The 57,671-nt window shown below is 61.3% G+C and carries 49 protein-coding genes and 2 tRNA genes (2 of these 51 running past the window's edge); 37 read left to right on the top strand and 14 right to left on the bottom strand.

The genetic code is table 11. From position 1 onward, the window contains the following. Positions 1-301: the 3' portion of a putative hydroxymethylpyrimidine transporter CytX gene (cytX, locus tag AC3WN7_RS02315; RefSeq protein ID WP_102673171.1), read on the top strand. The gene continues 992 nt to the left of window position 1, outside the view; only the last 301 of its 1,293 coding nucleotides appear in the window; the start codon falls outside the window, past its left edge; it ends in the stop codon at positions 299-301. On the opposite strand, the gene AC3WN7_RS02310 is transcribed toward cytX, so the two are convergent. Further along, the gene (locus tag AC3WN7_RS02310) at positions 270-1,016 is read right to left on the bottom strand and encodes an RsiV family protein (protein ID WP_102673170.1); all 747 of its coding nucleotides are present in this window, start codon (positions 1,014-1,016) and stop codon (positions 270-272) included. The two genes, cytX and AC3WN7_RS02310, sit on opposite strands and share 32 nt — an antisense overlap. 224 nt (positions 1,017-1,240) lie before the next feature. On the opposite strand from AC3WN7_RS02310, the gene AC3WN7_RS02305 reads away from it, so the two are divergent. The 9 genes from AC3WN7_RS02305 (at position 1,241) to AC3WN7_RS02265 (ending at position 10,690) form a co-directional block, all read left to right on the top strand. After that, the gene (locus AC3WN7_RS02305) at positions 1,241-1,858 is read left to right on the top strand and encodes an NUDIX domain-containing protein (protein WP_015093209.1); all 618 of its coding nucleotides are present in this window, start codon (positions 1,241-1,243) and stop codon (positions 1,856-1,858) included. Further along, entirely contained in the window at positions 1,849-2,301 is a 453-nt protein-coding gene (locus AC3WN7_RS02300; RefSeq protein WP_007977461.1) for a DUF1249 domain-containing protein, read from the top strand. The genes AC3WN7_RS02305 and AC3WN7_RS02300 overlap by 10 nt, the downstream gene beginning before the upstream one ends. Before the next feature lie 112 nt (positions 2,302-2,413). Next, positions 2,414-3,229 carry a 3',5'-cyclic-AMP phosphodiesterase gene (gene cpdA / locus AC3WN7_RS02295; protein ID WP_095964681.1) on the top strand — a complete coding sequence of 272 codons (816 nt, stop codon included), beginning with the start codon at positions 2,414-2,416 and terminating at the stop codon, positions 3,227-3,229. 223 nt (positions 3,230-3,452) lie between these two features. Further along, positions 3,453-4,061 (top strand): YqiA/YcfP family alpha/beta fold hydrolase, encoded by a 609-nt coding sequence (locus AC3WN7_RS02290; protein ID WP_015093211.1) that lies wholly within the window; start codon positions 3,453-3,455, stop codon positions 4,059-4,061. A gap of 50 nt (positions 4,062-4,111) precedes the next feature. Further along, positions 4,112-6,016 carry a DNA topoisomerase IV subunit B gene (gene parE, locus AC3WN7_RS02285; protein ID WP_007977465.1) on the top strand — a complete coding sequence of 635 codons (1,905 nt, stop codon included), beginning with the start codon at positions 4,112-4,114 and terminating at the stop codon, positions 6,014-6,016. Next, positions 6,016-7,005, top strand: coding sequence for an esterase-like activity of phytase family protein (locus AC3WN7_RS02280; protein WP_102673169.1), 990 nt, complete (start codon positions 6,016-6,018; stop codon positions 7,003-7,005). The genes parE and AC3WN7_RS02280 overlap by 1 nt, the downstream gene beginning before the upstream one ends. After that, positions 7,002-7,526: a retropepsin-like aspartic protease family protein gene (locus tag AC3WN7_RS02275; RefSeq protein WP_095964683.1), complete on the top strand. Its 525-nt coding sequence runs from the start codon at positions 7,002-7,004 to the stop codon at positions 7,524-7,526. Before AC3WN7_RS02280 ends, AC3WN7_RS02275 begins: the two co-directional genes overlap by 4 nt. Before the next feature lie 7 nt (positions 7,527-7,533). Further along, entirely contained in the window at positions 7,534-9,801 is a 2,268-nt protein-coding gene (gene parC / locus AC3WN7_RS02270) for a DNA topoisomerase IV subunit A (RefSeq protein ID WP_015093214.1), read from the top strand. 175 nt (positions 9,802-9,976) lie between these two features. Then, positions 9,977-10,690, top strand: coding sequence for a PqiC family protein (locus AC3WN7_RS02265; protein ID WP_015093215.1), 714 nt, complete (start codon positions 9,977-9,979; stop codon positions 10,688-10,690). A gap of 257 nt (positions 10,691-10,947) precedes the next feature. Here the strand turns inward: AC3WN7_RS02265 and AC3WN7_RS02260 are convergent, their stop codons facing one another. Further along, entirely contained in the window at positions 10,948-12,465 is a 1,518-nt protein-coding gene (locus tag AC3WN7_RS02260; RefSeq protein ID WP_102673168.1) for an AhpA/YtjB family protein, read from the bottom strand. 135 nt (positions 12,466-12,600) lie between these two features. Between AC3WN7_RS02260 and serB the strand changes: the two genes are divergently transcribed. Next, entirely contained in the window at positions 12,601-13,815 is a 1,215-nt protein-coding gene (gene serB / locus AC3WN7_RS02255; protein WP_102673167.1) for a phosphoserine phosphatase SerB, read from the top strand. A 132-nt stretch (positions 13,816-13,947) separates the two neighbouring features. Here serB and asd read toward each other — a convergent pair whose 3' ends face one another. The 3 genes from asd to AC3WN7_RS02240 are packed head-to-tail and all read right to left on the bottom strand — an operon-like array spanning position 13,948 to position 17,223. Further along, a complete protein-coding gene (asd, locus tag AC3WN7_RS02250) occupies positions 13,948-14,808 on the bottom strand; it encodes an archaetidylserine decarboxylase (RefSeq protein ID WP_008048034.1) in 861 nt (286 codons plus the stop codon). A gap of 9 nt (positions 14,809-14,817) precedes the next feature. Continuing rightward, positions 14,818-15,642 carry a rhodanese-like domain-containing protein gene (locus AC3WN7_RS02245; protein WP_102673166.1) on the bottom strand — a complete coding sequence of 275 codons (825 nt, stop codon included), beginning with the start codon at positions 15,640-15,642 and terminating at the stop codon, positions 14,818-14,820. 42 nt (positions 15,643-15,684) lie between these two features. After that, a complete protein-coding gene (locus tag AC3WN7_RS02240; protein WP_102673165.1) occupies positions 15,685-17,223 on the bottom strand; it encodes an HDOD domain-containing protein in 1,539 nt (512 codons plus the stop codon). A gap of 167 nt (positions 17,224-17,390) precedes the next feature. Between AC3WN7_RS02240 and motA the strand changes: the two genes are divergently transcribed. Continuing rightward, positions 17,391-18,242, top strand: coding sequence for a flagellar motor stator protein MotA (gene motA, locus AC3WN7_RS02235; RefSeq protein ID WP_015093220.1), 852 nt, complete (start codon positions 17,391-17,393; stop codon positions 18,240-18,242). Between the two features lie 162 nt (positions 18,243-18,404). After that, complete coding sequence (gene motB, locus AC3WN7_RS02230) at positions 18,405-19,451, top strand: flagellar motor protein MotB (protein WP_102673164.1); 1,047 nt, start codon at positions 18,405-18,407, stop codon at positions 19,449-19,451. Positions 19,452-19,688: 237 nt separating this feature from the next. On the opposite strand, the gene AC3WN7_RS02225 is transcribed toward motB, so the two are convergent. The 4 genes from AC3WN7_RS02225 to rsgA all read right to left on the bottom strand — a co-directional run bounded on the left by AC3WN7_RS02225 (position 19,689) and on the right by rsgA (position 22,779). Beyond that, positions 19,689-20,180 (bottom strand): toll/interleukin-1 receptor domain-containing protein, encoded by a 492-nt coding sequence (locus AC3WN7_RS02225; RefSeq protein WP_095964690.1) that lies wholly within the window; start codon positions 20,178-20,180, stop codon positions 19,689-19,691. Next, positions 20,180-21,139 carry a caspase family protein gene (locus AC3WN7_RS02220; RefSeq protein ID WP_102673163.1) on the bottom strand — a complete coding sequence of 320 codons (960 nt, stop codon included), beginning with the start codon at positions 21,137-21,139 and terminating at the stop codon, positions 20,180-20,182. The genes AC3WN7_RS02225 and AC3WN7_RS02220 overlap by 1 nt, the downstream gene beginning before the upstream one ends. 2 nt (positions 21,140-21,141) lie before the next feature. Next, the gene (locus AC3WN7_RS02215) at positions 21,142-21,549 is read right to left on the bottom strand and encodes a TIR domain-containing protein (protein ID WP_095964692.1); all 408 of its coding nucleotides are present in this window, start codon (positions 21,547-21,549) and stop codon (positions 21,142-21,144) included. Positions 21,550-21,747: 198 nt separating this feature from the next. Then, positions 21,748-22,779, bottom strand: coding sequence for a small ribosomal subunit biogenesis GTPase RsgA (gene rsgA / locus AC3WN7_RS02210; RefSeq protein ID WP_007978809.1), 1,032 nt, complete (start codon positions 22,777-22,779; stop codon positions 21,748-21,750). 106 nt (positions 22,780-22,885) lie between these two features. Here rsgA and orn point away from each other — a divergent pair, with 106 nt between their 5' ends. After that, entirely contained in the window at positions 22,886-23,428 is a 543-nt protein-coding gene (gene orn, locus AC3WN7_RS02205) for an oligoribonuclease (RefSeq protein WP_008048058.1), read from the top strand. A 96-nt stretch (positions 23,429-23,524) separates the two neighbouring features. Next, the gene (locus AC3WN7_RS02200) at positions 23,525-24,136 is read left to right on the top strand and encodes a trimeric intracellular cation channel family protein (protein WP_007973246.1); all 612 of its coding nucleotides are present in this window, start codon (positions 23,525-23,527) and stop codon (positions 24,134-24,136) included. A 24-nt stretch (positions 24,137-24,160) separates the two neighbouring features. Here the strand turns inward: AC3WN7_RS02200 and queG are convergent, their stop codons facing one another. Beyond that, positions 24,161-25,225 carry a tRNA epoxyqueuosine(34) reductase QueG gene (queG, locus tag AC3WN7_RS02195; protein WP_095964693.1) on the bottom strand — a complete coding sequence of 355 codons (1,065 nt, stop codon included), beginning with the start codon at positions 25,223-25,225 and terminating at the stop codon, positions 24,161-24,163. A gap of 63 nt (positions 25,226-25,288) precedes the next feature. Between queG and AC3WN7_RS02190 the strand changes: the two genes are divergently transcribed. The 12 genes from AC3WN7_RS02190 to AC3WN7_RS02135 all read left to right on the top strand — a co-directional run bounded on the left by AC3WN7_RS02190 (position 25,289) and on the right by AC3WN7_RS02135 (position 40,281). Continuing rightward, a complete protein-coding gene (locus tag AC3WN7_RS02190; RefSeq protein ID WP_102673162.1) occupies positions 25,289-26,788 on the top strand; it encodes an NAD(P)H-hydrate dehydratase in 1,500 nt (499 codons plus the stop codon). Next, entirely contained in the window at positions 26,776-27,246 is a 471-nt protein-coding gene (gene tsaE, locus AC3WN7_RS02185) for a tRNA (adenosine(37)-N6)-threonylcarbamoyltransferase complex ATPase subunit type 1 TsaE (RefSeq protein ID WP_007973252.1), read from the top strand. Before AC3WN7_RS02190 ends, tsaE begins: the two co-directional genes overlap by 13 nt. Further along, complete coding sequence (locus tag AC3WN7_RS02180) at positions 27,247-28,677, top strand: N-acetylmuramoyl-L-alanine amidase (protein WP_102673161.1); 1,431 nt, start codon at positions 27,247-27,249, stop codon at positions 28,675-28,677. Next, positions 28,674-30,584 carry a DNA mismatch repair endonuclease MutL gene (gene mutL, locus AC3WN7_RS02175; RefSeq protein WP_102673160.1) on the top strand — a complete coding sequence of 637 codons (1,911 nt, stop codon included), beginning with the start codon at positions 28,674-28,676 and terminating at the stop codon, positions 30,582-30,584. The genes AC3WN7_RS02180 and mutL overlap by 4 nt, the downstream gene beginning before the upstream one ends. Further along, complete coding sequence (gene miaA, locus AC3WN7_RS02170) at positions 30,584-31,555, top strand: tRNA (adenosine(37)-N6)-dimethylallyltransferase MiaA (protein ID WP_095964698.1); 972 nt, start codon at positions 30,584-30,586, stop codon at positions 31,553-31,555. Before mutL ends, miaA begins: the two co-directional genes overlap by 1 nt. A 93-nt stretch (positions 31,556-31,648) precedes the next feature. Next, the gene (gene hfq / locus AC3WN7_RS02165; RefSeq protein WP_003221112.1) at positions 31,649-31,909 is read left to right on the top strand and encodes an RNA chaperone Hfq; all 261 of its coding nucleotides are present in this window, start codon (positions 31,649-31,651) and stop codon (positions 31,907-31,909) included. 12 nt (positions 31,910-31,921) lie between these two features. Continuing rightward, a complete protein-coding gene (gene hflX, locus AC3WN7_RS02160) occupies positions 31,922-33,223 on the top strand; it encodes a ribosome rescue GTPase HflX (RefSeq protein WP_095964699.1) in 1,302 nt (433 codons plus the stop codon). Between the two features lie 96 nt (positions 33,224-33,319). After that, the gene (gene hflK / locus AC3WN7_RS02155; protein WP_007973262.1) at positions 33,320-34,495 is read left to right on the top strand and encodes an FtsH protease activity modulator HflK; all 1,176 of its coding nucleotides are present in this window, start codon (positions 33,320-33,322) and stop codon (positions 34,493-34,495) included. Further along, positions 34,495-35,364, top strand: a complete 870-nt coding sequence (gene hflC / locus AC3WN7_RS02150; RefSeq protein WP_102673159.1) for a protease modulator HflC — start codon at positions 34,495-34,497, stop codon at positions 35,362-35,364. The genes hflK and hflC overlap by 1 nt, the downstream gene beginning before the upstream one ends. 312 nt (positions 35,365-35,676) lie before the next feature. Next, positions 35,677-36,864, top strand: coding sequence for an ATP phosphoribosyltransferase regulatory subunit (locus AC3WN7_RS02145; RefSeq protein WP_007973265.1), 1,188 nt, complete (start codon positions 35,677-35,679; stop codon positions 36,862-36,864). Positions 36,865-36,918: 54 nt separating this feature from the next. Beyond that, positions 36,919-38,208 carry an adenylosuccinate synthase gene (locus AC3WN7_RS02140; protein WP_007973267.1) on the top strand — a complete coding sequence of 430 codons (1,290 nt, stop codon included), beginning with the start codon at positions 36,919-36,921 and terminating at the stop codon, positions 38,206-38,208. A 138-nt stretch (positions 38,209-38,346) separates the two neighbouring features. Continuing rightward, positions 38,347-40,281, top strand: coding sequence for a methyl-accepting chemotaxis protein (locus AC3WN7_RS02135; protein WP_102673158.1), 1,935 nt, complete (start codon positions 38,347-38,349; stop codon positions 40,279-40,281). A 120-nt stretch (positions 40,282-40,401) separates the two neighbouring features. Here the strand turns inward: AC3WN7_RS02135 and AC3WN7_RS02130 are convergent, their stop codons facing one another. The 4 genes from AC3WN7_RS02130 to AC3WN7_RS02115 all read right to left on the bottom strand — a co-directional run bounded on the left by AC3WN7_RS02130 (position 40,402) and on the right by AC3WN7_RS02115 (position 43,619). Then, positions 40,402-41,958 (bottom strand): ABC transporter permease, encoded by a 1,557-nt coding sequence (locus AC3WN7_RS02130; RefSeq protein WP_102673157.1) that lies wholly within the window; start codon positions 41,956-41,958, stop codon positions 40,402-40,404. Further along, on the bottom strand, positions 41,958-42,968 hold the full coding sequence (locus AC3WN7_RS02125) for an iron ABC transporter substrate-binding protein (RefSeq protein ID WP_095964702.1): 1,011 nt from the start codon (positions 42,966-42,968) through the stop codon (positions 41,958-41,960). Before AC3WN7_RS02125 ends, AC3WN7_RS02130 begins: the two co-directional genes overlap by 1 nt. A gap of 309 nt (positions 42,969-43,277) precedes the next feature. Further along, positions 43,278-43,364: transfer RNA gene (locus AC3WN7_RS02120), tRNA-Leu, on the bottom strand. Between the two features lie 168 nt (positions 43,365-43,532). Then, positions 43,533-43,619 (bottom strand) — tRNA-Leu (locus AC3WN7_RS02115). 224 nt (positions 43,620-43,843) lie between these two features. On the opposite strand from AC3WN7_RS02115, the gene rnr reads away from it, so the two are divergent. From rnr to AC3WN7_RS02065, 10 genes are all read left to right on the top strand, one after another. After that, positions 43,844-46,471 (top strand): ribonuclease R, encoded by a 2,628-nt coding sequence (gene rnr / locus AC3WN7_RS02110; protein WP_102673156.1) that lies wholly within the window; start codon positions 43,844-43,846, stop codon positions 46,469-46,471. Continuing rightward, positions 46,468-47,235 (top strand): 23S rRNA (guanosine(2251)-2'-O)-methyltransferase RlmB, encoded by a 768-nt coding sequence (gene rlmB / locus AC3WN7_RS02105; protein WP_007973273.1) that lies wholly within the window; start codon positions 46,468-46,470, stop codon positions 47,233-47,235. The genes rnr and rlmB overlap by 4 nt, the downstream gene beginning before the upstream one ends. 306 nt (positions 47,236-47,541) lie before the next feature. Further along, positions 47,542-47,964: a 30S ribosomal protein S6 gene (rpsF, locus tag AC3WN7_RS02100; protein WP_007973274.1), complete on the top strand. Its 423-nt coding sequence runs from the start codon at positions 47,542-47,544 to the stop codon at positions 47,962-47,964. Between the two features lie 28 nt (positions 47,965-47,992). Beyond that, positions 47,993-48,223: a 30S ribosomal protein S18 gene (gene rpsR / locus AC3WN7_RS02095; protein ID WP_002551829.1), complete on the top strand. Its 231-nt coding sequence runs from the start codon at positions 47,993-47,995 to the stop codon at positions 48,221-48,223. A 36-nt stretch (positions 48,224-48,259) separates the two neighbouring features. Beyond that, the gene (locus AC3WN7_RS02090; protein ID WP_015093234.1) at positions 48,260-49,153 is read left to right on the top strand and encodes a YybS family protein; all 894 of its coding nucleotides are present in this window, start codon (positions 48,260-48,262) and stop codon (positions 49,151-49,153) included. Between the two features lie 19 nt (positions 49,154-49,172). Further along, positions 49,173-49,619 (top strand): 50S ribosomal protein L9, encoded by a 447-nt coding sequence (gene rplI, locus AC3WN7_RS02085; RefSeq protein WP_007973276.1) that lies wholly within the window; start codon positions 49,173-49,175, stop codon positions 49,617-49,619. Positions 49,620-49,753: 134 nt separating this feature from the next. Beyond that, positions 49,754-51,151, top strand: coding sequence for a replicative DNA helicase (gene dnaB / locus AC3WN7_RS02080; RefSeq protein WP_095964704.1), 1,398 nt, complete (start codon positions 49,754-49,756; stop codon positions 51,149-51,151). A 188-nt stretch (positions 51,152-51,339) separates the two neighbouring features. Further along, on the top strand, positions 51,340-53,643 hold the full coding sequence (locus tag AC3WN7_RS02075) for a YgiQ family radical SAM protein (protein ID WP_102673155.1): 2,304 nt from the start codon (positions 51,340-51,342) through the stop codon (positions 53,641-53,643). Positions 53,644-54,005: 362 nt separating this feature from the next. Then, positions 54,006-57,278: a transglutaminase family protein gene (locus AC3WN7_RS02070; RefSeq protein ID WP_102673154.1), complete on the top strand. Its 3,273-nt coding sequence runs from the start codon at positions 54,006-54,008 to the stop codon at positions 57,276-57,278. 88 nt (positions 57,279-57,366) lie between these two features. Continuing rightward, positions 57,367-57,671, top strand: partial view of a circularly permuted type 2 ATP-grasp protein gene (locus AC3WN7_RS02065; RefSeq protein WP_102673153.1) — the 5' portion only. 2,182 nt of this gene lie beyond the right edge of the window; the window shows 305 of its 2,487 coding nt (coding positions 1-305); its start codon is at positions 57,367-57,369; the stop codon falls past the right edge of the window.

Below are 57,671 nucleotides of genomic sequence, written 5' to 3'. Positions count from 1 at the left end.
GCTGGCGCCATTGGCCCAGTACCAGAACTTCCTGCTGCTGATCGGTTCGGTGTTTGCGCCGTTGTTCGGCGTAGTGCTGGTGGACCACTTCATCCTGCGCAAGCGCAGTGGCCAGGTGGCTTCAGCCGCTCTGCGCTGGCCGGCGCTGCTGGCCTGGCTGGGCGGGATCAGCACTTACCATCTGCTCGCCAACCTGTATCCGGACGTGGGTGCAACCCTGCCGGCGCTGGTCCTGGCAGGGTTGCTGCAGCTGGTGCTGGGCCGGGCCTTCAGTTACGGCCGGGAAACAGCTCGGGCTTGATGATGCCGTTCAGGCGAGGGTAGGGGATCTTCAGTTCGACATGGCCCAGCGCGTAAGGCGCAATGGTGCTGGTTTCGTACTTGAGGATCACCCCGCCGTAGGTCAGCGCCACGTTCTGGGTTTTCTGGAACGGCCAGCTCTTGACGAACTCCGGTTCCTGATCGAGCTTGGTGCTGATCAGCCAGCTGTTGTGCGCCACTTGCGCGGCCTTCCAGAACGCGTCTTCCTGCCCCGGCACCAACATGTCGGACAACGTCAGCACCTTATGCTGCTGGCGCGAGTAGTTGATGAAGCCCCGCCCCGGCGTGCCATGGGCGCCGCCGGTGTCCAGGTAGCTGGACAATTCGATGATCACCAAGCCGTCATGCTGCTCACGTACCTTGGCCTGCAGATAGCTGCTGTTGCGCGGGCCGGCGGTGCGCAAAAACTCTTCGCGATAGGCCGCCAGGGTCGGTGCCAACGGCGCGTCGGGCGAGGTGCGGGTCATTTGCAGCAGGCGTTTTTCGATGATGCCGTCCAGTGCAGGCTCGTCCGGAAAGTGCAGGGTGTCGATGTTGACCAGCGGACAGTCGGGGTTGCTGCAACCGGGCTTGAGTTGCTCGGAGGCATCGCGGGTGGTTTCCAGCGGCGTCCGGTAGTTGGGCTGGAACAGGCTCGCGCAAGCGCCCAGGGTCAGGGCGATGGCGGCCACGGAGGCGATTTTGAAAAGCGACATGGGCGTCCTTTCTGAAACAGGGGAAGGCAAAAAGTTACCGGCTTCGACTCTCAACAAAGCAATCAGTTCGCCACTAAGCTAATTAGAGAGGGTTTCGCCTTCACCGTCCATCCCGCTGACGGGAAAGGGGCTGCATCAAACATCGCGGGCGCGTTAGGATGGCGCGAAGTCGAGGCCCAGGAAAAAAGCAGCCTCGTTCAGGATTCGCAGTAACGAGGATTGTCATGACGGATTTTGCCAACGCCATTCCGACCGCCGTTGATATCGTGCGGCGCGAAAAATGCTACGAGGGCTTCTACAAACTCGAGCGCGTGCACTTGCGCCACGAATTGTTCGCCGGGGGCATGAGCCGTGAGATCAATCGTGAAGTGTTCGTGCGCCATGATGCGGTGTGCATGCTGCCTTACGATCCGCAGCGCGATGAAGTGGTGCTGATCGAGCAGTTTCGCGTCGGCGCCATGGGCAAGACCGACAACCCGTGGCTGATCGAACTGGTCGCTGGTCTGATCGACAAGGATGAAGTGCCGGAAGCAGTTGCTCACCGCGAAGCGCAGGAGGAAGCTGGGTTGGAAATCGGGGCGCTCTGGCCGATGCTCAAATATTTTCCATCGCCGGGCGGCAGTAACGAGTTCGTGCATTTGTACCTGGGGCGTTGTGACACTACCGGGGTTGGCGGCCTGCATGGGCTGGAGGAAGAGGCAGAAGATATCCGCGTCACGGTCTGGGCTTTCGAAGATGCCCTGCAAGCCGTGCGCGACGGGCGTATTGCCAACGCGGCGAGCATCATTGCCTTGCAATGGCTGGCTTTGAACCGCGTTGAAGTGAGGGGGTTATGGTCGTAAACAAGCTGCGCGATCGCTATCGGGTAGACCTGGTGGGGCTGCAAGCGTCCTGCGAGGCGAACTACGCGCGCCTGATGCGACTGCTGCCGGACATGCGCAGCGAGCCGGCTGCGCGGCGCATCGCCGTGACCCATGGCGACCAGATGCTCGGCGTGCTGGCCCTGGAGGTATTGCTGACCTGTCCTTACACCACGACCCTGCAAGTGCGCCAGGAACACAGCCTGCCGTGGCTACCGGTGCCGCAACTGGAAGTGCAGGTCTATCACGACGCGCGCATGGCCGAAGTGGTCAGCGCCGAACATGCGCGACGCTTTCGCGGCATCTATCCTTACCCGAACGCCTCGATGCACCAGCCGGACGAAAAGGCCCAGCTGAACATGTTTCTGGGCGAATGGCTGAGCCATTGCCTGGCGCTGGGGCATGAGTACGAAGTCGTCCGTTAACTGAGCGCCGCAGTTGTGAACTGCGTCAGGTTCACGGATTTCCCCTTTCGACCGTCCCCCAGCATAATTGCGGCACTTACCCATCCCCGTGATCACGCCCTGGGAGAACGCCTTGCCGAGCGTATCCACATTGACCACCGCCGATCCGGCGTTGCTGGTGCAACTCTCCGACAGCCACCTGTTTGCCGAAGCGGACGGTGCGTTGCTGGGCATGAACACCCGCGACAGTCTGCAAAAGGTCATCGAGCTGGTGCGCGCGCAACAGCCGCAGATCAATCTGATCCTGGCCACGGGTGATCTGTCCCAGGACGGGACGCTTGCGTCCTACCGGCAATTTCGCGAGATGACGAGCCAGTTGGATGCGCCGGCGCGCTGGATTCCCGGCAACCACGACGAGCCGCATATCATGGCCGAGGCGGCGGTGCAGAGCGCTTTGCTCGAGCCGGTGGTGGATATCGGCAACTGGCGGGTCACGATGCTCGATTCGGCGGTGCCGGGCTCGGTGCCGGGATATTTGCAGGATGAACAGCTGCAGTTGCTCGCCCGCTCGTTGAGCGAAGCGCCGGAACGCCATCATCTGGTGTGCTTCCACCATCACCCGGTGTCCATCGGTTGTGCCTGGATGGAACCGATTGGCTTGCGCAATCCCGAGGCGCTGTTCGCCGTGCTGGACCGTTTCGAACAGGTGCGCGCGGTGTTGTGGGGGCATGTGCACCAGGAAATCGATCAGAGGCGCAACGGCGTACGTTTGATTGCCTCACCCTCGACCTGCATCCAGTTCGAGCCGGGCAGCGAGGATTTCAAGGTCGGGGAGCAGGCACCGGGTTATCGCTGGTTGCGACTGCTGCCCGATGGGGGGCTGGAAACCGGGGTAGAGCGGGTCACCGGGTTCGATTTCACTGTGGATTACGGTTCCAGCGGCTACTGATTTTTCATTTTTCTGGAAAACCGGGGCGCGGCCTTCGCGAGCAAGCCCGCTCCCACATTTGACCTGCGTCGGTCACAAATCCCCTGTAGGAGCGAGCTTGCTCGCGATAAGCCTGAGAGCGCCGCGGGGCGCCAGGTTTTCACCGTTATCGTTGACGACCATCGCGAGCAAGCTCGCTCCTACAGTAAACTGCGGCTTTTTAGCCGACGCACAGGGAACTCAAATGTCCGGTTCGATCCTTTATATCCACGGCTTCAACAGCTCGCCGTTGTCGAAGAAGGCCTGCCAGTTGGTCGAGGTGATGGAGCGTCTGGGCCTGAGCGAACAGTTGCGCGTTCCGGCATTGCACCACCACCCGCGCCAGGCTATCGAGCAGCTGGAGCAGGCGATCGCCGAACTGGGGCGGCCACTGCTGGTCGGCAGCTCCCTCGGCGGCTACTATGCCACTCACCTGGCCGAGCGCCATGGCCTGAAAGCCCTGTTGATCAACCCTGCCGTCAGCCCGCACCGGATGTTCGACGGCTATCTGGGGACGCAGAAAAACCTGTATACCGAAGAGGCCTGGGAATTGACCCACGACCACGTGACGGCCCTGGCCGAGCTGGAAGTGCCGGCACCCCGGGATCCGCAGCGTTATCAGGTATGGTTGCAGACAGCTGACGAAACGTTGGACTATCGTCTCGCCCAGCAGTATTACCGGGCATGCGCCTTGCGTATCCAGGCCGGTGGCGACCACAGTTTCCAGGGTTTTGCCACGCGACTGCCGGCCATGTTGAGCTTTGCCGGCATCGGCGCCGATTTGTATCAGGCAATCGATTTCACCGCATTGTGAGCGATAGCCCCATGAATTCTTTTTTCACCGAACACTGACGACGAGACCCCATGGCCACTCCCAGCGCTAGCTCTTATAACGCCGACGCCATCGAAGTCCTCTCGGGCCTCGACCCGGTGCGCAAACGCCCCGGCATGTACACCGACACCAGTCGGCCGAACCACCTTGCCCAGGAAGTCATCGACAACAGCGTCGACGAAGCCCTGGCCGGGCATGCCTCATCGGTACAGGTGATCCTGCATGCCGACCATTCGCTGGAAGTCAGCGATGACGGTCGTGGCATGCCGGTGGACATTCACCCCGAGGAAGGTGTTTCGGGCGTCGAGTTGATCCTCACCAAGCTTCATGCCGGTGGCAAGTTTTCCAACAAGAACTACCAGTTCTCCGGCGGTTTGCACGGGGTGGGTATTTCCGTGGTCAACGCCTTGTCCACCGAAGTGCGGGTGCGGGTCAAGCGTGACGGCAACGAGTACCAGATGACCTTCAAGGATGGCTACAAGGCCACCGAACTGGAGATCGTCGGCACTGTCGGCAAACGCAACACCGGCACCAGTGTGTTCTTCGCACCGGATCCGAAATACTTCGACTCCCCGAAATTCTCCATCAGCCGCCTCAAGCACGTGCTCAAGGCCAAGGCCGTGTTGTGCCCGGGGCTGCTGGTCAGCTTTGAAGACAAGGCCACCGGCGAGAAAGTCGAATGGCATTACGAAGACGGCCTGCGTTCCTACCTGGTGGATGCGGTCAGCGAATTCGAGCGCCTGCCGGACGAGCCGTTCTGCGGCAGCCTGGCCGGTAATAAGGAAGCGGTCGATTGGGCTCTGCTGTGGCTGCCAGAAGGTGGCGACGCGGTACAGGAAAGCTACGTCAACCTGATCCCGACCGCCCAGGGCGGTACCCACGTCAACGGCTTGCGCCAAGGCCTGCTCGACGCCATGCGCGAGTTCTGCGAATTCCGCAGCCTGCTGCCGCGCGGCGTGAAGCTGGCGCCGGAAGACGTCTGGGAACGCATTGCCTTCGTACTGTCGATGAAGATGCAGGAGCCGCAATTCTCCGGCCAGACCAAGGAGCGCCTGTCGTCCCGAGAAGCGGCGGCGTTTGTTTCCGGTGTGGTCAAGGATGCGTTCAGCCTGTGGCTCAACGCCCACCCGGAAACCGGGATGTTGCTGGCGGAACTGGCGATCAACAACGCCGGCCGTCGCCTCAAGGCCAGCAAGAAGGTCGAGCGCAAACGCATTACCCAAGGCCCGGCGCTGCCGGGCAAGCTGGCCGACTGTGCCGGACAGGACCCGATGCGTTCCGAGCTGTTCCTGGTGGAAGGTGATTCCGCCGGCGGTTCGGCCAAGCAGGCACGGGACAAAGAGTTCCAGGCGATCCTGCCGTTGCGCGGCAAGATCCTCAACACCTGGGAAGTCGACGGCAGCGAAGTGCTGGCCAGCCAGGAGGTGCACAACATCGCCGTGGCGATCGGTGTCGACCCGGGTGCGGCCGACATGAGCCAACTGCGCTACGGCAAGATCTGCATCCTCGCCGACGCCGACTCCGATGGTCTGCACATCGCGACCTTGCTGTGCGCCTTGTTCGTCCAGCACTTCCGCCCGCTGGTGGATGCCGGTCACGTCTACGTGGCCATGCCGCCGCTGTACCGCATCGACCTGGGCAAGGAAATCTACTACGCCCTGGATGAAGCCGAACGCGACGGCATCCTCGATCGCCTGGTGGCCGAGAAGAAGCGCGGCAAGCCACAGGTCACCCGATTCAAGGGGCTGGGTGAAATGAACCCGCCGCAGTTGCGTGAAACCACCATGGACCCGAACACTCGGCGTCTGGTGCAGTTGACCCTGGAAGATTTCGAGGCGACCTCGGAAATGATGGACATGCTGCTGGCGAAGAAACGCGCTGGCGACCGCAAGACCTGGCTGGAGTCCAAGGGCAACCTGGCCGAGGTGCTGGGCTGATGCGTCTGGGCTTTGCCCTGGCCTGTGCGTTGCTGCTGACGTCGATTACGGTATCTGCCGAGCCGGCGCCACAGCTGCGCGTGTTGTCCGGGCATGTCGTCGATGGCATGCGCGGTGGCAACCTGTCCGGGCTGGCGCAGTGCGGCAATGACTTGTGGGCAGTTTCCGACCGCGACGATGATCAGATCTACCGCCTCGATACCAGCGAATCCGTGTGGCAGGCACAAACGGTGCACATTGATGTACCGCCGGTGCCTGACAGCGGTTTGCCCTGGGGGCTGAAGTCTCGTGTCTGGGGGGCTTCGTTCGTGCGTGGTGGCGATCTGGACTTCGAAGGCATCACTTGCGACAGCGCCGGCAATCGCTACATCGTCAGCGAAGGCCATGCCGCCGTCTTGCAAGTGCCGCCAACGGGGCCTGCTACCTGGCTGAAAATTTCCCCGATGATGGTTCGCGAGGCACGGGCCAGAGGTTTGCTGTTGCAATTCAATGCACTGTTCGAAGGGTTGGCGGTCAATCCGGCGGGCGATCAGATGTGGCTCGCCGCCGAGCGTATAGGTCGCGGACTGCTGATGATCAAACGCAAGCAGACGTTGTGGGATTGCGACGGCGGCTGCGTGCTGCTGAGCGAGGCGGGCATGGAAATGCAACCCGAGCAGTTTCCCCACGCCAGAGCGGTCTCGCGGGATTTCTCTGACCTGTCGCTGTTCAACGGCAAGCTGTTCACCCTTGAACGCAACGCCTATCAGATTTGTCGCCGGGATCCGCAGACGGCCAGGGTCGAGCGCTGCTGGTCGTACGCCGCCGAGTTATTGCAGGAAAACCGTCGTTATCCACAGGACTACGGGTTGGAAGAAGCGTTGATCGTCGATGCCGAGGGTGCCTGGATCGGTGTCGACAATAACTTCGGTGCGCGCGCCGATGGTGAAGTGCGTCCGGTGGTCTGGCGCTTCGCGGCACCGGACGGTGGCTGGAGTGCCAGGCTGTGAGGCAGCAAACGCCGGGGCAGCGCATCGGCCGGGTGTTCATGGTGCTGGCCTGGTGCGCAGCACTGTTTCTGGCCACACGGTTTTTCGCCCAGTGGGAAGCGCGGCAGCAAAATCCGAACGTGGTGGTCAGCTCGGAGCAGGGCGAAGGTTTCATCGAGGTGAAACTGGTCAGCAATGCGCAGGGGCATTTCGTTGCCAGCGGCCAGATCAACGGCCAGCCGGTGGACTTCATGCTCGACACCGGGGCGACCGATGTGTCGATTCCGGCGGACCTGGCCAGGCGTTTGAAGCTCGAAGAAGGATTCGGCGTGACCCTGAGCACGGCCAATGGCCTGAGCCAGGGCTATCGCACCCGTATTGAACGCCTGCAACTGGGCGACATCGTGCTGCGGGATGTGCGCGCACTGGTGGCCCCCGGGCTGCATGGCGATCAGGTGTTGCTCGGCATGAGCGCACTGAACAAACTTGAATTTACCCAGCGCGGTGGCACCATGCTGCTGCGCCAGACAACGAACCGATGAGGCCCGCATGAGCGACTCCCTTGATCTCAGCCTGGACGGTGTAGAACGCCGGTCATTGGCTGACTTCACCGAAAATGCCTACCTCAACTACTCCATGTACGTGATCATGGACCGTGCCCTGCCGCATATCGGCGACGGTCTGAAACCGGTACAGCGGCGTATCGTCTACGCCATGAGCGAGCTGGGGCTGGATGCCGATTCCAAGCACAAGAAATCGGCGCGTACCGTCGGTGACGTGCTCGGTAAATTCCACCCCCACGGCGACTCGGCCTGCTACGAAGCCATGGTGCTGATGGCCCAGCCGTTCAGCTATCGCTACACGCTGGTCGATGGCCAGGGCAACTGGGGTGCGCCGGATGATCCCAAGTCCTTCGCCGCCATGCGTTACACCGAAGCGCGGCTGTCGCGTTATTCCGAAGTGCTGCTCAGCGAGCTGGGCCAGGGCACGGCGGACTGGGGGCCGAACTTCGACGGCACGCTGGACGAGCCGCTGGTCCTGCCGGCCCGTTTGCCGAACATCCTGCTCAACGGTACCACCGGCATCGCCGTGGGCATGGCCACCGACGTGCCGCCGCACAACCTGCGCGAAGTCGCCACGGCGTGCGTGCGTTTGCTCGATGAGCCCAAGGCCACGGTCGAACAGCTCTGCGAACACATCCAGGGCCCGGATTACCCGACCGAAGCGGAAATCATCACCCCGCGCGCCGACCTGCTGAAAATCTACGAAACCGGTCGCGGCTCGGTGCGCATGCGCGCCGTGTATCACATCGAAGACGGCGACATCATCGTCACCGCGTTGCCGCATCAGGTCTCGGGCGCCAAGGTGCTGGAGCAGATTGCCGCGATGATGCAGGCCAAGCCGTCCAAGGCCCCGCAAATCGCCGACCTGCGCGACGAATCCGACCACGAAAACCCATGCCGGATCGTGATCATTCCGGGGGCGCGCAAGAACTTCGACCACGATGCGCTGATGCAGCACCTGTTCGCCAGCACCGAGCTGGAGTCGAGCTACCGGGTCAACATCAACATCATCGGTCTGGACGGCAAGCCGCAGCTGAAAAACCTGCGCGCGCTGCTGGTCGAATGGCTGGAGTTCCGGGTGCAGACCGTGCGTCGTCGCCTGCAATTCCGCCTCGACAAGGTCGAGCGTCGCCTGCACCTGTTGGACGGTTTGCTGATTGCCTACCTCAACCTGGATGAAGTGATCCACATCATCCGTACCGAGGAACAGCCACGGGCCAAACTGATCGAACGCTTCGCCCTGAGCGAGATTCAGGCCGACTACATCCTCGACACCCGTTTGCGTCAGTTGGCGCGACTGGAAGAGATGAAGCTGCGTGCCGAGCAGGATGAGCTGCTCAAGGAACAAGCCAAGCTGCAAGCCCTGCTGAGCAGCGAAGCCAAGCTGAAAAAACTGGTGCGCACCGAGCTGATCAAGGACGCCGAAACCTACGGTGACGACCGCCGGTCGCCTATCGTCGAGCGCGCCGAAGCCAAGGCCCTGACCGAGCACGATCTGCTGCCGAACGAGAAAGTGACGGTGGTGTTGTCGGAAAAAGGCTGGATTCGTTCCGCCAAAGGCCACGAGATCGATGCCACCGGGCTTTCCTACAAGGCCGGGGACGGTTTCAAGGCGCTGGCCGCCGGGCGCTCCAACCAGTTTGCCGTGTTTATCGACTCCACCGGCCGCAGTTACTCGGTGGCCGCCCACACCTTGCCGTCGGCCCGTGGCCAGGGCGAACCGCTGACCGGTCGCCTGACGCCGCCGCCGGGAGCGAGTTTCGAATGTGTGCTGATGCCCGAAGACGATGCGTTGTACGTGATCGCCTCCGACGCCGGCTACGGTTTCGTGGTCAAGGGCGAGGACCTGCAAGCCAAGAACAAGGCGGGCAAGGCCCTGTTGAGCCTGCCGAACAATGCCAAGGTCATGCTGCCGCGCCCTGTGGCTGATCGTGAGCAGAACTGGCTGGCATCGGTGACGACCGAAGGTCGCCTGTTGATCTTCAAGATCAGCGACCTGCCACAATTAGGGAAAGGCAAAGGCAACAAGATCATCGGGATTCCCGGTGAGCGAGTGGCCAGTCGCGAAGAGTATGTGACGGACATCGCCGTATTGCCGGACGGCGCAACACTGGTGTTGCAGGCCGGGAAACGTACCTTGTCACTGAAAGCGGACGACCTCGAACACTACAAGGGTGAACGTGGCCGTCGCGGCAACAAGCTGCCGCGTGGCTTCCAGCGGGTAGATGCGCTGCTCGTCGAAAACCTGAATTAGGCGACTTAGAAGCGCCGAACTACGATTTAACCCGTAGTTCGGCGCTTTGCGCTGGAGTCGGAACGAATATTCACGGATGATATGGCCTTTCAAGCGCCGGCACTGCCGCGCGTTCTTCATATTTGTTGAGTATTTTCACTGTGATCAGCCTTTTAGCGATCACCTGGATGGGACGATGACTGCTCTGCGCCTTCCTTTTATTCTTATGCTCGCCGGCATTCTTGGCCTGGCGGGTTGCAGCGTTCACCAACCGGTGTCGTTGTATCAGCTGGACGCTGGAACCCCGGTTCAGCCTGCACAGAACGCGGGCATGGCGGTATTGTTGGGCCCGGTCACCGTGGCCGACTACCTGCAGCGCGAAACCCTGTTGCAGCGTCAGCCGGATGGCAGCTTGCAAGCATCGACCGACGGTCGTTGGGCCGGCAGCCTTTCGTCGGATATCGATCAGTTGCTGCTGCGTCAGGTCGCAGGTCACCTGGACAGCCAGCGCGTAGTGCTGGCCCCGGCAACATTGGGGTTCACCCCGGACGTTCAGGTGCTGCTGACCATCACGCGCCTGGATTCGGGTGCAAAGCAACCGGCGATCCTCGATGCGCAATGGCGCCTGATCGACCGTCGCGGGCAGGTCCGTGATAATCGCATCATCCATTTGCAGGAGCAGCATGCCGGTAGTACGGCGGCTCAGGTCCAGGCACAGGGTGTGTTGTTGCAACGTCTGGCCGAGCAATTGTCGGTGGCGCTCAAGCCGCTGGCCAATCAGCCACCGATCGCCGAAGTCCCGCGTAAAGCGCCAGCCAAGGCGGCTGCACCTGCGGTAGAACAGGAAAAGCAGCCGAAGATCCCGATGGCTGCGCCTATTCGTACGGATATGGAAGTGTTCCGCTTCTAAGTCTGGACTGAAGCTGTTCCCCCAATAAAGCCCGCCTTGTGCGGGCTTTATTGTTTCTGCCGGCTGGGGATATCTGGCGTCAGTTCCGGCCTCTTCGCTGGCAAGCCCGCTCCCACAGTGTCCATGTCGTACACAAATTATGTGAACGCCCCTGAACCTGTGGGAGCGGGCTTGCCCGCGAAGGCGTCATGACAGACAACAAAAAAGCCCGCAGACGATCACTCATCTGCGGGCTTCATTGTGGTCGGGCCTAAGGTTTAAGCCCGGCGCTCGTGCATCCGCGCCAGTTGCCTTTCCAGCATCGATGGATACGGCTCCATCAACCGTTCCACGCAGCATGCACCTTCAGGGCTGGCAATCGGGCGGATCCGTGCGCGCTGACGGATCAAGGTGTCGTCACTGATCTTGCGTTCCACCAGCAGCAGGTTGCGGCTGTGCTGCGACAGGGCCAGGGCGTCCTGGGCGGGGTCGGTCAGCAGCAGGTCGATCTGGCTCAGGCCAAACAGTTCGTCGCCCAGGGTCAGGCCCAACTGCAATTGCAGGGTGATGCCACTGTCCGCGACTTCGATCTGCAGCTGGTGGCCCAGGGCCCGTAGCAGCTCGCCACAGCAAATGGCATTGGTCAGGTAATCGTCGCCGCTGTCTTCGGTGTGGAACAGCATCAGCGTGCTGCCATCGTTCAAGGTCTCCACTTCGCCTTGATACAGCGATGCGGCCTGGTTGAGGCAATCGCGATAGCGCTCCAGCAGTTCTTCAAGGCGCGCCCGCGGCAGGCGCCGCAGTTGCTCCTGGGAACCCAGTTGCACCGCCAGTACCGCGCTGTGTTGCGGCACGCTCGGCGTGGCCTTGCGAATCACCGGTTGCGGGGGGCTGTCCAGCGACTCGTCGCGCAGATCGGCGAACGGGTCTTCGTCATCGTCGTCTTCGACGGTGCTGACGATCTGCCGTGGCGCTGGCTTGAGCGCCGCTACCGGGCGGCTCTCGTCGAAACTCGGATCGCGCAGGTTGCGGACTTCGAAGGCCGGGTCGGCCTCGTCATCGACGTCGTCGAATTCCGGTTCCGGTTCCGGCACAGGGGCAGGCTCCGGGGCGAAGTTAGCGTGCAGCTGGCGCGCCAGGTCGCCGATTTCGTCCTGGCGGTCGGTGGCCGGGGTGTATTCATCGATATTGCGCAGCCAGACCCGCAATTGCAGCAGGGGCGTCGAGAGATAACGCCCCATGCGCAGGCTCAGGGCCAAAGACAGGGCCAGCAGGATGGCGCTTAGGATGCCCATGCTTTGCAGGCTGATGGTCATCGGCTGCTGGAACTGGTCCATGTCCAGGCTGATGCGCAATTGCCCGGCGGTCACGTCCTGGAAGGTGATCTTGCTCTGGTACATGCCCTCGGCTTCGCCCAACAGGCCATGCTTGGGACGCTGGCCGGATTCGGCGAGGATGCGGTTATCCGGGCTGTAGATGGCGGCGTGGGCCACCAGCTTGTTCTTGGTCAGGTTATTGAGCAGCACGTTGAGGCTGAGGATGTCGTTGGACACCAACAGCTCGGTGGCCGACGTGGCCGTCTGCGTCGTCAGGCTTTCGCCCAGCGCATCCGCCTGCTCGTGCATGGCCTGCTTGAACTGCAGGCCCATCACGCCGGCATAGATGACCAGGGCCAGGGCGACCAGGATCACGTTATGGCTGGCGATGCGCAATGCAATCGGTACACGGCGGTGGCGCAGTGCCCGGAAGATCAGCAGGAAGAAGTTATCGGTTTTTACTGGCGTAGGCCGGTTCACTTGAGCTCGGCTCTTTTGTCCGTGAAGTTGACGCGCAGTATAGCGACAGGCCCTAGACCGTCAAAGCGCTCACGGTGCCCGATGGTCACTGAAAGTGGGTAGAATGCGGTTTTTTTCCACCTGCGGGGGTGCGCCTTGCGCGAAATCGTCCTGATAAACATCACGGGAGTCGACCGTCCGGGTCTGACTGCGGCCATTACCGGCGTTCTGGCCCAGGGTGGTGTGAACATTCTCGACATCGGTCAGGCGGTGATCCACGACACCTTGTCGTTCGGCATCCTGGTTGAAATTCCCGACACCGAGCAAGGCAAGTCCGTGCTCAAGGACATCCTGTTCAAGGGCTACGAGCTCGATCAACAGGTGCGTTTCACGCCGGTGTCCGAGCAGGATTACCAGCAGTGGGTCGGCAACCAGGGCAAAAAGCGCCACATCGTGACCCTGCTGACCCGCAAGGTGACAGCCGGGCAGTTGCAGGCCGTGAGTTCGATCACCGCCAAATATGGCCTGAACATTGACCACATCGATCGTCTGTCCGGGCGCATGCCGCTGGACACTCCGGCCGACAAGGGCAAGGGCTGCATCGAGTTTTCCGTGCGTGGCGAGGCGGCTGATCCGCAGGCGCTGCGGGCCGAATTCCTCAGCGTCGCTCAGGAATTGAACGTCGACATCGCCTTTCAGGAAGATTCGCTGTTCCGTCGCAACCGTCGTCTGGCGGTATTCGACATGGACTCGACCCTGATCGAAGCCGAAGTGATCGACGAACTGGCCAAGGCGGCTGGCGTGGGTGACAAGGTTTCGGAAATCACCGAGCGGGCAATGGCCGGCGAGCTGGATTTTCGCGCCAGCTTCAAGGAGCGCCTGGCCTTGCTCAAAGGTCTGGACGTCAATGTGCTGGATTCCATCGGTGCTTCGTTGCGCCTGACCGAAGGCGCGGAAACCCTGTTCGCCGAACTCAAGCGCCTGGGCTACAAGACCGCGATCCTGTCGGGTGGCTTCACCTACTTCGCCAAGCAACTGCAGGCCAAGCTGGGAATCGACTATGTGTTTGCCAACGAACTGGAAGTGGTCGACGGCAAAGTCACCGGCGTGGCGGTCGAGCCGATTGTCGATGCGCAGCGCAAGGCGGATTTGCTGAGGGAACTGGCACACAAGGAAGGCTTGCGCCTGGAGCAGACCATTGCGGTCGGCGACGGTGCCAATGACTTGCCGATGCTGGCGATTGCCGGGTTGGGCGTAGCGTTCCGCGCCAAGCCGCTGGTCAAACAGTCGGCCAAGCAGGCCATTTCGACGCTGGGCCTGGATGGCGTGCTGTACCTGCTGGGCTTCCGCGATCGCGACGGCCAACTGTAACACCGCAAAACACCTGTAGGAGCGAGCTTGCTCGCGATGGTCGCCAACGATGACGCGGGCTTTCTGAATACCCGCGTCGTTCTCAGGTTCATCGCGAGCGGGCTCGCTCCTACAGTGAATGGCGGTTGTCTATCAGGCCTTTGGCGAACCCATGCCCTGACCCATCTGCACTGCTGTACCGGCAGTCATTTCCTCAGCCCACTTCACCTGATCCGGCCCGAACAGCACGACGGCGGTCGAACCCAGCTTGAAGCGACCCAGTTCCGCACCTTTTTCCAGGTGGATCGGCGCGCGAGCGGCTTCGTCGTAGCGGAAGGTTTTCAGCTCGCGTTTCGGCGGCGTGACCAGGCCGGCCCAGACGGTTTCAATCGAAGCCACGATCATCGCGCCCACCAGCACCACGGCCATCGGCCCGCGCTCAGTGTCGAAAATGCACGCCACGCGCTCGTTGCGGGCGAACAGTTCCGGAACGTTTTCAGCGGTGGTCTGGTTGACCGAGAACAGACGGCCCGGGATGTAGACCATTTCGCGCAGGGTGCCGGCCAGCGGCATGTGCACGCGGTGGTAGTCCTTCGGCGACAGGTAGATGGTCGCGAAGTCACCGCCCATGAACGGCGCAGCATTCGCCGCATCGCCACCCAACAGTTCCAGCACGCTGAAGCTGTGGCCCTTGGCCTGGAACACGCGACCGTGCTCGATCGGGCCGAGCTGGCTGATCGCGCCGTCGGCCGGGCTGAGGATCGCGCCCGGCGTTTCGTCCAGAGGACGGGCACCGTCTTTCAGTGCGCGGGTGAAGAACGCGTTGAAGTGCTCGTAGGCAGTCAGGTCTTCGACCAGCGCCTGGGACATGTCCACCTGATAGCGCTTGGCGAACCAGGCGGTAAAGGCATTCTTGAACCAGCGCACGCGGCATTCGGCGATGCAGCCGGCCAGTCGCGAGAGCAAGTTGTGGGGCAGCAGGTACTGGCCGAGGAGAAACAGACGCTTGTTCATTAACAGTCCTTAAAAATCTTGAATTTCTACCGGGGTATCGGGATGGTTGCCCCATTCGCCCCAAGAGCCGGCGTAGCCCTTGACCCGCGGATAACCGAGAGCCTTGGCCACCAGATAGGTGAAGCCAGAACGGTGGTGGGTCTGGCAGTGGGTAATCACTTCTTTGTCTTTGCTGATCCCGAGTTGTTCGAGGATCTGCGGCATGTCGGTGCGGATGCGCAGCTGGCGTGCGCGGTCCATGCCGGCGGTCCATTCGAAATTGACCGCGCCGGGAATGTGCCCGCCCTTGGCCGCCAGGACTTTCTCGCCGGAATACTCCAGCGGCCCGCGTGCGTCCCAGATGGCCAGGTCGGCAGCACCGAGCCGGCTTTGCAGGTATTCGCGGGTGGCGGTGGGTTCGTCGTGCAAGGTCAGAGAAACCGGGCCGCCCACGGTTGGCGGGATCTGGATCGACATGGGCAAACCTTCTGCCAGCCAGGCCGTCAGGCCGCCGTCGACATAGTGGTACTTGCTGTGGCCGATGACATCCAGCAGCCAGATAAAGCGTCCGGCCCAACCGCCGCCTTCGTCGTCATACACCACGTAGACCGCATCGGGGTTGTGTCCCAGCTCGCCAAACAGCGTTTCGAGCGCTGCCTGCGGGGGCATCAGTCCCGGGGCGGGTGCCTGCCCCAGCTGCGTGCGTTTCGGATCGACAAAACGCGCGCCGGGAATGTGTCCCTCGGCGTAGCGGGCGGGACTGGTCAAGTCCACCAGAATCAGTTCGCGGGCGTCGAGGCGAGGGAGCAAGTCGCTCGGCTCGATTACCAGCGGCAAGCCAGAGAAGTCAGACATGTGAGGTCTCCAGAGCACAAAAGGGAGGATTGTAGCGCAGCCTTATTGGCCACGGTGGCTAAAGCTGTGCAGGGCTTTTTCGATGCACTGCGCGGTTTTGCCGAAGGCCTGAACGGAAATTTCCGAAAACGGCCCACCGCCCTGGTCCGCCACGACGATCATGATCGCCCGGCCATTATTGACCAGCGAGCGCAGCAGCAGGTGTTCGCCGCTGAACTGCGAACGCAGGCTGTTGGGCAGCAGTGCCGAGAATTGCGCGTTGTTGGCCGGCGTCAGGCGGACCTGCGCCTGTTGCGCGAGCAGGCGTTGCAAGACGTTGCTCTGGCTGACCACGAAGTTCAGCCCGGCCGTTTCCTTCGGCAGTCCGGCCGTCTGGTGCACGCGCAGGTTGGCATGGGTACGGTCGGCCATCAGGATCATCACCCGACGCATGCCGCAGGCCACGAGGGCGTCCCGGGCGGCGATGGTCAGGTGCATGGCATTGGTGAAACGACTCGGCTCGGCCAGCAATTCGGCGCATTGCTTGCGCCATTTCGCCAGATCTTCGGCAGTGGGGGCCGCGGCCGGCAGCAGTCCGGCGTGGATACGGTTCATGCCCCACGGCCAGATCAGCGATTCGGCGGGGTGCCAGAGGTCGGGCATGGCGTGATGGCGCGCGCTGTTGGCGGCTTGCTGGTGCAGTTGTTGTTGCACCTCATCCATTGGCATTTGCAGGTAAAGGCTGGTCAGGTACTGCCAGCGTTCACTGTGCGGGCTGTCCCAGGCGTGTTGTACCGACAGCGCCAGACCGTTGGCCAGCAGCACCGTATTGGCCGGTTGATTGAGCCAGCGGCGCAGGGTCGGATCGTCATCGAGGCGGTTCTGCTGGCGCAACGGGTGCTCGCTGTCACGGGCGATGCGCAGGACTTTCACCAGCTCCCGCTGCTCGGTGAGCAACAGGCGATAGCCCTGCTGCACCCAGATCGGCAAGCGCCAGACCTCCACCAGCGCCTGGCCGATGTCCAGCAGGCGTACGCCAAACAGTTGCATTTCGACTTTACGTGCCGACTCACCTTTATGGATGACCCGCAGTTCCCAGTCTTCGAGCAGTTTTGGATGGGTCAGCGCCAAAGGCCACAGGGGCGAAAGAAACAGCAGGCTACCCCAGTGGATGTCCTGCCACAGGCGCGCCAGGCGACTGGCAAAAAAACCATTGGCCTGTTGCGTGGCGTGCTGGCTGATCATCTGCAGCTGACGCAAGGCTTTGGGGATTTCGAACTGGGGTTCGGCGGGCAGGCGTGCGAGCAGCTCTTCGGTGCGCTTCAAGCCGAGGCGATTGATCGCGATCTCGAGGTTTTCCGCCGGTTCGGCCATGCCGCCGTGGGTGTGCCGGTTGGCTTCGCGAATCACGCTCAAGGCCAGGGCGGGGCTGCCTTGCATGAGGTCGGCGATATCGCGCAGCGAGCTGCGATTGTCGCGGATGGCCTTGCAGACCCGGTCGTGGCTGGCTTGCGGAACCGGCAGGCGCACGCCATCGAGCAGCTTGACCCAGCCTTCGAGCGTCGTCGGTTTTGGTGTTGGAACGTTCGTTTCGTTAACCATGGTGGGAGGCGATCATCGTCAACAATACCTGTGCCCGGAAGGGGTCAAATTAGCTTTTCGCCTGAACTGGCTATAGTCTGGCGCAGTTTTGCCGATAAGTAGAAGAAGAGATTTTTTAACTTCCGAATATGACCTTGAACCCGACTCAGTAAGTGCTCTCCTAACCTATGGCTAAAATTATCGGCATCATCGTCGTATTCGCGAGCGTGCTCGGCGGATACGTGCTTTCCCACGGCAAGATTGCCGCCCTGATCCAGCCTTTCGAGGTCATGATCATCGGCGGTGCGGCCCTAGGCGCCTTCTTGCAGGCCAACCCCGGCTACATGACGATGCACGTGCTCAAGAAGTCCCTGAGCATGTTCAGTTCGCGTTTCAACCACGCCTTTTACCTTGAAGTGCTGGGCCTGATCTACGAGATCCTCAACAAGAGCCGCCGCGAAGGCATGATGGCCATCGAAGGCGACATCGAAGATGCCGCCGCGAGCCCGATCTTCGCCAAGTACCCGACGGTCCTCAAGGACGAACGCATGACCGCGTTCATCTGTGATTACCTGCGCATCATGTCCTCCGGCAACATGGCCCCGCACGAGCTGGAAGGCCTGTTCGACATGGAGCTGTTCAGCCTCAAGGAAGACCTGGAACACCCATCCCACGCAGTCAACGGCATCGCCGACGCCATGCCCGGTTTCGGTATCGTCGCGGCGGTACTGGGTATCGTGGTGACCATGGCCTCGCTGGGTGAGGGCGACCAGAAGTCCATCGGCCTGCACGTCGGTGCGGCACTGGTCGGTACCTTCTTCGGTATTCTCGCCGCCTATGGCTTCTTTGGCCCGCTGGCCCACTCCCTGGCCCACGATGCCAAGGAGGAGCTGAACGTCTACGAAGCCATCAAGGCCTCGCTGGTGGCTTCGGCTTCCGGCATGCCGCCATCGCTGGCCGTAGAGTTCGGACGCAAGGTCCTGTACCCGGCGCACCGCCCAAGCTTCGCCGAGCTGGAACAAGCGGTTCGCGGTCGATAGTGCTCTGTTTCGCAAATACGTTCCTTTTTTGGCGAGTGACTGTTGTTGCCAGACAAGGCGCCGCGACGAGTCATAGCCCGCTATGGCGAGGAGCGGCAACGCCGTATGGCGACAACAGGCACCGTCAAAAAGGAACAGTATTTGTGAGACAGAGCACTCTGTATGGAAAATAATCAGCCGATAATCATCAAGCGCGTCAAGCGCATCGCCGGCGGGCATCACGGGGGCGCGTGGAAAATCGCCTTCGCCGACTTCGCCACGGCGATGATGGCGTTCTTCCTGGTGTTGTGGCTGCTGTCCACTGCCACGCCGGAACAGAAGATCGCCATCGCCGGTTACTTCAAGGACCCGATCGGCTTTTCCGAAAGCGGCACGCCGTACATCATCGATCTGGGCGGCACGCCGACCATGGCGCCGGAAAACACCCTCAACCCCGAGGTGAAGTCCCAGCCGCAGCCGGACAAAGTCACCGTCGATGTTGACCAGGTCGAAGGCATGGCCGAGCAGGTCGAAAAGGAGCGCCTCGAGTTGTTGCTGCAGGAACTGCAGAACAAGGTCGAAGAAAACCCGCAGATGCAGAAGTTCAAGGACCAGATCCTGTTCGAAATCACTCAGGACGGCCTGCGCATCCAGATCATGGACGCGGAAAACCGCCCGATGTTCGACTCGGGCTCGGCTCGCTTGAAGCCGTATTTCGAAGACATCCTGCTGGCCATGGCCGACACCATCAAGGCGGTGCCGAACAAGATCAGCATCAGCGGCCACACCGATGCCAAGCCATACACCGGCACCGGTGATTTCGGTAACTGGGAACTCTCGGCCAACCGTGCCAACGCCGCACGGCGTGCGCTGGTGGCGGGCAGCTATCCGGAAGCGCAGGTGGCGCGCGTGGTCGGTTATGCCTCGTCGGCGTTGTTCGATCGCGAACATCCGTTCAACCCGGTCAACCGCCGTATCGACATCGTGGTGCTGACCAAGAAAGCCCAGCGTGCGATCGAAGGTTCGCAAGGCGCAGAGCCTGCTCCCGATGCGCCGCAAGGTTCGGCTGCACCAGGCGCAGCACCGACCGTGCCGGTCGACCCGAACGCATTGCCGGCGGACAAGGAACCGCTGCCGGCCCACGAACTGCGCGAGCGTTTGAATCTGTTTGACGATCCGGCGCCGAAAACGGGTGAACCAGCCAAACCGGCTGAACCGCCCAAGCAGTGACCGACAAAAAAGCCGACTGCGATGTCGGCTTTTTTGTGCGGCTTTCACTGGTTTGGAGGCCGCCAGGGGCACGATCCCCTGTAGGAGCCAGCTTGCTGGCGATGGTCGTCAACGGTAACGCGTGCTGTCTGAATCCACTCGGCGTACTGGAGTCCATCGCCAGCAAGCTGGCTCCTACAGATGATGGGTGAGAGAAACCCCGACCGGTCAAGAGGACGGATCGGGGAGCAGAGTGACTCAGAACCCACGGATGATTCGGGTCTTGAGCTCGGCGTGAAAGCGATCCGCATTGGATCTGTTGACGCTGCGCACCGACTCGCTGCCGGTCACCGATTCCAGTGACATCGAGCGCTTGAGCGTCGCTTCGTTTCGATAGGCATCGATAAAGAACTCGATGTCCCGGTCGCTGGTCAGCTTCGGCCATTTGTCCAGGTACAGCGGCAGCTCGGTCGGGCCGGTCTTGAACGAGCAGATGCGTCGGTGGGTGATGGTCGCCTCGCCGATTTCGAACGGCACCCACCAGGACAGCGCGGTTTTCTCCGAGACCACCGCCAGCAGGTGCGTGCATTCACTGATGTTGCGGGTGATCACCCCAGTGATGTCGTCGGTGGTCTGGGATTCGGCATCCAGCACATCGAGGTAGGTCTTGATGTTGGCCTGGATCAGGCGCGCGTTGATCTTGACCGCGTGGGCGCGGTCCATGTGGCGGTAGCTGATAAACACTGGCATCAGAAATGTCCCTTGATCGCGAGTTCGCGGTAATAGGCGCCGAGGGCGGTGAGGCGGCAGCCGGTGGAGTGGAGGGCGGCGTAGTACATGTGTTCGGCGTCCACCGGTTCGACCAGACTGTGACGGTTGCACTTTTGCAACTGGGCGAAGACGTCGCCGTGCTCCGGGTTGAATTCAGGCTCGGTGGGTTCAAAACTGGGGGCGAGGGGGTACACCGACTCCGCTTCGGCAAACCATTCGGGGAGTTTGCGCAGGATTTCCTTGGGGATCAGCGGCGACACTTCGCGCAGGGAAATGAACTGCGAGACGTTGGTCTTGAACACCGGGCGCTGTTCCCAGGCATCGAGGGCGTTGTCGACAAACGAATAGAGGCTGCCGGGTGTGATCTTGCCCAGGATGTTCGCTGCTCCGCCATGCAGGGCCTGGAGCAATAGTCCGGTGAACACGCCATGTTGCACGCCCTCCATTGCCGGCTCTTCCTTTTTGCAGGCGGTCAGAATGGTCATGCCTTCGCCGACCACGCTGCCCTCGCTGCGCAAGGCGCGCAGTTCGCCGGCCGAGCCGCTCTGGCAACAATCGAGGATGATCACTTTGTTTTTGATCTTCGTGGCCTTGCTCGCCCAGTTGAGAATGTCGCTGAGGCGAATCCCGTCCTTGGCGCTCTTGTAATCCTGCGGGATCAACATGCCTTCGTCGGTGTCGGTGTCGAAGCTGCCGTGGCCGGCGAAATACAGCAGCGCGACATTGCAGTCCCCGGAAAACAGTTCGCGGATCTGGTCTTCGAGCTTTTCCCGGCTCAGGTAGTCCTCGGCGGAGGTCAGCACGATGTTCTTGAAGTTCGGATCGCCATTGGCGTCAGTCTTCAGCACGGAAGCCATGGCCATGGCGTCATTGCTGCAGCCGCTCAGCCGCGAAACGTGGGTGTAGTCGTTGATGCCGATAAACAGTCCCTTGCGCATGGTTACACCGCCGTGTGCTGGCGAATGGCGCTGATGATGCTGTTGGTGTTCCAGGCACACTCGGCATGTGCCGCCTCACGTACCACCGTGGAAATCCGCTCGGCGCCGAACGGTTTGATCGCAATGATCACCTTGCCCATGCGCTTGGCGATCTCGATTTCCTTGTTGATCCACTTGCTGTAGGTGGAGTACATCCCGGCCATGATCAATACCGCCGAACACGGACGGATCTTGTTTTCGATGGCCTCCTCAAGTTGTTTGTCGGTTTTCGCGCCGACAATCGGGTTGTCCGGTGGCACCGAAAAATTCTTGTAGGCGAAGCCGGGCTTGGCGTTGAGCAGGCGCACGAGACTGTCGTGGGCGTCGGAGTAGTTCCACGAGTGGCTGATGAACAGATGGTAGGTTTGCATGGGTGTCCCTCGATGTCGCTGGAGTGCGAAGAGGGTTTGAAACTAGGCGATTGCAGGGCGGCGACAAGAGGCCGGCGCGGAAAGAGAAATGCCCTACAAGCGAGCGTGCGCACGTCTTACAGAAAGGTCTGATGTTTAGGCGGGGGAAGATCCAGCCGCCGACCACCCCGCGTAAAGCCGGGCGGTCGGCACGTCTGTTTAGTAGCCGTTTTCCGGCAGGCTGGCGATGATCGAGCGGTAGCTGTTCATCCGTTGCTGCTGCACGCGGCCATCTTCAAGGGCCTTGAGCAGGGCGCAACCGGGTTCGCGGTCATGCTTGCAGTCGCGGAAGCGGCAGGTGCCCAGCAGGTCGTTGAACTCGATGAAGCCGGCTTCGACGTCGGCACGGCTGACGTGGCCCAGGCCGAATTCGCGGATACCCGGGGAGTCGATCAACTCGCCGCCGCCGGGGAAGTGGAACAACCGCGCGGTCGTGGTGGTGTGGGTGCCCTGGCCGGACAGCTCGGACAGCGGGCCGACGCGGGTCTCGACATCCGGCAGCAGGCTGTTGACCAGCGACGACTTGCCGACACCGGACTGGCCGACGAACACGCTGATGCGTCCGTCCAGTTGCGTCTGCAACTGCTCCATACCGTTACCGTGATGCGCCGACACTTCCAGCACCGGGTAACCGAGGGTGCGGTATACGGCGAGCAAGGCATTCAGCGCAGGGGCGTTGTTTTCGTCGATCAAGTCGAATTTGTTCAGCAGCAGCAGCGGCTTGATGCCCGCATGTTCGGCCGCCACCAGGTAGCGGTCGATCAGGTTGGCGTGGGGCTCGGGCAGCGGTGCAAACACGATGACGATCATGTCGACGTTGGCCGCCACCGGCTTGAGCTGACCACGGCTGTCCGGGCGGCACAGCTCGGTGTTGCGCGGCAGTTGCGCCACGATCACACCGATGCCCTGGTTGCCGGCGCGCCACACCACCTGATCGCCGGTCACCAGCGCCGGCAGGTTCGCGCGCAGGTGGCAACGGAACACCTGGCCGGCGAGCTCGCCATCGCGGGCCTCGACCTCGACCTGCACACCGAAGTGCGCGATCACCAGACCGTGCTGTTCCGGGCCCAGATCGCCGCCCTCAAGTGCCTCGACAGCCGAGGACTCGCGTTTGGCGGCGCGGGCAGCGCGTTCGCCCTGAATCTTTTCGATGCGCCAGTTTTGGCGGCGATTGAGTTGGCGTTTGGCCATGGGTGTTCCGTATAAAGAATGCAGCGATTAGGTAAAACGGCCGCGAGTTTAGCACGCCCGGCCACCGGCCTAGGCTAAACTGCGCAGCATTGCTTAGGAGCCGAACATGCAAAATCCGCAGAACCTGATCTGGATCGACCTGGAAATGACCGGTCTGAACCCTGATACCGACGTCATCATCGAAATGGCCACCATCGTCACCGACAGTGACCTGAACACCCTGGCCGAAGGCCCGGTGATCGCCATTCACCACAGCGACGAAATCCTCGCCGGCATGGACGAGTGGAACACCCGTCAGCATGGTGGTTCCGGGCTGACCCAGCGGGTTCGCGATAGCCGTATCAGCATGGCCGAAGCCGAAGCCGAAACCATTGCCTTCCTGGAGCAGTGGGTGCCGAAGGGCAAATCGCCGATCTGCGGCAACAGCATCTGCCAGGACCGTCGCTTCCTTTATACCCACATGAAATCCCTGGAAAGCTATTTCCACTACCGCAACCTCGACGTGTCCACGCTCAAAGAGCTGGCGGCGCGCTGGGCACCGGACGTGCGTGACAGCTTCAAGAAGGGCAGCACCCACCTGGCGCTGGACGACATCCGCGAATCCATTGCCGAGTTGCAGCACTACCGCAAGCACTTCATCAAATTCTGATCGGGCTCCCCTGTAGGGGCTGCGGCAGCCCCTACAGGGGGTTGTGGGCTTTGGTGAATTGAGTAGACTGCGCGCCTTTTCGCAAGGACCGCCACCATGTTGCTGATGCTCTACCTGATCGCCATCACCGCCGAAGCCATGACCGGCGCCCTGTCTGCCGGGCGTCGTGGCATGGACTGGTTTGGCGTGGTGCTGATCGCTTGCGTCACGGCACTGGGGGGCGGTTCGGTGCGCGATGTGCTACTCGGGCATTACCCGCTGACGTGGGTCAAACATCCGGAATACCTGGTGCTGACCACGGCTGCGGCGATGATTACCGTGTTCACGGCACGCTGGATGCGGCATTTGCGCTCACTGTTTCTGGTGCTCGATGCCATGGGGCTGGTGGCCTTCACCCTGATCGGCTGCATCACCGCCCTGGAAATGGGCCATGGCATGTTGGTCGCGTCGGTCAGCGGCGTGATCACCGGAGTATTTGGCGGCATCCTGCGGGACATTTTCTGCAACGATATTCCGCTGATCTTCCGGCGTGAGCTGTATGCCAGCGTCTCGTTTGCGGCGGCGTGGTGCTACATGCTCTGTCTGTACCTGAACTTGCCTGGGGAGCAGGCGATTCTGATCACCCTGTTCGGCGGATTCCTGTTGCGCTTGTTGGCGATCCGTTTCCACTGGGAAATGCCCAAGTTCGTCTACAACGACGAGGCTTGAAGCCCCGATCCCCTGCGGCAGCTCCTACACGAGGCCGTGTTGTTTCAGGGCCCACTCGACGTGTTCGCGGACCAGTTCGGACGGATGCTCGCGCCGCGCTTTCAACGCCTCCAGCACCGGGATCGTCGAAGGCGCATTGCCCAGGCCTATCGCCAGGTTGCGCAACCAGTTTTCGTAACCGGTCCGACGCAGCGGCGAGCCTTCGGTGCTGCTCAGGAATTTCTCCTCATCCCACATGAACAGTTCCGCCAGTCCGGCGTTATCCAGGTTGTGCCGCGGCTTGAAGTCGCTTTCACCGGACGGGCGGGCGAAGCGGTTCCAGGGGCAGACAATCTGGCAATCATCGCAACCGAACACCCGATTGCCGATCAGCGGCCGCAGGTCTTGCGGGATCGCGCCTTTGAGTTCGATGGTCAGGTAGGAAATGCAGCGCCGGGCATCCAGCACATAAGGGCCGACGAAAGCATGGGTCGGACAGATGTCGAGGCAGGCACTGCACCGACCGCAGTGTTCGGTGGCGTGGGGTGGGTCTACCGGCAGCGGCAAGTCAACGAACAGCTCGGCGAGGAAGAAATAACTGCCTGCCTTGCGATTCAACACCAGGGTGTTTTTGCCAATCCAGCCCAGGCCGGCCTGTTCGGCGATGGCTTTTTCCAGCACTGGTGCGCTGTCGACAAAGGCACGGAAACCAAACGGGCCGATTTCTGCCTGAATCTTGTCCGCCAGTTGTTGTACGCGCTTGCGGATCAATTTGTGGTAATCACGACCCAGGGCATAACGCGAGACGTAGGCTTTTTCCGGCTGGGCGAGCATTTTCGCCATGTGGGTGTCGCCCGCCAGGTAGTCCATGCGCAGCGAAACCACGCGCAAAGTGCCGGGCACCAGCTCCTCCGGGTGTGAGCGTTTGCTGCCGTGGGCGCCCATGTAGTCCATTTCGCCGTGGTAGCCGGCGGCGAGCCAGCGCTCCAGGTGGTGCTCGTGCTCGCCCAGGTCGAGGCCGCTGATGCCGACTTGTTGAAAGCCCAGCTCGCGGCCCCAGTCCTTGATGGATTGGGCGAGGGCAGGCAGGTCTGTGGTAATAGCAGGCATGAGGCGAGAGAAACCGGAGCTGAGGTGCGTATAATTCTGCCAGACATCGGAGCCCGAAGACGCATGCCGCACACTAAAGATGAATTACCCGACGCACTGTACAGTGCCGCGCAAGTGCGAGCACTCGACGCGAGCCTGATCGCCGCCGGCACACCGGGCTTCGAATTGATGCAGCGCGCGGCGCGGGCGACGTGGCGGGCGCTGGTGCGGCAATGGCCGACAGCGAACGAACTCAGTGTACTCGCCGGCCATGGCAACAACGCCGGGGACGGGTATCTGGTGGCCGTGTTGGCCCTGCGCGCAGGCTGGTCCGTCCGGGTATTGGCGGTGGGAGATCCGCAGCGCCTGCAGGGGGACGCGGCCTTGGCACATGCCGAGGCGGTATCTGAAAAAGTGCTCATCGAGCCCTGGACCGCACAATCCGGATTGCGCGGCATCGTCCTGGATGCTTTGCTTGGCACCGGACTGAGCGGTGAGGTGCGTGAGCCGTATGCCAGCGCCATCACCGCGATCAATGTGAGCGGGCTGCCGGTTGCGGCGGTGGATATTCCTTCAGGACTGTGCGCCGATACCGGTCGTGTCCTCGGCGTGGCGGTGCAGGCCGACCTGACCGTGACCTTCATCGGCTTGAAATTGGGATTGTTCACCGGCGAGGCGGCGGATGTGGTCGGCGAACTGCTGTTCAACGACTTGCACGCAGACCCCCGGTTGATAGAAGGCGCTGCTTTCACCGCCCGTCGCCTGAGCGCAGCTAATCTGCCGCGTCCAGCAGCGCGGGCGCCAGCTTCCCACAAAGGCAGATTCGGCCATGTGTTGCTGATCGGTGGCGATCGCGGGTTGGGTGGCGCGATCCTGCTGAGCGCGCAAAGTGCGTTGCGCAGCGGTGCGGGCATGGTGTCGGTGGCGACCCGCAGCGAACATGTCGCGGCCGCACTGGCGCGGATCCCCGAGGCGATGGTGCTGGGCACTTCCTCGGCCAATCAGTTGATGGATTTGCTGCAAAAGGTTTCCGTGTTGGTTGTCGGCCCGGGGCTGGGGCAGGCGGGTTGGGGGCGCAGCTTGTTGTCGGCCGCCGCTAACGCAGCGTTGCCGCAAGTCTGGGACGCCGATGCGCTGAACCTGCTGGCCGAGGAGCGTGTGAGTTTGCCCAGGGATTGTGTGATCACCCCGCATCCGGGCGAAGCGGCGCGGTTGCTCGGAATGAGCACGGCGCAGGTTCAAGCCGACCGACCGGCAGCGGCCCATGCATTGAGCAAGAAATATTCGGCGGTCGTGGTGCTCAAGGGGGCCGGGAGCCTGATCGCCAGTCCCGACGGGCGGCTGGCCGTCTGTCATCAGGGCCATCCGGCGATGGCTACTGCCGGATTAGGCGATGTTCTGGCTGGTTTGCTCGGCGCATTGCTGGCCCAGGGCATGGAGCCCTTCGACGCGGCCTGCCTGGCGGTCTGGCTGCACGCCAATGCCGGCGAACAGCTAGGAAAATTCGGCCGTGGACTGGCGGCCAGTGATCTGATTCCAGTCATTCGTCAGTTGTTGGAGGAGCAAGCACCGTGTCTGAAGTAACCCTGTACCTGGCCGATGAGCAGGCCATGAGCGACTTTGGCGCACGCATTGCCCGAATCACCCAAGGCCATGGCCTGATCTTCCTCGAGGGCAACCTGGGGATGGGCAAAACCACGTTGTCCCGAGGCATCATCCGCGGCCTGGGGCATGTCGGGGCAGTAAAAAGTCCGACCTTCACCCTGGTAGAGCCCTACGAGATTGGCGACATTCGCGCCTTCCATTTCGATTTGTACCGTCTGGTCGATCCGGAGGAGCTGGAGTTCCTCGGTATCCGCGACTACTTCGAAGACGATGCCCTGTGTCTGATCGAGTGGCCCGACAAAGGTGCAGGCTTTTTGCCAAAGCCGGACCTGACCATTACCATTAGCCCGCAAGACAGCGGGCGTTCGCTGAAAATTTTATCCCAGGGCTCGCGTGGCGAGGCCTGGTGTGCCGCTTTGGCATTGGAATCCAAATAAATGATGGGGTTAGGTATGCGCTTTCGCGCGTTGGTTGCTGCCGTAGGGGTGTTGTTTCTGGCGGTGACCGTCGACGCTGTGGCCGATTCGAAGGTCAACAGTGTTCGTCTGTGGCGGGCACCGGACAACACACGTCTGGTGTTTGACCTGACCGGCCCGGTGCAACACAGCGTCTTCACCCTGACCGCGCCGGATCGCCTGGTCATCGACATCAATGGTGCGACCCTCGGTGCGCCACTCAACGTCAACACGTCGAATACTCCGATTACCGCCATGCGCTCGGCTCAACGCACGCCGACCGACCTGCGGGTGGTCATCGATCTGAAAAAGGCGGTGACACCAAAAAGCTTTTCCCTGGCGCCGAACGCCCAGTACGGCAACCGCTTGGTGGTCGATCTGTTCGATAACGCCGCGGATGCCGCGCCTCCCCCAGCGCCGACACCGACTGTGGCCACGATGCCCGCCGTGCCGGTCACGCCTGTGGAGCCTGCAATCAAGCTGCCGCCGGCCCCGGCCGGCAAGCGCGACATCATTGTGGTGATCGACGCCGGACACGGTGGTGAAGATCCGGGCGCATCGGGTTCTCGCGGCCAGCGTGAGAAAGACGTGGTGTTGCAGATCGCCCGCGAATTGCAACGCCAGATCAACGGCATGAAAGGTTTCCGCGCCGAACTGACCCGAACCGGCGATTACTTCATTCCGTTGCGTGGCCGTACCGAAATTGCCCGCAAGAAAGGCGCCGACCTGTTCGTCTCGATCCACGCCGACGCCGCGCCTTCTACCGCCGCTTTCGGTGCCTCGGTATTTGCCCTGTCCGATCGTGGTGCGACCTCGGAGACGGCCCGCTGGCTGGCTGACAGCGAAAACCGTTCCGACCTGATCGGTGGTGCGGGCAACGTCAGCCTCGATGACAAGGACCGCATGCTCGCCGGCGTGCTGCTCGACCTGTCGATGACGGCATCCCTGACGTCCAGCCTGAACGTTGGCCAGAGGGTGCTGAGCAACATTGGCCGGGTTACGCCTCTGCACAAGCAGCGGGTCGAACAGGCCGGTTTCATGGTGCTGAAGTCGCCGGATATTCCGTCGATCCTGGTGGAAACCGGGTTCATCTCCAACGCCAACGAAGCCTCGAAACTCGCGGCATCGAACCATCAGCAGGCACTGGCGCGTTCGATCAGCAGCGGCGTGCGCCAGTTCTTCCAGCAGAACCCGCCGCCGGGCACTTACATTGCCTGGCTGCGCGACTCCGGCAAGATCGTGCAGGGGCCACGTGACCACCGCGTCAATCCGGGCGAGACCCTGGCGATGATCGCCGTGCGTTATCAGGTGTCGCCCGCGGCCCTGCGCAGTGCCAACAACCTGTCGAGCGATGAGCTCAAGATCGGTCAGCACCTGACCATTCCGGGCACTGAACTGGCGGCCAAAGAATGAATCAGCTCGTGAACAACGGCGCTCGGATCGAGCTGCTCAGCCCGCGACTGGCGAACCAGATTGCCGCCGGTGAGGTGGTCGAGCGTCCGGCTTCGGTGATCAAGGAACTGCTGGAAAACAGCCTCGACTCCGGTGCCAGGCGCATCGACGTCGATGTGGAGCAGGGCGGCGTCAAATTGCTGCGGGTGCGCGACGACGGTAGCGGCATTTCCGCCGATGACCTGCCGCTGGCGCTGGCCCGCCACGCCACCAGCAAGATCCGCAACCTGGAAGACCTCGAACAGGTCATGAGCCTGGGCTTTCGCGGTGAGGCCCTGGCATCGATCAGCTCCGTCGCGCGCCTGACCCTGACCTCCCGCACCCGCGACGCCGATCAGGCCTGGCAGGTCGAGACCGAAGGCCGTGACATGGCACCCCGCGTGCAGCCTGCGGCGCATCCGGTGGGCACCTCGGTTGAAGTGCGCGACCTGTTCTTCAACACACCGGCGCGACGCAAGTTTCTCAAGACCGAAAAAACCGAATTCGATCACCTGCAGGAAGTGATCAGGCGTCTGGCCCTGGCGCGCTTCGATGTGGCGTTCCATCTGCGCCACAACGGCAAGACCATCCTCAGCCTGCACGAGGCCCATGATGATGCGGCCCGTGCCCGGCGCGTGGCGGCGATTTGCGGGCCGGGCTTCCTGGAGCAGGCCCTGCCGATCGAAATCGAGCGCAACGGCCTGCATTTATGGGGCTGGGTCGGCCTGCCGACCTTCAACCGCAGCCAGGCCGACTTGCAGTATTTCTTCGTCAATGGCCGTGCCGTGCGCGACAAGCTGGTGGCCCACGCGGTACGCCAGGCCTATCGCGACGTGCTGTTCAACGGTCGGCACCCGACCTTCGTGCTGTTTTTCGAGGTCGATCCGACCGGCGTCGACGTCAACGTGCACCCGACCAAGCACGAAGTGCGCTTCCGCGAAGGGCGCATGGTTCACGATTTCCTCTACGGCACCTTACACCGCGCCTTGGGCGATGTGCGCCCCGATGATCATCTGGCTGCACCGGTTGCCACGGCCATCGTCCGGCCTACCGGCCTCGAAGCCGGTGAATTCGGGCCCCAGGGCGAAATGCGCCTGGCCGCCAATGCCCTGCTGGAACAGCCTCAGGCCCAGCCGTCGTTCAATGCACCGGCAGGTTCGGGTGCTGGCGCCGGTTATCAATATCAGTACACACCACGTCCGCAGTCCGGTGTTCCGGTCGCTGAAGCGCAGGCCGCCTACCGCGAGTTTTTTGCGCCGCTGCCCGAGGCCAATGCCGTCGCGCTACCGGCCGGGCAGGACGACATCCCGCCGCTGGGTTATGCGCTGGCACAACTCAAGGGCATCTACATCCTTTCGGAAAACGCCCAGGGCCTGGTGCTGGTGGACATGCACGCCGCCCACGAGCGGATCATGTATGAGCGTCTGAAGGTGGCGATGGCCAGCGAGGGCCTGAGTGGTCAGCCGTTGCTGGTGCCGGAGTCCCTGGCCGTCAGTCAGCGTGAAGCCGATTGCGCCGAGGAGCATGTCGCCTGGTTCCAGCGCCTGGGCTTTGAGTTGCAGCGCCTGGGCCCGGAAACCCTGGCCATCCGGCAGATCCCGGCACTGCTCAAGCAGGCCGAAGCCAACCGGCTGGTCGCGGACGTCCTGGCGGATCTGATGGAATTCGGCACCAGCGACCGCATTCAGGCGCACCTGAACGAGTTGCTCGGGACCATGGCCTGCCACGGTGCGGTTCGGGCGAACCGGCGTCTGGCCCTGCCGGAAATGAATGCCCTGCTGCGTGACATGGAAAACACCGAGCGCAGCGGTCAATGCAACCATGGCCGACCGACCTGGACCCAACTGGGCCTGGACGATCTGGACAAACTGTTCTTGCGCGGTCGTTGATGAGCCAGCTCCCACCTGCGATTTTCCTGATGGGCCCGACCGCCGCCGGCAAGACTGACCTGGCCATCGAACTCACCAAGGTCCTGCCTTGCGAGTTGATCAGCGTCGATTCGGCGCTGGTCTACCGTGGCATGGATATCGGCACCGCCAAGCCTTCCAAAGAGCTGCTGGCGCAATATCCGCACCGTCTGATCGATATTCTCGATCCGGCCGAGAGCTATTCGGCTGCGGATTTCCGCCGTGACGCCCTGCAAGCCATGGCCGAGATCACCGCGCGTGGAAAAATTCCGCTGCTGGTAGGCGGCACGATGCTCTATTACAAGGCTTTGGTTGAAGGCCTGGCGCAGATGCCGGCCGCCGATCCGCACGTGCGCGCCCAGATCGAAGAAGAGGCTGCACGCCTTGGCTGGCAAGCCCTGCACGACCAGTTGGCAGTGATCGACCCGGTTTCTGCCGCGCGTATTCATCCGAACGATCCGCAGCGTCTGAGTCGAGCACTGGAAGTTTATCGGGTAAGCGGTCAGAGCATGACTGCGCTACGCTTGCAACAATCTGCGCAAAGTACCGAAGCAGCCGCTTCGGGACAGCAACAATTGCCCTATACTGTCGCGAACTTGGCTATTGCCCCGGCAAATCGCCAGGTACTGCACGAGCGAATTAAACAAAGATTCACTTTAATGTTGGAACAGGGATTCATTGACGAGGTCGTAGCCCTGCGTAATAGAGGTGACCTGCATGCCGGGATGCCGTCTATACGTGCAGTAGGCTACCGCCAAGTCTGGGACTACCTGGATGGCAAGCTGACGTCAGCCGAGATGCAGGAGCGTGGAATCATTGCCACGCGCCAATTGGCGAAACGCCAGTTCACCTGGCTGCGCAGTTGGACTGACCTGCATTGGCTGGACAGTCTGGATTGCGACAATCTGCCGCGCGCCTTGAAATACCTGGGGACCATCTCCATATTGAGCTGAGTCCTTGCAATTGCCGTCTATCCTTGGGGGTGTGGCGGCTAAAGCCATCTGTTTACCTATTTTTTATATTGAATCCTTAAAGGAGTGCGGCACATGTCAAAAGGGCATTCGCTACAAGACCCTTACTTGAATACTTTACGTAAAGAGAAAGTTGGGGTGTCCATCTACCTGGTCAACGGTATCAAACTGCAAGGAACGATCGAGTCGTTCGACCAGTTCGTCATCCTGCTGAAAAACACCGTAAGCCAGATGGTCTACAAGCACGCTATCTCTACAGTGGTACCGGTGCGTCCAATTCGTCTGCCTAGCGCAACCGAATCCGATGCAGGTGACGCTGAGCCAGGTAACGCCTGATAGGAGTCTCCTTTGTTCTTTGAGCGCCACGGTGGTGGTGAGCGAGTGATCCTCGTTCACTTGGATGGACAGGACCCTGAGGCGCGCGAAGATCCGCAGGAGTTTCAGGAATTGGCTAATTCGGCCGGCGCCGAGACCGTTGCGTTTTTTAACGTGCCGCGTCATCGGCCAACCGCCAAATTTCTGATTGGCAGTGGCAAGGTCGAGGAGCTACGCGATCTGGTCCATGCCGAAGAAGCAGACCTGGTCATCTTCAATCACGTCCTCACACCCAGTCAGGAACGTAACCTCGAACGGGTCTTCGAGTGTCGCGTGATCGACCGCACCGGTCTGATTCTCGATATTTTCGCGCAACGCGCCCGCACCCATGAAGGCAAGCTCCAGGTAGAACTGGCCCAGCTTGACCACATGAGCACCCGGCTGGTTCGTGGCTGGACCCACCTTGAGCGCCAGGCTGGCGGTATCGGCATGCGTGGCCCGGGTGAAACCCAGCTGGAAACCGACCGTCGTCTGCTCCGGGTTCGCCTGCGGCAGATCAAGGGCCGCCTGGAAAAAGTGCGCAGTCAGCGCGAACAGTCGCGACGCGGCCGTTCCCGTGCGGATATTCCTACCGTGTCCCTGGTGGGCTATACCAACGCCGGTAAATCCACGCTCTTCAATAACGTGACGAAATCCGACGTGTACGCGGCTGACCAGTTGTTTGCCACGCTGGACCCGACCTTGCGCCGTCTGGAACTGGACGACCTGGGGCCGATTGTCCTGGCCGACACTGTGGGTTTCATTCGCCACTTGCCCCACAAGCTGGTCGAGGCATTTCGGTCTACGCTCGAAGAGTCGAGCAACTCCGACCTGTTGCTGCACGTGATCGATGCGGCCGAACCGGATCGCATGTTGCAGATCGAGCAGGTGATGGTGGTGCTGGGTGAGATTGGTGCCCAGGACTTGCCGATCCTCGAGGTCTATAACAAACTCGATTTGCTTGAAGGCGTTGAGCCACAAATCCAGCGCGACGAAAACGGCAGGCCCCAACGGGTCTGGCTCTCGGCACGTGATGGCACAGGTCTGGAATTGCTTGAGCAAGCCATTGCCGAGTTGCTGGGCAGTGAATTGTTTGTCGGTACCTTGCGCTTGCCTCAGCGTTTTGCGCGTCTGCGTGCACAGTTTTTCGAGCTGGGCGCGGTACAGAAAGAAGAATACGACGAAGAAGGTGTCAGCTTGCTGGCCGTTCGATTGCCGCGCTCGGAGCTCAATCGACTGGTCAGCCGTGAAGGCGTTGTGCCGACGGAGTTTATCGAGCAACACACTTTGCAATAAAAGCCTGAGAAAGCGGTTGTGCCGTGGTGACAGGCATTCTGTAGCATTGGTCGGCGCGCCGTGGGTGCGTCTTTGCTTTATCAGATGGAGAGCGCTATGGCTTGGAATGAGCCGGGTGGCAACTCGAATAATCAGGATCCTTGGGGTGGCAAGCGTCGTAACAACGGCGACCGCAAGGGGCCACCGGATCTCGACGAGGCCTTCCGAAAGCTGCAGGAAAGCCTGAACGGTTTGTTCGGTGGTGGTAAAAAACGTGGTGGCGACGACGGCGGTGGTCCGGGCAAGAGTGGCGGCTTTGGCGGCCTGCTCGGCATCGGCCTGGTCGTGTTGGCCGCCGTTTGGCTGTACAGCGCGGTTTATGTCGTCGACGAGCAGGAGCAGGCCGTGGTGCTGCGCTTCGGCAAGTACTACGAAACCGTGGGGCCGGGCCTGAATATCTATTTCCCGCCGATCGACAAGAAGTACATGGAAAACGTCACGCGTGAGCGTGCCTACACCAAGCAGGGCCAGATGCTGACCGAAGACGAGAACATCGTCGAAGTGCCGCTGACCGTGCAGTACAAGATCAGCAACCTGCAGGATTTCGTGCTGAGCGTCGATCAGCCGGAAATCAGCCTGCAGCACGCGACCGACAGCGCCTTGCGCCATGTGGTGGGTTCCACCGCAATGGACCAGGTACTGACCGAAGGTCGTGAGTTGATGGCCAGCGAGATCAAGGAGCGTCTGCAACGCTTCATGGACACCTATCGCACCGGTATCACCGTTACCCAGGTCAACGTTCAGAGCGCAGCGGCACCGCGCGAAGTCCAGGAAGCCTTCGATGACGTGATCCGTGCCCGGGAAGACGAGCAGCGTTCGCGCAACCAGGCCGAAACCTATGCCAACGGCGTCGTGCCGGAAGCCCGTGGTCAGGCCCAGCGCATCCTCGAGGATGCCAATGGTTACCGTGACGAAACCGTCTCGCGCGCCAAGGGTGAGGCCGATCGCTTCACCAAGCTGGTTGCCGAGTACCGCAAGGCGCCTGAAGTCACCCGCCAGCGTCTGTACCTGGACACCATGCAGGAAGTCTTCAGCAACACCAGCAAGGTGCTCGTGACCGGCAACAAGAACGGCCAGAGCAACCTGCTGTACCTGCCGCTGGACAAGATGGTCGAAAGTGGTCGCAACACCGGCACTCCGGTGACCAGTGCGGCAGCCACCAGCAATGAAGCGAATGCACGTGCGGCAGCTGATCTGCAGCAACAGCAAGCACGTACCAGGGAGAGTCGCTGATGAGCAATAAATCGCTGATCGCCCTTATTGTCGGCGTCGTCCTGGCGATCGCTGCCTGGAACTGCTTCTACATCGTGGCTCAGACCGAGCGTGCGGTGTTGCTGCAGTTCGGTCGCGTGGTCCAGACCGATGTTCAGCCAGGCCTGCATGTGAAAGTGCCTTACGTTAACCAGGTGCGTAAATTCGACGCACGCCTGATGACGCTGGATGCGCCGACACAGCGCTTCCTGACGCTGGAAAAGAAAGCTGTGATGGTCGATGCCTACGCCAAATGGCGCGTGAAGGACGCAGAGCGTTACTACACCGCGACTTCCGGCCTCAAGCAGATCGCCGACGAGCGTCTGTCCCGTCGTCTGGAATCGGGCCTGCGTGACCAGTTCGGTAAGCGCACCTTGCACGAAGTGGTCTCCGGTGAGCGCGATGCGTTGATGGCGGACATTACTGCTTCGTTGAACAAGATGGCTGAAAAGGAACTGGGCATCGAAGTGGTCGATGTACGGGTCAAGACCATCGACCTGCCGAAAGAAGTGAACCGCAGCGTGTTCGAACGTATGAGCACCGAGCGTGAGCGTGAAGCTCGCGAGCACCGCGCCAAGGGTAACGAGCTGGCCGAAGGCATCCGTGCCGACGCCGATCGTCAACGCCGCGTGCTGCTGGCTGAAGCCTATCGTGAGTCCGAAGAGGTTCGCGGTGACGGCGATGCCCAGGCCGCTGCGATCTACTCCAAGGCCTACGGTCAGGATCAGGAGTTCTACGCGTTCTACCGTAGCCTGCGTGCCTACCGTGAAAGCTTCGCGAACAAATCCGACGTCATGGTCCTCGACCCAAGCAGCGACTTCTTCCACTACCTGGAAAAAGCCAAGCCTTGATACGACGTTGACCTGATTTATCCCCCGCCGGGCGGCTAAAACCTCTGGCGGGGTGATCCTTTGGGAAAACGTGTGTATGATGCGGCAGCCGGGAAATTCCCGGCTTTTTTGCGTCTGCATGTTTGATTGCTGTTTTAAAGCAGATGCCGGGCCGATTGGCTCGACAGTTTTTCGAGGAAAGTGGTTGGCGAAGCCGGTAGAAGGGCTTTTCGCTCCGTCGCTCATGCGCGTGGTTTGTGCGCAAGCCGATCATTTTCTGCTTCACTCAAGGCTCGCCGACAGGCTGGTCGCCCGGAGATAGGGGAAGGCGTAATGGCAACGGTAGACCGCTGGCTTCTGCCAGATGGCATCGAAGAAGTACTGCCACCGGAAGCTGCGCGTATTGAAGTCGCGCGTCGTCAGGTGTTGGATCTGTTCCAGAGCTGGGGTTACGAGTTTGTCGTGACTCCCCATATCGAGTACCTGGAATCCCTGCTGACCGGCGCGGGCCAGGACCTGGATCTGCGCACCTTCAAGGTCATCGACCCGCAATCGGGCCGCCAGATGGGTTTCCGTGCCGACATCACGCCGCAAGTGGCGCGCATCGATGCGCACACCCTGCGTCGCGAAGGTCCGAGCCGCCTGTGCTATGCCGGCAGCGTGCTGCATGCCCAGCCGCGTGCCTTGTCGTCCTCGCGCAGCCCGATTCAGCTGGGTGCCGAGTTGTACGGCGACGGCAGCCCGAGCAGCGACGTCGAAGTCATCAGCCTGATGCTGGCCATGCTGCAACTGGCCGATGTGCCGGATGTGCACATGGACCTCGGTCATGTCGGCATCTATCGCGGCCTGGCCCGCGCGGCCGGTTTGTCCGGTGAAGTCGAGCAGCAGTTGTTCGATGCCTTGCAACGCAAGGCCATCGATGAGGTCATTACCTTGACCGAAGGTTTGCCTGCCGATCTGTCGGGCATGCTGCGGGCGTTGGTCGACCTGTGTGGCGGTCGTGAAGTGCTGGCTGCGGCCCGCGAGCGTCTGGCCAAGGCGCCTGCCCCGGTTCTGGCGGCCCTGGACGACCTGCTGGCAATTGCCGAGCGGCTGTCCGTGCGGTTCCCTGAGCTGCCGCTGTATTTCGACCTGGGCGAGCTGCGTGGCTACCACTACCACACCGGTGTGGTGTTCGCCGTGTTCGTCCCGGGTGTTGGCCAGTCCATTGCCCAGGGCGGTCGTTACGACGACATCGGCGCCGACTTCGGTCGTGCCCGTCCGGCGACCGGTTTTTCCACCGATTTGAAAACCCTGGTGACCCTGGGGCGTGCTGAGATCGAGCTACCGTCTGGCGGTATCTGGATGCCTGACAGTACGGATGCGGCACTCTGGCAGCAGGTTTGCCAGTTGCGCAGTGAGGGTCAGCGTGTCGTTCAGGCCTTGCCTGGACAACCTTTGGCCGCCGCCCGTGAAGCGGACTGCGACCGGCAATTGATTCAGCAGAACGGGCTTTGGCAAGTATCGCCACTGGCTTCTTGAGTTTTCCTGCCGGCTGCCGCCGGCACCAAGTTTGCGCGAATGAGGACAAGTGTTATGGGTAAGAATGTCGTAGTCCTGGGCACCCAATGGGGTGATGAGGGCAAAGGCAAGATCGTTGATCTGCTGACCGAACATGCTGCCGCCGTAGTGCGCTACCAGGGTGGCCACAACGCGGGCCACACTCTGGTGATCGATGGCGAAAAAACCGTCTTGCACCTGATTCCGTCGGGCGTGCTGCGCGAAGGCGTACAGTGCCTGATCGGCAACGGCGTGGTGGTAGCACCTGACGCCCTGCTGCGCGAGATCACCAAGCTGGAAGAAAAAGGTGTGCCGGTGCGCGAGCGCCTGCGTATCAGCCCGTCCTGCCCGCTGATCCTGTCCTTCCACGTTGCGCTGGACCAGGCGCGTGAAAAGGCCCGTGGCGAGCTGAAGATCGGTACCACCGGTCGCGGCATCGGCCCGGCCTACGAAGACAAGGTTGCACGTCGTGGCCTGCGTGTGGGCGACCTGCTCAACATGCCGCGCTTTGAAGACAAGCTGCGTGAACTGGTGGATTACCACAACTTCATGCTGGTGGGTTACTACAAAGAGCCGGCCATCGACTTCGACAAGACCCTGGCCGAGTGCAAGGAATACGCTGAGCTGCTCAAGCCGCTGATGCTGGATGTGACTGCCGAGCTGCACGACCTGCGTCGCGCTGGCAAAGACATCATGTTCGAGGGCGCCCAAGGCTCCCTGCTGGACATCGACCACGGTACCTACCCGTACGTGACCAGCTCCAACACCACCGCTGGCGGCGTTGCTACCGGTTCGGGTGTCGGCCCTATGTTCCTGGACTACATCCTGGGCATCACCAAGGCTTACACCACGCGTGTAGGTTCGGGTCCATTCCCGACGGAGCTGTTCGACGAAGTCGGTGCGCACCTGGCCAAACAAGGTCACGAGTTCGGCGCGACTACCGGCCGTGCTCGTCGTTGTGGCTGGTTTGACGCTGTTATCCTGCGCCGCGCTATCGATGTGAACAGCATCTCGGGCATCTGCCTGACCAAGCTGGACGTGCTCGACGGTCTGGAAACCATCAACATCTGCGTCGGCTACAAAGACGCAGAAGGCAAGGCCGTTGCCCCGACTGATGCTGACAGCTACGTGGGCCTGCAGCCTGTGTACGAAGAAGTGCCGGGCTGGACCGAGTCGACCGTGGGTGCCAAAACCCTGGAAGAGCTGCCAGCTAACGCCCGTGCTTACATCAAGCGCGTTGAAGAGCTGATCGGTGCGCCGATCGACATTATTTCGACGGGCCCGGACCGCAACGAAACCATCGTTCTGCGTCATCCGTTTGCTTGATAAGTCGTTGATGTAAAACACAAAGGCTCCTTAATCGGGGCCTTTGTCGTATTTGTCTGCAGGACGGCATGACCTTTGCTGTAAATATCCTCAAAAGAATGCCATCAAAATAATGGCGTCCAAGTAGAGGGATTCACAGTGTCGGCCGTTCTCTCACTGTTACAAAGCCGTTTGTTGCGGCCTGTGTTCGTTACCCTGGGTATCGCCCTTTTGGTGCAGGTGCTGGTGGCTGTTGCTCTGACCCGGAGCACGGTGACCGCGCTCGAAGCCGATCTGGGCACGCGCCTGGGCGCGGACAGTCAAAAACTTTCCGCCGAGCTCGAGCAGGCCGGGCGTGAAGTCACGTCCAGTCTGGACAGCCTTTCTACCAGTACACGTCAGCGCCTCACGGCCGGTTTGTCCTCGCGTCTTGAGGAAGAGCAGGCGCAATTGCGTTCGACCCTGGAAAAGGACCTGAAGGACTCCGCCAGCGATATGGCGCAGCTTCTGGCTTCGGTCGCGCCCCGCGCCATGTGGGACAACGACATTCCGACACTGTCTGAATTCGCCCGCCGGGCCCAGCGCAATCCCAATGTGCTGTTCGTGGTGTATGACGACGCTACCGGTCAGCACCTGACGCGCTACCTCAACCGGGAAAACCCGATCAACAAGGCACTGCTGGAAAAAGGCCAGGGCGAGCGGGCGCTCGACAAGGTGCTGGATGCGGCGAAGAACGATCCTTCGGTCTTCTACATCGAGGCCTCGATCAACCCCAATGGCGTGGAAATCGGCAAGGTCCTGATGGGGGTCTCGACGGCTTCCGTGGAGACGGACCTTGCGGCCCTCGACAAGCGCTTCTCGGCCTTGATCGCCAGCAGCGACCAACTGGTCGGCGACAGCCTCAAAGGCGCGGCTGCCGACAGTGCAACGGCGATGCGCGCGCGTCTGCAGTCGGCGCAGTCCACCGCGGCTGAAATGAAAGCCAACACCACCAGCACGGTACAGGAAGCCGCTGCAACATTGCGCTGGCGCATCGGCGTGTGTCTGGCCGTCGTGGGTTTTGGTGTCCTGCTGTTGCTGGCGGTGGTGCTCGGTCGTCGAGTGGTCAATCGCCTGAAGATGCTGATCGTTGCCATGGATGACCTGGCAGCGGGTGAGGGCGACCTGACCAAGCGTGTGCAGATCAACAGCAAGGACGAAATCGGCGACATGGCCTCGGCGGTCAATCGCTTTGTGGATAAGTTGCAGCCGATCGTGCGCGAGGCGGGCGATGTGGCTCAGCGTACCGGCGTCGAGATTGGTGCCATGACCCTGCGCAACGCGGGTGCGGACGCAGCGGCTGGCATGCAGCGTGACGAAGTGGCGGAGAGTTTGCGTGCCCTGTCGCAAATGGCGGATGAGGCGCAGTCGGAAAGCCACGCCATGCAGGCGGCGCTGAAACAGGTGGTGGAGATTCGTCAGGCCACCGATGAAAACACCCGGACCTCGGCGAAAGTCGGCAGCCTGATCGAGGAACTGGCGGGGCAGGTCAATACCGGCGCCCAGGTGATCGAGCGCCTGGCGCAGCAAAGCCAGCAGATTGAAGTGGTGTTGACGGTGATTCACGGCATCGCCGAGCAGACCAACCTGCTGGCGCTGAACGCGGCTATTGAAGCGGCGCGTGCCGGCGAGACCGGGCGTGGGTTTGCGGTGGTGGCAGATGAGGTGCGGGCACTGGCGAGCAAGACGCAGAGCTCCACTGGCGATATCCAGGCGCATATCGTGGCATTGCAGCAGGGCGCGCGCGAGGCGGTCGCGGCAATCGGTCAGGCCGGACGCCAGGCCAACGAAGGTTTGGTGGTGCTGCGTGACAGTGCACGGTTGCAGCAGTCGGTGCAGGCGTCGGTTGAACAGGTGCATGCGGCGATCGGTCTGGCGACCCAGGCCGCGGCGCATCAGGCGCAAGGGGCGCAAGCGGTGCGAGGGCGGGTCCAGACCATTCATGCCCAGGCTGAGAAAGCGGCTCAGGCGGTGGTGGAAACCACGGCCAGCGGCAAGGTGCTGGATGGGTTGGCGGCGCAGTTGAAGGCGAGCCTGGGGCAGTTCAGGGCTTGATTGGTTGTTGGTGCCGGCCCCTTCGCGAGCAAGCCCGCTCCCACAGTGGTCCTCTGTCGAACACAAATATGATGTTCACAAAGGGCCACTGTGGGAGCGGGCTTGCTCGCGAATACGGTTTTAGCGGCTCAGATACATCCGGGTCGTCAGCAGATAGACCGGCAACCCTGACACTAATATCAATAGCGCCGCATAAGGCGCCGCCGCGGCAAATTCCACATTCGCGGTATGCGCCCAGACTTCCGTTGCCAATGTATTGAGCCCCGTCGGACTCAGCAGTAAGGTCGCCGTCAGTTCTTTCATCGCATCCAGGAACACCAGGGCAAACGCTGCGCCCAGTGCCGGGAAAATGATCGGCAGTGTCACTCGACAGAACGCACTGAAAGACGAGGCGCCCAGTGTACGTGCCGCTTCTTCAAGCTGCGGTGCCGCCTTGTTCAGGGCGGTGCGAATCGGCGCCTGGGCCAGCGGCAGAAACAGCAGCGCATAGGCTATCAGCAGCAATGCCGAAGTCTGGTAAAGCATCGGCACATAGTGCAGGGCGAAATACACCAGGGTCAGGGCGATGACCAGTCCCGGCAGGGCATGCAGCAGATACGGCAAGCGCTCGGCCCAGATTGCCAGTTGGCCCTTGTAGCGCACGACCAGCAGGCCGACCGGCACCGCCAGCACCAGGCACACCGCAGCGCCACCCAGCGACAGCGCGAGGGATGACAGCAATGCTTCACCGATGGCTGCCATTGGAAAGGCTGCCGATGATCCGACTGCCAGCCAGTAAGCCAGCATGCCCAACGGAATCCCGCTGCCAATGATTGCCAGCAGCAGGCAATAAAGCTGTCCCGCCACAGCCCAGGGTCCCAGGTGAACCTGTTCCGCGCGTCGCGCCGCACCCTGGCCGGTGCGCACGTGTCGACCCTTGCCGCGCACGCGCAGCTCCAGCCACAACAACGCCAGGCACAGCATCAGCAGTACGGCGGAGAGCATCGCCGCATTGGCATTGCTGAATTCCAGCTCGAACTGCTGATAGATCGCGGTGGTGAAGGTTTGCAGGCCGATGATCGACAGCGCGCCGAATTCCACCAGCATGTGCAGGGCGATCAGCAAGGAACCGGCGAGCAGCGACGGCCAGAGCAGGGGCAAGGTGACCTTGAAGAATACGCCCCAGCGGTTCTGCCCCAGGGTGCGCGCCGACTCTTCCAGCGATGGGTCGAGATTGCGCAGGGTCGCCGCCACCGGCAGGAAAATCAGCGGGTATTTAGAGAGCGTCATCACCAGAATCGCCCCGCCGAGTCCCTCGAAATGAGCGCTCAATGAAACCCAGGTGAAGCTGCTGACAAACGCCGGTACGGCGAAGGGCAGGCACAGGATCACACCCCACAGGCGTCGCCCCGGCAGACTGCTGCGCTCCAGCAACCACGCCAGCGACAGGCCGATCACGCCGCAGGCCAGCGTCACGCCGACCATCAACGCCAGAGTGTTGCGCAGCAGTCCGAACACATAGGGGCGCCACAGCAAGTGCAGCGCCTCGGCCCAGCCTGCTTGCCAGGCCTTGAGCCCGACATAGGCCAACGGCAGCAGGCTGAGCACCACCAGTAGCAAAACCGGCAGGACCAGCCAGATTGACGGCCGCTTGCGTCGTGGCATGTACCCGCCATGCGCGGAAAGCGATGCGCTCATCAGTTCAGGCCAACGTCACGTTCCAGGTCCAGGGCTTCTTCGGCATTGCCCAGGTCGGCCGGCGTGACTTTCGGTGCTTGCAGCTCGTTGAATGGCTTGAGTCCGCGATCAGACTCCATGCCTTTGTGAAGCGGGTATTCGGCGGTGGTCTGGGTGATCACGCGCTGGCCTTCCTCGCTGGCCATGTAGGCGAGCAATTGCTGTGCTTCTTTAGGGTGTTTGCTGGATTTCAGGACGGCTGCGCTGGACACGGTGATCAGCCCGCCGACGTCGCCGCCGGTGAAGTAGTGCAGTTTCGAATCGAGCTGGCCCTTTTCACGCTGCAAGGCGAACCAGTAGTAGTTGTTGACCAGCACGGTGGCCACTTCGCCATTTTCCACGGCTTTGAGCGCGACCATATTGTTGCTGTAAGTCTTGCCGAATGCGCGCAGCCCGGTCAGCCATTCCTCGGCAGCGTCCATGCCGTGCACTTTGATGATGGCGACGGCTTGTTCCTGAAAGGCGCCGCTGGTAGGCACGAAGCCGACCTTGCCTTGCCATTTTGGATCGGAGAATTCCATCACCGAGGTCGGCAGGTCTTTCTCATCAATCAGCTTGGGGTTGTAGGCGACGACGCGCACCCGGGCAGTCACGCCAATCCAGGTGCCATTGCTGGCGACGTATTCCTTGGGCAGAACGGCCAGCGTGGCGTCATCCGCCCTGGCCAGCAGGCCTTGTTCGCCAAGTTTGTTCAGTGGCGGCGATTCTTCGGTGTAGATCACGTCGGCAGGGGAGCGATCGCCTTCTTCGACGACCTGGCTGGCGAGCTGGTTGCTGCTGCCTTTACGTACATTGACGTGGATCCCGGTCTTGGCTTCGAAGGCTTTGGCGACCGCGTCGCCGACTTCTTTGTGTTGGCCGTTGTAGAGCGTCAGGGAAACCGGGTCGGCGGCTTGGGTGAGGGGAGTGGCAAGTGCCAGGCCGAGCAGGGTAATGGTCAAGCCGCGGCGCAGGGTATTTCGAAACATCATTCTCGGGGTTCCTCACTGTCGCATTGCAAAAACTTGTAACAATGATAAACGATATTGTTTCTCAAATGCGCCTTGCAGGTTGGATTTGCTTTTGGTACGGGCTGCCGATGACCCTGTAGGAGCGAGCCTGCTCGCGATGGTCTCCAACGATAACGCGGGGTGCCTGCATGCCAGTGTTGTCTGGGCGCGCATCGCGAGCAGGCTCGCTCCTACAGAAGGGTGGTAGAGAACATTTCTGGATGCCAGAAACGCAAAAACCCGCTTTCGCGGGTTTTTGTGAAGTTAAAGGCCGTAACCTTGAACTTGAATTGGTGCCCAGAAGAAGACTCGAACTTCCACGACCGTAAGGTCACCAGCACCTGAAGCTGGCGTGTCTACCAATTTCACCATCTGGGCATTCATCTTCAGCGTTGCCGCTGTTGATGTGGCGCACTATACGGAGAGCGTTTTGATCTGTAAACCCCTGATTTTAAAAATTAATAAACCAGTGGTCCAGAATGCAAAAACCCGCTTTCGCGGGTTTTTGTGTGAGCCTTGAAATTGATCTAATCTCAAGCTCGAAATTGGTGCCCAGAAGAAGACTCGAACTTCCACGACCTTGCGGTCACCAGCACCTGAAGCTGGCGTGTCTACCAATTTCACCATCTGGGCAGTATCGGCAACGTCTCCGTCGTCGATGGCGCGCACTATACGGAGCGTCTTTTTAACTGTAAACCCCCGGAATCAAAAAAACCTGGAAAATTTCGCCAGCGGTCTTCAAAACAGCTTTGCGGTGTCGATACAGGGCTTTAGATGGGTCGTCTTAGCCTGAAATTTCCCGTTTCATTACGCCTATGCCAAACTAACCCGCATATAGACAAGGTGAAAACTCTCTAATGGCCGATTGGCAGTCCCTCGATCCCGAGGCCGCTCGTGAAGCGGAAAAATATGAAAACCCTATTCCTAGCCGCGAACTGATCCTTCAGCACCTTGCTGATAGGGGTTCGCCTGCTAACCGCGAGCAACTGGTCGAAGAGTTTGGTCTGACCACAGAAGACCAGATCGAAGCCCTGCGCCGCCGCCTGCGCGCCATGGAGCGCGATGCTCAACTCATCTATACCCGTCGCGGCACTTATGCGCCGGTGGACAAGCTTGACCTGATCCTGGGCCGCATCAGCGGTCACCGTGACGGCTTCGGCTTCCTGGTGCCGGACGACGGCAGTGACGATCTGTTCATGAGCCCGGCGCAGATGCGTCTGGTGTTCGACGGTGATCGTGCCCTGGCGCGTGTTTCCGGTCTGGATCGTCGTGGTCGCCGTGAGGGCATGATCGTCGAAGTGGTGTCCCGTGCTCACGAGACCATCGTCGGTCGCTACTTCGAAGAGGGCGGTATCGGTTTCGTCGTCGCGGATAACCCGAAGATCCAGCAGGAAGTGCTGGTGACGCCGGGCCGTAATGCCAACGCGCAGATCGGTCAGTTCGTCGAAGTAAAGATCACTCACTGGCCGACGCCACGCTTCCAGCCGCAAGGCGACGTGGTTGAAGTCGTGGGCAACTACATGGCGCCGGGCATGGAAATCGACGTCGCCCTGCGTACTTATGACATTCCTCACGTCTGGCCTGACGCCGTGCTCAAGGAAGCCGGCAAGCTCAAGCCGGAAGTCGAAGAGAAAGACAAAGAGAAGCGCATCGACCTGCGTCATCTGCCGTTCGTCACCATTGACGGCGAAGATGCCCGCGACTTCGACGATGCGGTCTATTGCGAAGCCCGTCCGGGCAAGCTGCGTCTGTTCTCCGGCGGCTGGAAGCTGTACGTGGCGATTGCCGACGTATCCAGCTACGTGAAGCTCGGTTCGGCGCTGGATGCCGAAGCGCAGGTTCGCGGCAACTCGGTGTACTTCCCCGAGCGCGTGATCCCGATGCTGCCTGAGCAGCTGTCCAACGGTTTGTGCTCGCTGAACCCGCAAGTCGATCGTCTGGCCATGGTTTGCGAGATGACCATCTCCAAGTCCGGCGAAATGACCGACTACTGCTTCTACGAAGCGGTGATCCACTCCCATGCGCGCCTGACCTACAACAAAGTCAGCGCCATGCTGGAAACGCCGAAAGCCACCGAGGCGCGCAAGCTTCGCGGCGAATACACCGACGTCGTGCCGCACCTCAAGCAGCTGTACTCGCTGTACAAGGTATTGCTGGCGGCCCGTCACGTTCGTGGTGCGATCGATTTCGAGACCCAGGAAACCCGGATCATCTTCGGTTCCGAGCGCAAGATTGCCGAAATTCGTCCGACCGTACGCAACGACGCACACAAGCTGATCGAGGAATGCATGCTGGCGGCCAACGTGGCCACTGCCGAATTCCTGAAAAAGCATGAAATTCCTGCGTTGTACCGCGTTCACGATGGTCCGCCACCGGAGCGTCTGGAAAAACTGCGCGCCTTCCTCGGTGAACTTGGTTTGTCCCTGCACAAAGGCAAGGACGGTCCGTCGCCGAAGGATTACCAGGCATTGCTGGCCGGTATCAAGGATCGTCCGGATTTCCACCTGATCCAGACCGTCATGCTGCGTTCGTTGAGCCAGGCGGTGTACAGCGCTGATAACCAGGGCCACTTCGGCCTGAATTACGAAGCCTATACCCACTTCACCTCGCCGATCCGCCGCTATCCGGACTTGCTCACGCATCGCGCAATCCGCAGCGTGATCCATTCGAAGCAGAACACCCCGCACGTTCGCCGTGCCGGTGCGATGACCATTCCGAAAGCGCGCATCTATCCGTACGACGAAGCGGCCCTGGAGCAGCTCGGCGAGCAGTGCTCGATGAGCGAGCGCCGTGCCGACGAAGCAACCCGCGACGTGGTGAACTGGCTCAAGTGCGAGTTCATGAAAGATCGCGTGGGCGAGTCGTTCCCGGGTGTGATCACGGCCGTGACCGGTTTTGGTCTGTTCGTCGAGCTGACCGATATCTACGTCGAAGGCCTGGTGCACGTCACCGCGCTGCCGGGCGATTACTACCACTTCGATCCTGTGCACCACCGCCTGGCCGGTGAGCGCACCGGTCGCAGCTTCCGCCTGGGCGACACCGTGGAAGTGCGAGTCATGCGCGTCGACCTCGACGAGCGCAAGATCGACTTCGAGATGGCCGAAAAAACCATCAGCGCGCCGATCGGCCGCAAAAAACGCGGTACCGAAAGTGCAGCGCCTGCAGCGAAAGTCGAAGCAGAACCGGCCCCGGCGAAAACCGGTCGCCGTCCTGCCAAGGAAAAGGCTGTGGAAGCCTATCGCCCGAGCGATGCCGCGGCGAAAAACGCCGAAGTGCGCAAAAGTCGTGAAATGAAACAGGCGTTGCTGGCCGGTGCGAAAAGCGGCGGTAAAGCGGCGTCTGGGGGAAAGACCAGCCGGTCGGCGCCTGACAAGGCCGTCGGCGGCAAGCCAGCCAAACCGAGCAAACATCGTAAAGGCCCGCCAAAAGCGGGCTCGGCTCCAGCCAAGAGTGGCGGGGCGCGTAAACCTAAGGCCAAGCCATGAGTCAGTTGGAAAAGATCTACGGCGTCCATGCTGTAGAAGCGTTGTTGCGTCACCACCCGAAACGCGTCAAGCAGATCTGGCTGGCCGAAGGCCGCAATGATCCTCGGGTCCAGACGCTGATTGAGCTGGCCAACGAAAACCGGGTCCAGGTCGGCCAGGCCGAGCGCCGCGAAATGGACGCCTGGGTTGAGGGCGTGCACCAGGGCGTGGTCGCGGACGTGAGTCCGAGCCAGGTCTGGGGTGAGGCAATGCTCGACGAACTGCTCGATCGCACCGACGGCGCACCGTTGTTGCTGGTGCTCGACGGCGTGACCGATCCGCACAACCTCGGCGCCTGCCTGCGTTCCGCCGATGCGGCGGGCGCGCTGGCCGTGATCGTGCCGAAGGACAAGTCGGCGACCCTGACGCCGGTTGTACGGAAAATCGCCTGCGGCGCGGCGGAAGTGATTCCGCTGGTTGCCGTGACCAACCTGGCGCGCACCCTGGAAAAGCTCCAGCAGCGTGGCTTGTGGGTTGTCGGTACGGCCGGCGAGGCTGAGGTCAGTCTGTATGATCAGGATCTCACCGGCCCGACCATCCTCATCATGGGCGCCGAAGGCAAGGGCATGCGTCGCCTGACCCGTGAGCATTGCGACTATCTGGTGAATCTGCCGATGGCCGGTAGCGTCAGCAGTCTCAACGTTTCCGTGGCGACCGGCGTCTGCCTGTTCGAAGCGCAGCGCCAGCGCAGCGTCAAAGCCAAGGCTGCCGCCAAGAAATCCTGATCCGGTTGCAGTCCCTGTGGGAGCGGGCTTGCTCGCGAAAGCGGAGTAACATTCAGCAAAGATGTTGAGTGTCGTACCGCATTCGCGAGCAAGCCCGCTCCCACAGTGTTTTGCGGTGTGGCATGAATTTGGTGGCTGTTCAAATAATCACCAATTGCCTTGCGCCTCCCTCATCCCTTCTCTACAATTGCGCCCCTTGCTGTGATGGCAGGCACCAACGTGTCTAGCGTCCGCAAGTCCATAAGTGTCATTCACTCCTTGTCTGACCGCTTTTGAGCGGCAGGCTACAACCCGTAAGGAGCATTCATGCGTCATTACGAAATCATCTTTTTGGTCCACCCGGATCAAAGCGAGCAAGTCGGCGGCATGGTTGAGCGTTACACCAAGCTGATCGAAGAAGACGGCGGCAAAATCCACCGTCTGGAAGATTGGGGCCGTCGTCAACTGGCCTACGCAATCAACAATGTTCACAAGGCTCACTACGTGATGCTGAACGTTGAGTGCACTGGCAAGGCCCTGGCCGAGCTGGAAGACAACTTCCGCTACAACGATGCAGTGATCCGTAACCTGGTCATCCGTCGCGACGAAGCCGTTACCGGCCAGTCCGAGATGCTCAAGGCTGAAGAAAACCGCAGTGAGCGCCGTGAGCGTCGCGACCGTCCTGAGCACGAAGGCGTTGAAAGCGCTGACAGTGATGACAGCGACAACAGCGATAACGCTGACGAGTAATCCACGGACCTTTTAAGGAGCCTATCAAATGGCACGTTTCTTCCGTCGTCGTAAATTCTGCCGCTTCACCGCTGAAGACGTGAAAGAGATCGATTACAAAGATCTCAACACTCTGAAAGCCTACGTATCCGAGACCGGCAAAATTGTTCCAAGCCGCATCACCGGTACCAAAGCTCGTTATCAGCGTCAGCTGGCCACCGCTATCAAGCGCGCCCGCTTCCTGGCCCTGCTGGCCTACACCGACAGCCACGGCCGCTGAGACCGGGCAGTCGACACGTAGCAAAGGATTGAATGCATGCGGGCCATAGCTGAGTTCATCATGCGCGGCCGTATGCAGGCCACTCTGGTAGTGGCTGGATGCGCGGCGATGCCGTTGTTGTATTGGTTGGGTGCTGCCGCCGGATGCCTTGTGCTCCTGCGGCGCGGATTGAGGGACGCCCTGGGCGTTCTTGCTCTGGGACTGCTGCCGGCATTGGCCTGGTGGCTTTACTCCGACGACCCACGGGCACTTCTGGTGCTGCTGGGGTCTGCGAGCCTTGCGTTGGTTTTGCGCGCAAGCGAGTCCTGGAACCGCGTGCTGCTGGTCAGCATAGCGATGGGAGTGGTGTTTTCAGTGGTGTTGGGGACAGCTTTTGCTCCCCAGATCGAGATGCTGGCGCAGGCTTTGATCAAAGTCATGCCGTCGCTACTCGGTGATGTCTACCAGAAGTTGTCGGTAGACGAACAAGCGCGTTTCGCGTCCCTGATTGCACCGGTCCTGACCGGCCTGATTGCGGCGTTGTTGCAAATCGTCAGCTTGCTGAGCCTGCTTGTCGGGCGCTACTGGCAGGCGTTGTTGTACAACCCGGGCGGTTTTGGTCGCGAGTTTCGCGCCATCCGCATCCCGCTGTTGCCGGCGATGTTGCTGCTGGCGTGCATGCTTCTGGGGCCGAACATCGGTCCGCAGTTGGCCATGTTGACGCCGTTGTGCAGCGTACCGCTGGTGTTCGCCGGGCTGGCCCTGATTCACGGGCTGGTGGCGCAGAAGCGACTGGCCAGGTTCTGGCTGGTGGGGTTGTACGTGACGCTGTTGCTGTTCATGCAACTGATCTATCCGTTGCTGGTGGTCCTGGCCATCGTCGACAGCCTGATTGATTTTCGCGGTCGTTCGGCACCGAAAGATGCCGATAACGCGAACGGTGAAGGTTAAAAGTTAAGAGGATTTTCACATGCAACTGATCCTTCTGGAAAAAGTCACCAACCTGGGCAACCTGGGTGACAAAGTGAACGTTAAGGCTGGTTACGGTCGTAACTACCTGCTGCCTTACGGCAAAGCTACCGCTGCGACCCCAGCCAACCTGGCTGCGTTCGAAGAGCGTCGCGCTGAGCTGGAAAAAGCTGCAGCAGATCGCAAAGCATCGGCTGAAAGCCGCGCTGCCCAACTGGCCGAGCTGGAAGTGACCATCACTGCCACCGCTGGCGACGAAGGCAAGCTGTTCGGTTCGATCGGTACTCACGACATCGCTGACGCACTGACCGCCTCCGGCGTTGAAGTGCAGAAGAGCGAAGTTCGTCTGCCGAACGGCACCATCCGCAACGTAGGCGAATTCGACGTAGCCGTGCACCTGCACGCCGAAGTTGAAGCCACCGTACGCGTTGTCGTGGTAGCAGCTTAAGCAGCACTTGTCGGCTGGCACCCTCGGGTGCTTGCCGGTAACATCGGGCACGATCCTGTTTACAGGTCGTGCCCTTTGTCTTTCTGGCATCCCAGTTTTTACATTCCTGCTTTCCAAAAAAAAACCAAGTGGCCATGAACGAAATCTTAGCTCCCGAGCAATACGACCTGCAAACCGCCGCGCTGAAGGTGCCGCCGCATTCCATCGAGGCCGAACAGGCTGTGCTCGGTGGTCTGATGCTGGACAACAACGCCTGGGAACGCGTGCTCGATCAGGTCTCCGACGGCGATTTCTATCGACATGACCACCGCCTGATTTTCCGCGCGATCGCCAAACTGGCCGATCAGAACATGCCGATCGACGTCGTGACCCTGTCCGAGCAACTGGACAAGGAAGGCCAGACCTCGCAAGTCGGCGGTCTCGGCTATCTCGGCGAGCTGGCGAAAAACACGCCATCTGTCGCCAACATCAAGGCCTATGCGCAGATCGTTCGCGAACGGGCGACATTGCGTCAATTGATCGGCATCAGCACCGAAATCGCCGATAGCGCTTTCAATCCTGAAGGCCGTACCGCCGCCGAGATTCTTGACGAAGCCGAGCGCCAGATCTTTCAGATTGCCGAGGCCCGGCCAAAAACCGGTGGCCCGGTGGGCGTCAACGACCTGCTGACCAAGGCCATCGACCGCATCGACACCCTGTTCAACACCGACAACGCCATCACCGGCCTGTCCACCGGCTATACCGACCTCGACGAGAAAACCAGCGGCCTGCAACCGGCCGACCTGATCATCGTCGCCGGCCGTCCGTCCATGGGTAAAACCACCTTTGCGATGAACCTGGTGGAAAACGCCGTGTTGCGCAGCGAGAAGGCCGTCCTGGTTTACTCCCTCGAGATGCCAGGCGAATCGCTGATCATGCGTATGCTGTCTTCCCTCGGCCGCATCGACCAGACCAAGGTGCGTTCCGGTCAGTTGGAAGACGACGACTGGCCGCGCCTGACCTCGGCGGTCAACCTGCTCAACGACCGCAAGCTGTTCATCGACGATACCGCGGGCATCAGCCCGTCGGAAATGCGCGCCCGGACCCGCCGCCTGGTGCGCGAACACGGCGATGTCGGCCTCATCATGATCGACTACCTGCAACTGATGCAGATCCCGGGTTCCAGCGGTGACAACCGGACCAACGAGATTTCCGAGATCTCGCGATCCCTGAAGGCCCTGGCCAAGGAATTCAACTGCCCGGTGGTGGCGCTCTCGCAGCTCAACCGCTCCCTGGAACAGCGGCCGAACAAGCGCCCGGTGAACTCCGACTTGCGGGAATCCGGAGCGATCGAGCAGGACGCCGACGTGATCATGTTCGTGTATCGCGACGAGGTGTATCACCCGGAAACCGAGCACAAGGGTATTGCCGAAATCATCATCGGCAAGCAGCGGAACGGGCCGATCGGCTTTATCCGGCTGGCTTTTATCGGTAAGTACACCCGATTCGAGAACCTGGCGCCGGGTAGCTACAACTTCGACGACGACGAGTAACATTGTTGTCTCGGCTGGCCCCTTCGCGGGCAAGCCCGCTCCCACAGGTACAGCGCCGCCCATGTGGGAGCGGGCTTGCTCGCGAAAGGGGTCGCCGCAATTTCCGACCACAGCCGTCGGAATTGGTCAAAATTTGTGCTATATTCCGCGCCCGCGAAATTCAATGAAAGCCAACACCGGTTATCGACATGCAAGCAGCCAAGCCGTTATTTGACTATCCCAAGTACTGGGCCGAATGTTTCGGGCCAGCGCCGTTCCTGCCCATGAGCAGGGAGGAGATGGATCAGCTCGGCTGGGATTCCTGCGACATCATCATCGTCACCGGTGATGCCTACGTCGATCACCCGTCGTTCGGCATGGCGATCATCGGCCGGCTGCTGGAGTCCCAGGGCTTCCGCGTCGGGATCATTGCCCAGCCGAACTGGCAGTCCAAAGACGACTTCATGAAGCTCGGCGAGCCGAACCTGTTCTTCGGTGTCGCGGCCGGCAACATGGACTCGATGATCAACCGCTACACCGCGGACAAGAAAATCCGCTCCGACGATGCCTACACCCCGGGTGGCCTGGCGGGCAAGCGTCCGGATCGCGCAAGCCTGGTCTACAGCCAGCGCTGCAAGGAAGCCTACAAGCACGTGCCAATCGTGCTCGGCGGCATCGAAGCGTCGCTGCGCCGCATCGCGCATTACGACTACTGGCAGGACCGCGTGCGCAACTCGATCCTGATCGACGCCAGCGCCGACATCCTGCTCTACGGCAACGCCGAGCGCGCGATCGTCGAGGTTGCCCAGCGTCTGTCCTACGGTCACAAGATCGAAGACATCACCGACGTGCGCGGGACCGCGTTCATCCGTCGTGATACGCCGCAAGGCTGGTACGAAGTCGACTCCACGCGCATCGATCGTCCGGGCAAGATCGACAAGATCATCAACCCGTACGTCAACACCCAGGACACCCAGGCCTGTGCCATCGAGCAGGAAAAAGGTCCGGTTGACGATCCGCAGGAAGCCAAGGTCGTGCAGATTTTGGCCAGTCCGCGCATGACCCGCGACAAGACCGTGATCCGTCTGCCGTCGGTGGAAAAGGTCCGCAATGACGCGGTGCTCTACGCCCACGCTAACCGCGTGCTGCACCTGGAAACCAACCCGGGTAATGCCCGCGCGCTGGTGCAGAAGCACGGCGAAGTGGACGTCTGGTTCAACCCACCACCGATTCCGATGACCACCGAAGAAATGGACTACGTGTTTGGCATGCCTTACGCCCGTATTCCGCACCCGGCGTATGGCAAGGAGAAAATCCCGGCCTACGACATGATCCGTTTCTCGGTGAACATCATGCGTGGCTGCTTCGGCGGCTGCACCTTCTGCTCGATCACCGAGCACGAAGGGCGGATCATCCAGAACCGTTCCCACGAGTCGATCATTCGCGAAATCGAAGAAATTCGCGACAAGGTGCCCGGTTTTACCGGTGTGATCTCCGACCTTGGTGGCCCGACCGCGAACATGTACCGCATTGCCTGCAAGAGCCCGGAAATCGAATCCGCATGCCGCAAGCCATCGTGCGTGTTCCCGGGTATCTGCCCGAACCTGAACACCGACCACTCGGCGCTGATCCAGCTGTACCGCAGTGCACGTGAATTGCCGGGTGTGAAGAAGATCCTGATCGCTTCCGGCCTGCGTTATGACCTCGCGGTCGAGTCGCCGGAATACGTTAAAGAGCTGGTGACCCACCACGTCGGTGGTTACCTGAAGATCGCCCCGGAACACACCGAGGAAGGTCCGCTCAACCAGATGATGAAACCGGGCATCGGCAGCTATGACAAGTTCAAGCGCATGTTCGAGAAGTACTCCAAGGAAGCGGGCAAGGAGCAGTACCTGATCCCGTACTTCATCGCCGCCCACCCGGGTACCACCGATGAAGACATGATGAACCTGGCCCTGTGGCTCAAGGGCAACGGTTTCCGTGCCGACCAGGTGCAGGCGTTCTACCCGTCGCCGATGGCCACCGCCACCGCGATGTACCACTCGGGCAAGAACCCGCTGCGCAAGGTCACCTACAAGAGTGACGCGGTGACCATCGTCAAGAGCGAGGAGCAGCGTCGTCTGCACAAGGCGTTCTTGCGTTATCACGACCCGAAAGGTTGGCCGATGCTGCGTGAGGCACTGACCCGCATGGGCCGCGCCGACCTGATCGGGCCGGGCAAGAATCAGTTGATTCCTTTGCACCAGCCGTCGACTGACAGCTACCAGAGCGCCCGTCGCAAGAACTCGACGCCGGCCGGCAGCCATAAGGTGGCCAAGGAAAAGACCACCAAGATCCTCACCCAGCACACCGGCCTGCCACCGCGTGCCAGCGATGGCGGCAACCCGTGGGACAAGCGCGAACAGGCCAAGGCGGCGGCGTTCGCCCGCAACCAGCAGGCGGCCAAGGAACGCAAGGACGCGGCCAAGGGCAAGGGGCCGAAGCCGGCTCGCAAACCCGTCGTACCGCGCTAAGCCTCGCCTGCGCTGAACAGAACGCCAACCTTCGGGTTGGCGTTTTGCATTCCTGGCTTGGAGGGTGTGCAGGGCTGCTGGCCTCTTCGCGGGCAAGCCCGCTCCCACAGTGTCCGAGTCAAACACAAATTTTGCGAACGCCTCTAAACCTGTGGGAGCGGGCTTGCCCGCGAAGAGGCCGGTTTTGGCGGCGTCTATGCAACGGAACGCCACAAATACGTGCAACTCGTGCAATCCAATTCTCCGCATCGCCCGTTTTTGGTGCTGTACTGCCTCAGGCAATCGAAGAAAGCGCCAGCAATGCGCGATGGCATAAGTCTTGCGCGCTTTCCAATACGCTCAAGGCTCGCAGGAGGCACGCCGTGTCGATTCATGTCGCATTGCACCATGTCACGCATTACCGCTATGACCGCGCTGTCGAGCTCGGCCCGCAGATTGTTCGCCTGCGTCCCGCTGCCCACAGCCGCACGCGGATTCTGTCTTATGCGCTGAAAGTCTCGCCCGAGCAGCACTTTATCAACTGGCAGCAGGACCCTCAGGGCAATTACCTGGCGCGGCTGGTGTTCCCGGAGAAAACCGAAGAACTGCGGATCGAGGTCGATCTGCTGGCGGAGATGGCGATCTTCAATCCGTTCGACTTCTTCCTCGAACCCTACGGGGAAAAGATCCCCTTCACCTATGCCGCAGATGAGCGCAAGGAACTGGCGCCGTATCTGGAAACCCTGCCGCTGACGCCGAAATTCAAGGCCTATCTGGACGGCATCGACCGCACACCGTTACCGGCCGTGGACTTCCTCGTCGCGCTCAACCAGCGCCTGAGCGAAGACATTGACTACCTGATTCGCATGGAACCCGGCGTGCAGACGCCGGAACACACCCTCGAACACGCCTCCGGTTCCTGCCGCGACTCGGCATGGTTGTTGGTGCAACTGCTGCGCAACCTGGGACTGGCGGCGCGCTTCGTGTCGGGTTACCTGATCCAGCTGACCGCCGACGTGAAAAGTCTCGATGGTCCGTCCGGCACCGAAGTGGATTTCACCGACCTGCACGCCTGGTGCGAGGTGTACTTGCCCGGTGCCGGCTGGATCGGCCTGGACGCAACCTCCGGGCTGTTTGCCGGTGAAGGACATATTCCGTTGGCCTGTAGTCCCGATCCGTCTTCTGCGGCGCCGATCAGTGGCCTGGTGGAACCCTGCGAGTGCGAATTCAGCCACGAAATGTCCGTGGAGCGGATTTGGGAAGCGCCGCGGGTCACCAGGCCCTACACCGACGACCAGTGGATGACGATCCAGGCCCTGGGCCGACAGATCGATGCCGACTTGCTGGAGGGCGATGTGCGCCTGACCATGGGCGGCGAGCCGACCTTTGTGTCCATCGATGATCCGGACGGAGCCGAGTGGAATACCGCGGCACTGGGGCCGGATAAGCGGCGATTGTCCGCCGAACTGTTCCAGCGCATGCGTAAACACTACGCGCCCAAGGGACTGGTGCATTTCGGGCAGGGCAAGTGGTACCCCGGCGAGCAGCTGCCGCGCTGGTCGCTCAATTGTTACTGGCGCCGCGACGGCGTGCCGATCTGGCACAACAGCGCGTTGATCGCCGACGAACAACAAGACTACGGCGCCGATGGCGCGCTGGCCGGGCGTTTTCTGGCGAGTGTCGCCGAACGCCTGAAAATTCCGACTCGCTTCGTTTTTCCAGCCTACGAAGACAACTTCTATTACCTCTGGCGCGAAGGGATGCTGCCGCAAAACGTCAGCGCCGAAGATTCCCGTCTGGAGGAACCGTTGGAGCGGGCGCGTCTGCGCAAAGTGTTCAGCCAGGGGTTGGACAAGGTAATTGGCCAGGTCCTTCCGCTGGCGCGCACCGCCAAGGGCGATCAGTGGCAGAGCGGCCGCTGGTATCTGCGCGACGAGCACTGCCGACTGGTGCCGGGGGACTCGCCGCTGGGCTATCGCTTGCCGCTGGGGTCGCAACCTTGGGTGAAAGCGGCGGAGTATCCATTCATCCATGCGCAAGACCCGAATCAGGCGTTCCCGCCGCTGCCTGACACCGGCCAGCTGCAGAGCCAGGGCGCAGCCGTCACAGAAGAGCGCGCGCCAAAAATCGATGAGTCCGCCGACTGGCTGACCCGCACGGCCTTCTGTGCCGAGGCGCGGGAAGGCCGTTTGTACCTGTTCATGCCGCCGCTGGAGCGGGTCGAGGACTACCTTGAACTGGTCGCGGCCATCGAAGCCACCGCTGAAGAACTGATGTGCCCGGTATTGCTGGAGGGCTATGAGCCGCCGAGCGATCCACGCCTGAGCAACTTCCGCATCACCCCGGACCCGGGGGTGATCGAGGTCAACGTGCAGCCGTCCGCCACCTGGGATGAATTGGTCGAGCGCACCGAGTTCCTCTACGAAGAAGCGCGCCAGACCCGCCTGACCACCGAGAAATTCATGATCGACGGCCGGCACACCGGTACGGGCGGCGGTAACCATTTCGTGCTGGGTGGCGCGACCCCGGGGGACTCGCCGTTTCTGCGTCGCCCGGATCTGCTGCGCAGCCTGATCAGCTACTGGCACAACCACCCGTCCTTGTCCTACCTGTTTTCCGGATTGTTCATCGGCCCGACGTCCCAGGCGCCCCGCGTCGACGAAGCGCGCAACGATGCCTTGTACGAACTGGAAATCGCTTTTGCGCAAATGCCCTCACCGGGTGAGGAGTGTCCGCCATGGTTGGTGGATCGACTGCTGCGCAACCTGCTGATCGATGTCACCGGCAACACCCACCGCGCCGAGTTCTGCATCGACAAACTCTATTCGCCGGACGGTGCCACCGGGCGCCTCGGATTGCTGGAGCTACGTGCGTTCGAGATGCCGCCCCATGCCCGCATGAGCCTGGCGCAACAATTGTTGCTGCGGGCGCTGGTGGCGCGGTTCTGGCGCGAGCCCTATGCACCGCAAAAACTCGCGCGCTGGGGCACGGAGCTGCACGATCGCTTCCTGCTGCCGCACTTTATCGAGCAGGATTTTGCCGATGTCATCGTCGACCTCAACGCCGCCGGTTATCCGGTGCGGGCTGAATGGTTCGCCGCGCATCTGGAGTTCCGTTTTCCCAAGGTGGGCGATTACGCCGTCAGCGGTATTGCACTGGAGCTGCGTCAGGCGCTCGAGCCCTGGCACGTACTGGGTGAAGAGGGCGCCATGGGCGGCACGGTGCGTTACGTGGATTCGTCGCTGGAGCGTTTGCAGGTCAAACTCAGCGGCTTGCCGCCCCAGCGTTATCTGCTGACCTGCAATGGCATTCCTGTTCCATTGCAGCCCACCGGGCGAGTCGGCGAATTCGTCGCGGGCGTGCGTTTTCGTGCCTGGCAACCGGCCAATTGCCTGCAGCCGACCATCCCGGTCCACGCGCCGCTGGTATTTGACCTGCTCGATACCTGGATGCAGCGTTCGCTGGGCGGCTGCCAGTACCACGTCGCCCACCCGGGCGGGCGCAATTACGACAGCTTGCCGATCAATGCCAACGAGGCCGAGAGCCGGCGGATGGCACGCTTCTTCCGTGTCGGGCACACGCCGGGGACACTGCCTGTACCCCATCTGGACATTAACGATGAACTACCGATGACGCTCGATTTGCGACGTTTCTAAACCGTCCGCGACGCCCGGATTTTTCGTATATCCGGGCGTCACGAGCCTGCGCTAGTCTGACCGATCATTGCTGTCTGCCGAGTTTTCCATGCCTGACCTGCTAGACCGCTACCCGCTGACGGCGGGCACCTATCACGAACTGCTCGACGACAGTGGCGCCGTGCGCCCGCACTGGCGCCGGCTGTTCGAGCAGTTGCAACGCAGCACGCCGGCGCAATTGGTGCAGCGTCAGGCCCTGCTGACCCGGCAAATCCAGGAAAACGGCGTTACCTATAACGTCTATGCCGACCCCAAGGGCGCTGACCGGCCGTGGGAGCTGGACCTGCTACCCCACGTCATCGCTGCCGATGAATGGCAACAGTTGTCGGCCGGCATCGCGCAGCGGGCGCGTTT

The organism is Pseudomonas sp. FW305-70, assembly GCF_058783925.1.
This window is presented reverse-complemented; position numbering and strand designations above follow the sequence as displayed.

What these genes read in the sequence shown, in the direction of transcription:
- AC3WN7_RS02310 (WP_102673170.1), bottom strand. Translation starts at nt 1,016, where the DNA reads ATGTCGCTTTTCAAAATCGCCTCCGTGGCCGCCATCGCCCTGACCCTG.
- AC3WN7_RS02305 (WP_015093209.1), top strand. Translation starts at nt 1,241, where the DNA reads ATGACGGATTTTGCCAACGCCATTCCGACCGCCGTTGATATCGTGCGG.
- AC3WN7_RS02300 (WP_007977461.1), top strand. Translation starts at nt 1,849, where the DNA reads ATGGTCGTAAACAAGCTGCGCGATCGCTATCGGGTAGACCTGGTGGGG.
- AC3WN7_RS02290 (WP_015093211.1), top strand. Translation starts at nt 3,453, where the DNA reads ATGTCCGGTTCGATCCTTTATATCCACGGCTTCAACAGCTCGCCGTTG.
- parE (WP_007977465.1), top strand. Translation starts at nt 4,112, where the DNA reads ATGGCCACTCCCAGCGCTAGCTCTTATAACGCCGACGCCATCGAAGTC.
- AC3WN7_RS02280 (WP_102673169.1), top strand. Translation starts at nt 6,016, where the DNA reads ATGCGTCTGGGCTTTGCCCTGGCCTGTGCGTTGCTGCTGACGTCGATT.
- parC (WP_015093214.1), top strand. Translation starts at nt 7,534, where the DNA reads ATGAGCGACTCCCTTGATCTCAGCCTGGACGGTGTAGAACGCCGGTCA.
- AC3WN7_RS02265 (WP_015093215.1), top strand. Translation starts at nt 9,977, where the DNA reads ATGACTGCTCTGCGCCTTCCTTTTATTCTTATGCTCGCCGGCATTCTT.
- asd (WP_008048034.1), bottom strand. Translation starts at nt 14,808, where the DNA reads ATGAACAAGCGTCTGTTTCTCCTCGGCCAGTACCTGCTGCCCCACAAC.
- AC3WN7_RS02245 (WP_102673166.1), bottom strand. Translation starts at nt 15,642, where the DNA reads ATGTCTGACTTCTCTGGCTTGCCGCTGGTAATCGAGCCGAGCGACTTG.
- AC3WN7_RS02240 (WP_102673165.1), bottom strand. Translation starts at nt 17,223, where the DNA reads ATGGTTAACGAAACGAACGTTCCAACACCAAAACCGACGACGCTCGAA.
- motA (WP_015093220.1), top strand. Translation starts at nt 17,391, where the DNA reads ATGGCTAAAATTATCGGCATCATCGTCGTATTCGCGAGCGTGCTCGGC.
- motB (WP_102673164.1), top strand. Translation starts at nt 18,405, where the DNA reads ATGGAAAATAATCAGCCGATAATCATCAAGCGCGTCAAGCGCATCGCC.
- AC3WN7_RS02225 (WP_095964690.1), bottom strand. Translation starts at nt 20,180, where the DNA reads ATGCCAGTGTTTATCAGCTACCGCCACATGGACCGCGCCCACGCGGTC.
- AC3WN7_RS02220 (WP_102673163.1), bottom strand. Translation starts at nt 21,139, where the DNA reads ATGCGCAAGGGACTGTTTATCGGCATCAACGACTACACCCACGTTTCG.
- AC3WN7_RS02215 (WP_095964692.1), bottom strand. Translation starts at nt 21,549, where the DNA reads ATGCAAACCTACCATCTGTTCATCAGCCACTCGTGGAACTACTCCGAC.
- rsgA (WP_007978809.1), bottom strand. Translation starts at nt 22,779, where the DNA reads ATGGCCAAACGCCAACTCAATCGCCGCCAAAACTGGCGCATCGAAAAG.
- orn (WP_008048058.1), top strand. Translation starts at nt 22,886, where the DNA reads ATGCAAAATCCGCAGAACCTGATCTGGATCGACCTGGAAATGACCGGT.
- AC3WN7_RS02200 (WP_007973246.1), top strand. Translation starts at nt 23,525, where the DNA reads ATGTTGCTGATGCTCTACCTGATCGCCATCACCGCCGAAGCCATGACC.
- queG (WP_095964693.1), bottom strand. Translation starts at nt 25,225, where the DNA reads ATGCCTGCTATTACCACAGACCTGCCTGCCCTCGCCCAATCCATCAAG.
- AC3WN7_RS02190 (WP_102673162.1), top strand. Translation starts at nt 25,289, where the DNA reads ATGCCGCACACTAAAGATGAATTACCCGACGCACTGTACAGTGCCGCG.
- AC3WN7_RS02180 (WP_102673161.1), top strand. Translation starts at nt 27,247, where the DNA reads ATGATGGGGTTAGGTATGCGCTTTCGCGCGTTGGTTGCTGCCGTAGGG.
- mutL (WP_102673160.1), top strand. Translation starts at nt 28,674, where the DNA reads ATGAATCAGCTCGTGAACAACGGCGCTCGGATCGAGCTGCTCAGCCCG.
- miaA (WP_095964698.1), top strand. Translation starts at nt 30,584, where the DNA reads ATGAGCCAGCTCCCACCTGCGATTTTCCTGATGGGCCCGACCGCCGCC.
- hfq (WP_003221112.1), top strand. Translation starts at nt 31,649, where the DNA reads ATGTCAAAAGGGCATTCGCTACAAGACCCTTACTTGAATACTTTACGT.
- hflK (WP_007973262.1), top strand. Translation starts at nt 33,320, where the DNA reads ATGGCTTGGAATGAGCCGGGTGGCAACTCGAATAATCAGGATCCTTGG.
- hflC (WP_102673159.1), top strand. Translation starts at nt 34,495, where the DNA reads ATGAGCAATAAATCGCTGATCGCCCTTATTGTCGGCGTCGTCCTGGCG.
- AC3WN7_RS02145 (WP_007973265.1), top strand. Translation starts at nt 35,677, where the DNA reads ATGGCAACGGTAGACCGCTGGCTTCTGCCAGATGGCATCGAAGAAGTA.
- AC3WN7_RS02140 (WP_007973267.1), top strand. Translation starts at nt 36,919, where the DNA reads ATGGGTAAGAATGTCGTAGTCCTGGGCACCCAATGGGGTGATGAGGGC.
- AC3WN7_RS02130 (WP_102673157.1), bottom strand. Translation starts at nt 41,958, where the DNA reads ATGAGCGCATCGCTTTCCGCGCATGGCGGGTACATGCCACGACGCAAG.
- AC3WN7_RS02125 (WP_095964702.1), bottom strand. Translation starts at nt 42,968, where the DNA reads ATGATGTTTCGAAATACCCTGCGCCGCGGCTTGACCATTACCCTGCTC.
- rnr (WP_102673156.1), top strand. Translation starts at nt 43,844, where the DNA reads ATGGCCGATTGGCAGTCCCTCGATCCCGAGGCCGCTCGTGAAGCGGAA.
- rlmB (WP_007973273.1), top strand. Translation starts at nt 46,468, where the DNA reads ATGAGTCAGTTGGAAAAGATCTACGGCGTCCATGCTGTAGAAGCGTTG.
- rpsF (WP_007973274.1), top strand. Translation starts at nt 47,542, where the DNA reads ATGCGTCATTACGAAATCATCTTTTTGGTCCACCCGGATCAAAGCGAG.
- rpsR (WP_002551829.1), top strand. Translation starts at nt 47,993, where the DNA reads ATGGCACGTTTCTTCCGTCGTCGTAAATTCTGCCGCTTCACCGCTGAA.
- AC3WN7_RS02090 (WP_015093234.1), top strand. Translation starts at nt 48,260, where the DNA reads ATGCGGGCCATAGCTGAGTTCATCATGCGCGGCCGTATGCAGGCCACT.
- rplI (WP_007973276.1), top strand. Translation starts at nt 49,173, where the DNA reads ATGCAACTGATCCTTCTGGAAAAAGTCACCAACCTGGGCAACCTGGGT.
- dnaB (WP_095964704.1), top strand. Translation starts at nt 49,754, where the DNA reads ATGAACGAAATCTTAGCTCCCGAGCAATACGACCTGCAAACCGCCGCG.
- AC3WN7_RS02075 (WP_102673155.1), top strand. Translation starts at nt 51,340, where the DNA reads ATGCAAGCAGCCAAGCCGTTATTTGACTATCCCAAGTACTGGGCCGAA.